Raw genomic sequence first — 53,418 nt, forward strand, 5'->3', positions numbered from 1 at the left:
CTGCGCTCCTCGGCGCAGCCAGAGGGGGGTGGAGACGCACGGGCCTTTGCTTCGCTCGGCCACCAAGGCACGGCAAGCGCTTCGCGCTTGCCGTGCTTGGAATGGAGCCTTGGTCTTGTTTGGTTCGCTGGGGTTGAATACGCGGCAGAGCGAAGCGAAGGCCAGTCCAGGCTGTTCAAAAGCCGAGCGCAGCGATGGCGCGTTTCGCTCCCTTCTGGCTGTGCCGAGGAGCGCAGGCGCAGGAGGGATCAGGGCCGCAGCTGTTTGAGCGAAGCGAGTTCTGCGGACCCCCTCCTGCGCCGAGCACCGCAGGTTGCCCGTAGCGAAGCGGAGGGACACAGACAGTAGGGTCGCCTTTTCTTTGCCTACTTTCTTTTGGCGAAGCAAAAGAAAGTAGGTCGCCCGCCGGGGCGAGACCCGGCCTCGGAACTTAAACAACCAGCAGGAGGCAAAACAACTCAAACCGCCTCCTCCTCAATCACAACCCGCCGAGCACTCCCCCCACCCAGCCGATCAAACGCCAGATAAATAACAGGCGTAGTGAACAGAGTAAGCAGCTGACTGACGATCAACCCGCCGAAGATCGCAAGCCCAAGCGGACGACGCAACTCAGCCCCATCCCCAAAGCTCAACATCAGCGGCACGGCAGCAAACAAAGCCGCCAGGGTAGTCATCAAGATAGGTCGGAACCGCAGCAAGGCGGCTTGATGAATAGCCTCCCGAGGAGACTTCCCCTGAGTCCGCTCCGCATCGATCGCAAAGTCGATCATCATGATCGCGTTCTTCTTCACGATGCCGATCAGCAGGATGATCCCGATGATCCCGATCACCCCCAGGTCGTTGCCCGTGATCATCAACGCCAGCAGCGCCCCGACACCGGCCGACGGCAGCGTGGACAAGATCGTCAGCGGATGCACATAACTCTCGTACAGCACCCCCAGCACGATGTACACGCAAACCACCGCAGCAAGAATCAGCCACAACTGGTTAGACAGCGACTTCTCATAAGCACCGGAAGCCCCGAGGAAAGTCATCGTCAGGCTGCTGGGCAACCCGATTTCCTTCGCCGCGGCACGAATCGCATCGACCGAAGCCCCGAGAGAAACCCCGGACGCGGTATCGAAGTTCAGCGTGCTCGCCGGATACTGCGCCACGTGCGTGATCTGCAGCGGCGCCTGCCGCTCCGAGATCTGTGCGATAGCCGACAGCGGCGTGGCGGTGCCCGAGCCGGCGATCAGGCTCAGCTGCCCCAGCGTCTGGGGCGTGTTCACCATGCCGGGCTGCGCCTCCAGGATCACGCGGTACTGGTTCGTCTCGGTGAAGATCGTCGACACGATCCGTTGGCCGAACGCGCTGTAGAGCGCATCGTCCACCGTGCTCGCGGTGATCGACAGCCGCGCCGCGGTGTCACGGTTCACGTTCACGAAGGCCGCGAGGCCCTGCGCACCGGCGTCGCTGCTCACGTTGCGCACCTTGTTCGACTCCTGCAGCTTCGCCACGAGCTTCTTCATCCACTCGGTGACGGCCGCGCTGTCCACGCCTTCGAGCGACATGCGGTATTCGGTGGGGCCGGTCTCGGCGTCGATGGTCAGGTCCTGCGTGGGCTGCAAATACAGAGTAACGCCCGCCACCTGCCGCACGCGTTCGCGCAGGCGGTCCATCACTTCCTGCTGGTTGTCGCGGCTCTTCGCCAGGTTGATGAGCATGCTGCCAGTGTGCAGCATGGTGTTGTTGGCCGCATCCACGCCGACGAAGGAACTGAGGTTCTCGACCGCCGGGTCTTCGAGGATGGCCTGTGCCGCCTGCAATTGCAGCTGCGACATGCGGTCGAAGGACACGTCCTGCGCGGCCTGCACGCGGGCCTGCAGCTGGCCGGTGTCCTGCGTGGGGAAGAGGCCCTTGGGAATCGAGAGGTAGAGCACCACCGTCAGCACCAGCGTCAGCAACGCGACCAGCAGCGTGAGCGCCTGGTGATCGATCACCCAGTGCAGCGAGCGGTCGTAGCGCACCATCACGCCGCTGAAGAAGCGCTGCGCGCGTGCGCCGAAGCCCTTGTCGGAAACCTGCTTCTTCGCTTCATGCTTGAGCCAGCGCGCCGACATCATCGGCACCAGCGTGAGCGACACCACCGCCGAGATCAGGATGGTGATGGCCAGCGTCACCGCGAACTCGCGGAACAGGCGGCCCACCACGTCGCCCATGAACAGCAGCGGGATCAGCACCGCGATCAGCGACACGGTCAGCGAGATGATGGTGAAGCCGATCTGCGTCGCGCCCTTGAACGCCGCCTGCAGCGGTTTCTCGCCCTCCTCGATGTAGCGCGCGATGTTCTCGATCATGACGATCGCGTCGTCCACCACGAAGCCGGTGGCGATGGTCAGCGCCATCAGGCTCAGGTTGTTGAGGCTGTAGCCCAGCAGGTACATCAGCCCGAAGGTGCCGATGAGCGAGATGGGCACCGCGATGCTGGCGATGACCGTGGCGCGCAGGCTGCCCAGGAAGGCGAAGATCACCAGCACCACGAGCACCACGGCCAGCACCAGCTCCATCTCGACGTGCTGCACCGATGCGCGGATGCCGGCGGTGCGGTCGCTGAGCACCTCGATCTTCAGCCCGGCGGGCAGGCCCGCCTGCAGCTCGGGCAGCTGCTTCTTGATGGCGTCGACGGTGGCGATCACGTTGGCGCCCGGCTGGCGCTGCACGTTCATGATGATCGCGGGCGACAGCTTGCTGGTGCCGTCGGCCTTGTTGCCGGCCCAGGCCGCGAGCTGGTTGTTCTCGGCGCTGTTGACCACCTGCGCCACATCGGCCATGCGGATCGGCGCGCCGTTCTTGTACGAGACGATCAGGTTCTTGTAGTCGTCGACCGTCATCAGCTGGTCGTTCGAATTGATCGTGTAGGCGCGCTTCGGGCCGTCGAAGCTGCCCTTGGCGCCGTTCGAGTTGGCCGCCGAGATGGCCGTGCGTAGCGAGTCGAGGCCGATGCCGTTGGCCGCCAGCGCCTGCGTGTTGGCCTGGATGCGCATGGCCGGGCGCTGCCCGCCGCTGAGCGACACCAGCCCCACGCCCGAGACCTGGCTGATCTTCTGCGCGAGCCGGGTGTTGACCAGGTTCTGCACGTCGGTGAGCGGCAGCGTGTCGGAGGTGATGGAAAGCGTGAGCACCGGCGCGTCGGCCGGATTGACCTTGGCGTACACGGGCGGCGCCGGCAGGTCGGCCGGCAGCAGCGAGCCGCCGGCGTTGATGGCGGCCTGCACTTCCTGCTCGGCCACGTCCAGCGTCTGGCCCAGCGAGAACTGCAGCGTGATGATCGACACGCCCGCTGCGCTGGTCGAACTCATGCGGTCGAGCCCGGACATCTGGCCGAACTGGCGCTCCAGCGGCGCGGTGACGGTGTTGCTCATGACCTCGGGGCTGCCCCCGGGGTAGAGCGTCTGCACCTGGATGGTCGGGTAGTCGACCTGCGGCAGCGCCGACAGCGGCAGGAAGCGGAACGCCACCAGCCCGGCCAGCACGATGGCGACCATCAGCAGCGAGGTCGCCACCGGCCGGAGGATGAACGGACGTGACGGGCTCACCGCAAAGCCTCCGCGCGATTGCGTTCAGCGCCGCGCGTCATGGGGCGCGCCTGCCCTGCGCGCCTTCACCGCCGCGGCCTTCGGACATGCGCTGCCAGCGCTCCAGCGCCGCCGGGTCGCCACGGTCGAGCGCTTCCAGGAAGCGCTTGCGGCGTGCGAGTTGCTCAGGGTCGTCCTTGGCCGAATCGAGCATGCGCTGGCGCTGCTCGGCGGTCGGAAGCTTGGCTGTGGCTGCCGGAGCCGTGGGAGTCGTTGCCGGAGCCGCCGGGGCCTGGGAGTCGGCGGCAGGCGCTGCAGGGGCCGTCGGAGCGGGATTCGGCGCCTCGCCCTTCGCCCCTGCTGCTCCGCCACCGGCACCACCCGCACCGCCGTGCCGGCGTCCGCCTCGCGCACCGCCGGCAGGTGCCGACGCCGCGCCGGCCGGCCGGTCGACCTGGGTCTGTACCCGCGCGCCGTCCTTCAGCCGGTCGCCGCCTTCGGTCACGACCTGCTCGCCGGCCTTCAGGCCCGACATGATCGCCACGTTGTCCACGCTCGATTCGCCGCGCGTCACCGGTCGCTGCGACACGGTGCTGTCGTCGTTCAGCACATAGACATAGTCGCCGTTCGGGCCGAAGCGCAGTGCGGTGACGGGTACCACCACCGCGCTGCTCACGGTACGCAGCAGCAGCCGGAGGTTGACGAACTGGTTCGGGAACAGCGCGTTGTCGGCATTGGCGAAGCGCGCCTTGGCCTTCACGGTGCCGGTGGCGGTGTCGACCAGGTTGTCGAGCGTGGAGAAGGAGCCGTTCGCCAGCCGGCGCGTGCGCGTGCGGTCGAAGGCGGTGGCGTCGAGCTTCGCGCCCTGGGCCAGGCGCTCCTGCACTTCGGGCACGCGGTCCTGCGGAATGGCGAACTGCACGTCGATCGGCGAAATCTGCGTGATGGTCGCGATGCCGTTGGTGGTGCCGGTCGAGATGTAGTTGCCCGCGTCCACCGGTCGCAGGCCGATGCGCCCGCTCGCCGGCGCGGTGATGCGGCTCCAGGTGAGGTTGAGCTTGGCGGTGTTCTCGTTGGCGCGGTCGATGGCCACGGTGCCTTCGAGCTGCTTGACCAGCGCCGCCTGCGTGTCCACCTCCTGCCGGGCGATGGAGTCCTGGCCCAGCAGGGTCTGGTAGCGCTGCAGCGTGACGCGCGCTGCAGCGAGCTGTGCCTCGTCGCGCTGCCGAGCCCCGGTGGCCTGCCCCAGCGCATTCTGGAACGGCTGCGGGTCGATGGTGGCGAGCACGTCGCCCTTCTTGACCATCTGGCCTTCCTGGAAGAGCACGGCCGTGAGCACGCCCGACACCTGCGGCTGGACGATCACGTTGGCCAGCGGAGTGACCGTGCCCAGCGCCTCGAGCTGCACCGGGATGTCGGCCTGCCTGGCGGTGGCGATGCCGACCGTGCTGGAAGCACCGCCTCCACCACCGCGCGGCCCCGGGCCGCCGGGGCCTCCCGGACCACCGGGCCCGCCCTGCCGTCCGGCTCCGGGCGCGCCGCCGGGACCGGGCGCCGGCATCTTCGACCGCTGGATCAGATACCAGGCTCCGCCGCCCAGCGCCAGCAACAACAGCAGAGTCAGCAGGCTGCCCACCCAACGGCGTCTGCGTACCGCCGGATGCGTGGACGACACGGTGGAAGGCAGAGGCTCGGTTGGTTTTTCTTGTTCCATGGACGGTGCGTGCGGAAGGTGCGGAGAAGCGGACCAGAGTAGTACATCGCGGATGGTAGTCCGGCTCTTTGCTGCGCCGTAAAGCGACGGTAAAGCTGACCGCGCGGCCGCGCAATTCACACCGCCGGGCTGCAATTCGCGCCCCGTGCATGCATTCCGTCGCACACCGGTGGCGGGTGCGGGCGGGCGCCGGCACAGTCCGCTCCATCGATTCCTTTCACCCCTCGACCTTCCAACCTTCCACGGAGTGCCGCCATGCTGATGCAAATCATCCTTCACACGCCCAAGTGGGTTTTCGCCGTGTTCTTCCTGCTGCTGTGGCTCGGTGCCCGGCAGCTGCTCACCAACGACGTGAGCCTGACCCGCGTCACGCTGATGCCCGTCGCCATGGGTGCCCTGTCGATCTACGGCGTGGTGTCGGTCTTCGGCGACTCCTTCGGGGCCCTGCTCGGCTGGGCTGCCGCCGCGGCGGTCATGGTGGCCCTGGTGCTGCAGCGCCCGCTGCCCGCCACCACCCGCTATGACGCCGCCGCGCGCCAGTTCCACGTGGCCGGCAGCCCGGTGCCGCTGATGCTCATGATGGGCATCTTCCTGACCAAGTACGTGGTGGGCGCCGCCCTGGCCATGCACCCCGAGTTGCGCCACCAGGCCACCCTGGCCATCGTGGTGCCCGTGCTGTACGGCGCCTTCAGCGGTGTCTTCGCGGCCCGCGCGGTGCGCCTGTGGAAGCTGGCCATCCGCACTGACGCTATGTCCGCCGCCGCCCGCGCCGCCTAAGATTCCAGAGCCACGACTTCCGGAACCCGCCACCATGAACGCGCTCTTGCTGATCCTCAAGATCTCCGTCACGGTGGTGCTCGTCGCATCCATTGCCGAGGCGCTGGTGCTGTCGTGGCGCAACGGCTGGCGCAGCTACGACTGGAAGGCCGCCGGCGTCTCGGTGTTCGACTTCCTGGTGCGCGAATACCCGTTGCGCTGGCTGCTGCCCCTGGCCTTCTGGACCGGCGCGATGGACTGGTTCTACGGCCACCGCCTCTTCACCCTGCCGATGGACCACTGGAGCGGCTGGGTCGCCTGCTTCATCGGCCAGGAGTTCTGCTACTACTGGTATCACCGCGCGGCGCACCGGGTGCGCTGGTTCTGGTGCACCCATTCCATCCACCATTCGCCGAACCAGCTGAACCTGTCGGCCGCCTACCGCTTCGGCTGGACCGGCCGCCTCACCGGCACGCTGGCCTTCTTCATGCTGGCACCGCTGCTGGGCATGCCGCCCCGGGTGATCCTGCTGATGCTCACGCTGAACCTGCTGTACCAGTTCTGGATCCACGCGACCTGGATTCCGCGCCTCGGCCCGCTCGAATGGGTGCTGAACACCCCCTCGGCCCACCGCGTGCACCACGCCTCCAACCTCGAATACCTGGATGGCAACTACGGCGGCGTGCTGATCGTGTTCGACCGCCTGTTCGGCACCTACATTCCCGAGCGCGCCGACCTGCCTTGCCGCTACGGGCTGGTGAACCCGGTCACCACCAACAACATCCTTGAGATCGAGTTCGGCCAGTGGCGCGCGTTGCTGCGCGACCTTGCCTCGGCCCGCTCGGTGCGCGCCTTCGTCGGCTACCTCGTGAAGCCGCCCGGCTGGAAGCCCGACGGGCCCGGCGACACCACCGAGGAGCTGCGGCAGCGCGCCGCCCTTCAGACTGCGCCGGCTGTCGCAGCCGCCACCGATTTCCTTCCTGTCCAATACAACAAGGAGCTGTCATGACTTCCTACGCATCTTCCGATTCCTCCCGCTCCGACATCGAACGCCTCGCCCGCCGCCGCGCCGGCGCGAAGATGGGCTGGTACATCCACGCCTTCGTCTACGTGCTGGTCAACGTCGGCCTCGTCACGATCTCGGCCGCCAACGGCCGCAGCTGGGCGATGTACCCGCTCATGGGCTGGGGGCTGGGGCTGCTGATCCACGGCGCCGTGGTCTGGTTCATCGCGCCCGGCGGCGGCTTCTACGACCGGCTGGTGGAGCGTGAACGCCGCGCCCTGGGCGGCGGGGACCGCCGGTGAGCGCTGAGCAGGCTGCTCCCACCGCACAACACAGGTTCAGCGCCGAGAACCTGAAGTCCATGCTGCGGCATGGACTGATCACCGCCGTCTTCAACTGCCTCATCGCCACCTTGCTGACCATCACCGGTGGGGACAACTGGGTCGCCCACATGGTGTATTCGATGTCGATCGGCATCGTGGCCTGGCTGTTCATCGACGGGGGCCGGCTTCTCATCAGCGGGCACCGCGAATCCCTCTGGCCCGAATGGCCGTGGGGCATGCTGCTGATCGCGGCGGGCGTGGCCGTCGGCTTCTTCGTCGGCAACCTCATCGGCGATGCCTGGGTCGGCGCGCCGACCTTCGACTTCCTCGAGCTCAAGGGCCACAAGCTGGCCACCGGCATCACGATCACCATCATCGCGGCGATCGGCATGAGCTTCTTCTTCTACAGCCTCGGCAAGAGCAAGCACTTGCAGGGCCAGATCGAACTGGCACAGCGCAACGCCACCGAGGCACGGCTGAAGCTGCTCGAAACGCAGCTGGAGCCGCACATGCTCTTCAACACGCTGGCCAACCTGCGCGTGCTGATCACCGTCGATCCGCCGCGCGCCGTGGCCATGCTCGACCGGCTCAACAGCTACCTGCGCATGACGCTGAGCGGCTCGCGTGCACTCTCGCACCCGCTGTCGGCCGAGTTCGAGCGGCTGGGCGACTACCTGGAACTGATGTCGGTGCGCATGGGCACGCGCCTTCGCTACACGCTCGACCTGCCGCAAGAGCTGCGCGATGCGCCCGTGCCGCCGCTGCTTCTGCAGCCGCTGGTGGAGAACAGCATCCGCCACGGACTGGAGCCGAAGGTCGAAGGCGGCGAGATCGTCGTGCGCGCGCGCCAGGAAGCGGGCCAGCTGGTGATCGAGGTGAACGACACGGGCGTGGGCCTCGATGCGGCGCCGCCCTCGGAGGGCAGCGGCTTCGGGCTGGAACAGGTGCGCGAGCGGCTTGCCACCGTCTACGGCGAGCGGGGCAGCATGAATATCGGACCTTCGCCCTCCGGCGGCACCAGCACCACGCTGAGCTTCCCGGCGCCCGCCTGAGTGCGAACACGCCACACAACAACGACAAGATGACAAATCCCACCGCCCTCATCGCAGAAGACGAGCCCCTGCTCGCCCAGGCCCTCAAGGCCGAACTGGCCGCCGCCTGGCCTGAGCTGCAGGTCGTCGCCATGGCCGGCGACGGCCGCAGCGCGGTGCGCGAGGCGCTGCGCCTCCTGCCGCAGGTGCTGTTCTTCGACATCCGCATGCCCGGCCTCGACGGCCTCGGCGCCGCCGCCGAACTGGCCGATTGCTGGCCCGCCGACGAAGCGCCCATGCCGCAACTGGTGTTCGTGACGGCATACGACGAATACGCCGCCCGTGCCTTCGAGGCCCAGGCCATCGACTACGTGCTCAAGCCGGTGCAGCCCGAACGCCTGCGCAAGACCGTGGCCCGGCTGCAACAGGCGCTGGCAGCCAGACAACCGGCGCCCTCCACGCCTGCCCTGGCCGACGCGGCGCTCGAGCAGACGCTCGCCCAGTGGCGCCAGGTGCTCGGCGCCGCCGGGGCCGGCGCAACCACGGCGGCACCGGCCCCGCTGCGCATGATCGCGGCCAGCGACGCCGGCGGCAGCACCGTGCGCATGGTGCCCATCGACGAAGTGCTGTACTTCGAGGCCGCCGACAAATACCTGCGAGTGCTGACCGCCACGCACGAATACCTGATCCGCACGCCGCTGAAGCAACTGCTGCCCCAGCTAGACCCCGACACCTTCTGGCAGGTGCACCGGGCGGTGGTGGTGCGCAGCTCGGCCATCGAGTCCGTGCACCGGGACGAGGCCGGCAAGCTGCATCTGATGCTGCGGGGCCGGAGCGAGAAGATCCCGGTCAGCCGCCTGTACGCCCATCTTTTTCGCGCCATGTGAAATTGGCGGGCGCGCGCCCAAAGAAAAAGCCGGCCCTTTCGGAGCCGGCTTTTTTCATTCAGTCACGAATGCCGTTGCGTTTTAGCGCCAGTGGCCATGACCGCGGTAGTAGCCACGACCGTAGTAGCGCGGGCCGTAATAGGCCGGCGGGCCGTAGTAGACCGGGGCCGGACGGTAGTAGACGGGCGGCGGCGGCGCGTAGTAGACGGGGGCCGGCGGTGCGTAATAGACAGGTGCCGGCGGCGCGTAGACCGGGGCCGGGTAGTAGGCGGGGCTGCCCACGCCCACTGCCACGCCTGGAACGCCGACGCCGATCGACCAGCTCACGTCGCTGCGGGCGCTGGCCGAAGTGGCGGCAAACAAAGCACCGGCTGCCACGACGCCCGCGGCGGCCCACTTGAAAAAGGTAGAACGTGTGAAGTTCATGATCCTGCACTCCTTGTTGGGTCGGGCTGCGTTCGGGTCCGAACCGCCCATGTGATGTATTGAACGCGGCAAATGCAAAGCGGGTGCACTCGGCATTGTGAAGAAAGTTGCCAAAGGTAACCCATAGGGGGCGCCCTCTAAAATGCCGCGATGACCTCCCCGACCGACAAAAGCGGCGCCAAGACGGCCGCCGCTCCGAGCAATTTCCTGCGCCACGTGATCGAGAACGACCTCGCACAGGGTGCCTATTCTGGCCGCAAGTGGGGCGGTTCGCCCGGCAACGCCGCTCATCATGCACAGGGCATGGTCGATCCGGCCAAGGTGCGCATGCGCTTTCCGCCCGAGCCCAACGGCTACCTGCACATCGGCCACGCCAAGAGCATCTGGCTCAACTTCGAGCTGGCCAAGGAATACGGCGGTGTGAGCCACCTGCGCTTCGACGACACCAACCCCGAGAAGGAAGACCAGGAATACGTCGACTCCATCCGCGACGCGGTGAAGTGGCTCGGCTACGAAACCTACCTGGCCGACCGCCCCAGCGCCCCCGGCACGCTGCAGCCGCATGAGTACTTTGCGAGCGACTACTTCGACTTCATGTACGAAGCCGCCGAATACCTCATCGGCGCCGGCCTGGCCTACGTCGACGAGCAGACCGCCGAGGAAGTGCGCGCGAACCGCGGCGACTTCAACACGCCCGGCACCGACAGCCCCTTCCGCACCCGCACGCCCGAGGAAAACCTCGCGCGCTTCCGTGCCATGCGCGACGGCCAGGTCGCCGACGGCGCCGCCATCCTGCGCGCCAAGATCGACATGGCCAGCACCAACATCAACATGCGCGACCCCGCGCTGTACCGCGTGCGCCGGGCCCACCACCACAACACGGGCGACAAGTGGTGCATCTACCCGATGTACACCTACGCGCACCCCATCGAAGACGCGCTGGAGCAGATCACCCACTCCATCTGCACGCTGGAGTTCGAAGACCAGCGCCCCTTCTACGACTGGCTGCTCGACCGCCTCGCCGAAGGCGGCCTCATCGCCAGCCCGCATCCGCGCCAGTACGAATTCGCGCGCCTCAACGTCACCCACGTGATGACCAGCAAGCGCAAGCTGCGCCAGCTGGTGGAAGAGAAGTACGTCGACGGCTGGGACGATCCCCGCATGCCCACCATCGCCGGCCTGCGCCGCCGCGGCTACACGCCCGAGGCGCTGCGCCTGTTCTGCGAGCGCAGCGGCACCACCAAGTCGGGCGGCTGGATCGACTACGCCAGCCTCGAGGCCGCGCTGCGCGACACGCTCGACCCGGTGGCGCCTCGCGCCATGGCCGTGCTCGACCCGGTCAAGCTCGTCATCACCAACTGGGGCGAGCTGATGGGTGGCGACGACGTGCTCGACGACTGCTCCGCGCCCGTGCACCCGCACCACCCCGAGATGGGCCAGCGCCACTTCAAGCTGGGCCGCGAGGTCTGGATCGAACGCACCGACTATGAGGAAGTGCAGCCCAAGGGCTTCTTCCGACTGTTCCCGGGCAACAAGGTACGGCTGAAGTACGGCCACGTCATCGAATGCATCGGCGGTACGAAGGACGCCGACGGCAAGCTGGTCGAAGTGCAGGCGAAGCTGGTGCCCGACACCAAGAGCGGTACGCCCGGTGCCGATGCGATCAAGGTGAAAGGCAACATCACCTGGGTGGCGGCAGCCGACGCGGTGCAGGCCGAAGTGCGGCTCTACGAGCGCCTTTTCGCCGAAGCCCATCCGGGCAGCGGCGAGCTGCTGGAGGAGCTGAACAAGCAGAGCCTGGAAGTTTGCGCGGCCTTCGTCGAGCCGTCGCTGGCCAAGGCTGAGCCCGGCGTGGGCATCCAGTTCGAACGGCACGGGTATTTCGTGCTCGACGCGAAGGCCAGCGGCATCGTCGGCAAGCCGGTGTTCAACCGGGCGGCTGGCATGCGCGACAGCTGGGGCAAGTAAGCCCCCTCTCTGTCTTTATTCGGGCCGCTTGTAGACCACGCCGATCACCGCGCTGTTTTCGTCGGTGGTGCACACGGCGGATCGCGCCTGCGGCCCGACTTTCAGGTTGACCGTATAGACGCCGTCGCGCGGCGTCGTGCCTTTGTCTGCCACGATGCTGCCCGGCGGTACGCGGAGTTCGCGCGCGGCCGCGGCCACGCAGTTCCTGACGCTGGCCTCGGGCGCACCGCCAACGCGGATGCCCGGGCTGTTGCATGCGGCCAGCAAAAGGCTTGCTGCCGCCATGCTCACGAAAAGGATGGAGCGTCGCATCGTCGTCATCGGGTTCTCCTGGGTGATGACCCGATTGGAGCCGCCAACTCCATCGAATGTTGCAGGACAGACCCGGGCTATCCTGTCGGCTCATGAATCGTCCGAGCCCTTCTCGTTCTTCTTCGCGCCTGATCCGCTTCAACAAGCCCTATGGCGTCCTCAGCCAGTTCACACCGGAGGGCCGCTGGCGCGGCCTGAAGGATTTCATCGACATTCCCGGCGTCTATGTCGCCGGCCGGCTCGATGCCGACAGCGAGGGCCTGCTGCTGCTCACCGACGACGGCAAGCTCCAGGCGCACATCGCCGATCCGCGCTTCAAGATGGAGAAGATCTACTGGGTGCAAGTCGAAGGCGTGCCCACCGAAGAGGCACTTGCCGCCCTGCGCGCGGGCGTGCAGCTCAACGACGGCCCCACGCGCCCCGCACGCGCGCGGCTTCTCGATCCGCCACCCGAAGTGTGGGAGCGCCAGCCGCCCATCCGTGAACGCAAGAGCATTCCCACCGCCTGGATCGAACTGGCGATCCGCGAGGGGCGCAACCGTCAGGTGCGGCGCATGACGGCGGCCGTGGGGCTGCCGACCCTGCGGCTGATCCGCGCGGCCATCGGCCCTCACACGCTCGACGGATTGGCACCCGGAACCTGGTGCGAATAGCGCGCGACACCCGAACTTCATCCGAACGAACCATCTCCCTGTCTTCATGAAGCACACGCAACCTCCTCTCCCCGATCTCGCCCCTGTCGTCCTGAGCCGCCGCAGCGCTGTGCTCGGCACCGTCGGCCTTCTTGCTGCGATGCACGCCGGCGCCGCAACCCAGACCAAGGCGAAGAAACAACCGGCGACGACACCCGACGTGTGGCCCCACGCATCGCAGGTGCCGGGCGGCGTGGCCCGCCTGTCGCTGGGCCCGTCGGCCAAGCGACCCCAGGCCTTCGCGGGCGACATCCCTGTGCTGGTGCTCGGCGACACCATCGAATGGACCGCCATCGTCGGCATCCCGCTGGTGACCGAGCCCGGCCAAGCGTCCATCACGGTGCGCGCCGAAGGCAAGCCCGAACGCCAGATCGCCTACACGGTCGCCCCGAAGCAATACCGCGAACAGCGCCTCACGGTGGCCCCGCGCACCGTCGACCTGTCGCCAGAGGACGAGGCGCGCTACGTCAAGGAGCGCGACCATCTCACCGGCGTGATGGCCACCCTCACCGACATGCGCCCCGACACCGTGCTGAAGATGCGCGTGCCAGTGCCCGGTCGCCGCTCCAGCTCGTTCGGCCTGCGCCGTGTATTCAATGGCCAGTCGCGCAATCCGCACAGCGGAATGGACATCGCCGCCGGCACCGGCACGCCGGTGCTTGCGCCGCTGCCCGGCAAGGTGATCGACACGGGAGACTATTTCTTCAACGGCGGCACCGTGTGGCTCGACCACGGCGGCGGACTGCTGACCATGTATTGCCACCTGAGCCGGGTGGATGTGAAGGTCGGCGATGCACTGAAGACTGGCGAGCCGCTGGCCGCCGTGGGCGCAACCGGGCGGGTGACGGGGCCGCACCTGCATTGGTCGGTGATGCTGAACCGGGCGATGGTGGATCCGGCGTTGTTCATTCCGGCCTGAGATCCAACGAGGAGCCACATTACACTCGGCCTCATGCGCCCCTCTGAAGCTCTGCTCCAGCATCGCGATCGCATCCGCGAGATCGCACTGAGTCACCACGTCAGCAGTGTGCGAGTGTTCGGTTCTGCTTTGCGCGGCGAAGACGGGCCCGACAGCGATCTCGATCTGCTGGTGGAGCCCACGGCGCAAACCACCCTGATGGACATCGGAGCCATCAGGTACGAACTGAAGAGCCTTCTGGGCATGGAAGTAGACGTGCTCACGCCCAACGGCCTGCCTCTCAAGTTTCGCGATCAGGTGCTGCGCGAGGCTGTACTGGTATGAGTCGACGAGATCCGCAACGTGTGGCGGATTACTTGAGCCATATCCTGCAAGCGATCGACAGTATTCACGACTACACGAACGGCGCTACCGCCGACAGTTATCTCGTCGACCGGAAAACACAGGATGCAGTGGTACGCAACTTGGAAGTGATCGGGGAAGCCAGCAACAACATCGTGAAGCACCATGCGGAATTCGCCAGTGCCCACACCGCCGTTCCCTGGCGTTTTGCCTACGAGATGCGCAACGCGCTTTCCCATGGCTACTTCACCATCGACCACACCATCGTCTGGCAAACCATCCAGCGCGATTTACCATCGCTTCGCGAGCAGATTGCGAAGCTTTTGGAATCCTGAGCCTTACCGCTCCATGAGCCGAGACGTCTGAAGACGTCGCTGCGCCACGCAATCAACGCCCGCACTAGCGGTGCATTGCGGGCGCGGCGGTCGTTTCTGCCGACCAGCCTCAGATCGGCTTGGTCAGATACACCGCCTCGCGCCCCACGATCGCGCGCTGGGCCGGCATGAAGATCGTGCAGTCGTCGCACAGCGCGCGAATCTCTTCGTCGCCATTGGTCGCGATCAGTTCGCCCTTGGCGAAGGTCTCGAAGCCGATCAGCGGGCGCACGAACGCGAAGTCCGGCGACTTGATGACGTGCGTCTGCAGCAGCTGGAAGCGCCGTTGCGGTTCGGGCGCCGGCGTGGCCGGATCCTTCTCGACGAGGCCGAAGTAGGCGAGGAAGTCGTAGGTCACGGCGGTGGCCATGTCCGACGCCGAACGCAGGAAGTGTTGGCCGCACTCGACCACCATCGCCACGCCCTTGCCCTCCGGGCCGCCGTGGCTGCCGTACTGGATGAGCGGCGTGCCCGAACCGAGTCCGTCGGGCATCACGAGGTGCACCGAGGGGCGGCCGATGGCCAGCGCGACCTTGGCGTTGCGCTCGAACGCTGGATACACCCAGAACGGCACGACGGGCTGGCTGGTCGAGTGGATGTCGAGGATGTGGTCGGCCGCCTCGACCACCGGGCGCAGGATGCGCGCGCGGCTCAGTTCGGGGCTGTCTTCGCTGCCGTCGAGCCATTCGGGCGACCAGATGCGGTTGAGGTTGTGCACGAGCTGCCGGCTGTCGAAGGGCAGCGCCTCGTTGAAGGACTCGTACGCCGCCACGTTGGCGAAGCTCACGGTGAGCGTGCCGATCTTCGGGCGCACGTCGTTGTCGAGCAGGTGCGTGGCCGCCGTCATGCCGCAGATCTCGTTTCCGTGCGTGAGCGCATTGATCAGCACGTGCGGGCCGGGCTTGCCGGACTCGAAGCGGTGCACGTAGTCGACGCCGACGTTGCCCTTGCGGTAGGCGGAAAGATCGCGCGGGAGGACTTCGAGGGCGGGGGGAGATTGGGTCATGTCGGCGTGGGAATTGAAGCGAAGCGGTCGGGCGAGTGTGCTACAGGGCGCGCATCCGCGCCGCCGTGCGCGGCAACACCAGCCCGCGCCGCTCAAGCTTCGGCCAACCGCTTACCGCACCTGCTGGTAGTCCACCGGCACCCAGACGTAGCCCTTGCCCTCGGCCCGCACGTGGCCCAGGCCCGGGAACGGCAGGTGCGCGCTGCCGACCAGGTAGCGCCCCTTGGCCGCATCGGCGTACGCCTTCTTGCGCTCCACGGCGGCGGGCTTCGAGTCGACGTCGAAGGAGATGGTGATCTGCGGCTGCGGGAACTGCACGGCGGCCACGTGCATCAGGTCGCCCCACAGCACCAGCTTCTGGCCCTTGGACTCGATCACGTAGATGTTGTGGCCGGGCGTGTGGCCATGGGCGGGCACGGCCTTGATGCCGGGCGCCAGCTCGGTGCCGCCCTTCATGCCCTTGAACTTGCCGGCTTCCACATACGGGTTCAGCGAGGCCATCGCGCCCTGGAAGAAGCCCTTCATCTCGGCGGAGGCCTTCTCGAGGTTGGCCTTGTTCAGCCAGAAGTCGGCGTCTTCCTGCCCGGCGTGGATGGTGGCGTTGGGGAACACCAGCTTGCCGTCCTGCACAAGGCCGCCGACGTGGTCGCCGTGCATGTGGGTGATGAGCACGTCGTCGACCTGATCGGGCTGGTAGCCGGCTGCCTTGAGGTTGGCCTGCAGGTTGCCGAGCGTGGGCCCGAAGAGGCCACCGGCACCGGTGTCGACCAGCACCAGCTTGCTGCCGGTGTTGATGAGGTAGCCGTTCACCGAGGTGGGCACGGCGTCCTTCTCGAAGCTGCGGTCGAGCAGCTTGCCGACCTGCGCCTGGGTGGTGTTGGTGAGCAGCTTCTTGGGCTCGAGGTCGAGGGTGCCGTCGAACAGCGCCGTTACTTCGAAGTCGCCGAGCATCGTGCGGTAGAAGCCCGGCGCCTGGGTCTTGACCTGCGGCGCGCCGGCCAGCGCCGCGGAAGAAAACGAAAGCATCAGCAGGCTGCCGGCCAGCGCGGCGATGCCCTGGCGCAGCCAGCGAGCGGGTGTTGTTGTCATGGTTCGGCTCCTCGGTGGTTTGAAGGGGCGCCGAGGATAGCCGAGGCTGGCCGGCCCTGCAGAACGCCTGCCTACCAGTTGACCTCGCGCTCCGGCGTAGCCGAGATGTGGTGGATCGACAGGTCCGCGCCGTCGTACTCCTCTTCCTGCGACAGCCGCAGCCCCACCGCCGCCTTCAGTGCGCCGTACACCGCCAGTCCCGCGAGAGCGGCCCAGGCCACACCCATGACGGTGCCGATGAGCTGCGCCCACACGTTCACGCCGCCAATGCCGCCCAGCGCCTGCGTGCCGAAGATGCCAGCCGCGATGCCGCCCCAGGTGCCGCACAGGCCGTGCAGCGGCCATACGCCGAGCACGTCGTCGATCTTCCATTTGTTCTGCGTGAGCGTGAACAGCTTGACGAAGATGCCCCCCGCCACGCCGCCCACCACCAGCGCGCCCAGCGGGTGCATCAGGTCGGAGCCGGCGCACACCGCCACGAGGCCGGCGAGCGGGCCGTTGTAGACGAAGCCCGGATCGTTCTTGCCCATGGCCAGCGCCACCAGCGTGCCCCCCACCATCGCCATCAGCGAGTTGACGGCCACAAGGCCCGAGATCTTGTCGATGCTCTGCGCGCTCATCACGTTGAAGCCGAACCAGCCCACGCACAGCACCCACGCGCCGAGGGCCAGGAACGGGATGTTCGACGGCGGATGCGCGCTCAGCGAGCCGTCGCCCCGGTAGCGGTTGCGCCGCGCGCCCAGCAGCAGCACGGCCGGCAGCGCCAGCCAGCCGCCCACGGCGTGCACCACCACCGAGCCGGCGAAGTCATGGAACTCGTGGCCGGTGAGCGAGGCGATCCAGCCCTGGATGCCGAAGTGCTTGTTCCAGGCGATGCCTTCGAACAGCGGGTAGACGAAGCCCACGATCACCGCCGTGGCGATCAGCTGCGGCCAGAACTTGGCGCGCTCGGCGATGCCGCCCGAAATGATGGCCGGGATGGCTGCGGCGAACGTCAGCAGGAAGAAGAACTTCACCAGCTCGTAGCCGCTCTTTGCCGACAGTTCGGTGGCGCTCACGAAGAAATGCGTGCCGTAGGCCACGCCGTAGCCCACCAGGAAGTACACGATGGTCGAGACCGAGAAGTCGACCAGGATCTTCACCAGCGCATTGACCTGGTTCTTCTTGCGCACGGTGCCGAGTTCGAGAAAGGCAAAGCCGGCGTGCATGGCCAGGACCATGATCGCGCCGAGAAGGATGAACAGCGCGTCTGCGCCCTGTTTGAGTGCGTCCATTGGAGCTTCTTGCTGATTTTGGTTTGAATTGGTGCGTCGCACCCGGATTGCCCGAGGCGGCCGGCCAATAAAGCAAAAATGGTGCCTGAAAGCTCTTTGATGGTGCGGAATGAACCAATAGCGGGCCATCCACGGCCCGCCACGCACCGGATCAGGCCACGCCGATGCCCGTTCGCAGCGCGTCGCGGTAGCGGCGGCTGCAGGGCACGGTGCTGCCGTCGTGCATGTGCAGCCGGGCGTCGCCGCCGTCCAGCGGCTCGATTTCCCTGATGCGCCCCAGGTTCACCGCATGGCTGCGGTGCACGCGCACGAAGAGCGCGGGGTCGAGCTGGGTCAGGAAGTCGGTCAGCGTGGCGCGCAGCAGGTAGTCATGGCCGTTGACGTGCAGGCCGACGTAGTTGCCCTCGGCCTGGAGCCAGTCGATGTCGGTAGCTGCAATGAGGAATTCGCGGCGCAGCTTGCGCACGAGGAAGCGTTCGGGGCGCACGGGCTGTGGTGGGGGCGTTTCCTGCATCGAGGGTTCGAATCCCTCCGCTTCCGCCAAAACCGGAGCCGGCGCGGCCCCGCTCTCCTCCGGCGCATCCAGCACCCGCGCCTCGCCCTGCAGGCGCAGCACGAACAGCCGGTAGGCCCAGATACCGAAGACGATGCTCGCGTACACCCGCACGTCCTTCAGGTACTCGTAGGTCCACTGGCCGGCCCAGCCCCAGAAGTCATAGCGCTCGCCGGCCACGGCGTAGACCAGCGCCCGCACCCCGAACATGCCCACCACGTGGACCACGCTGAACACCACGCTCGCCACCGCATGCCAGGCCAGGAAGCGCAGCAGATGGGTGCGCGCCAGCGGCGACAGCCGGCGCTCGACCAAGGCCAGCGCCGGAACCAGCAGCAGCAACACCAGGTGGCTCGAACCCTCCCAGGTCGCGACCTCCCAGTTGGGCCGGGGCACGGCCCGGGTGCGCATGTCGACGATCGCCACCATCGTGCTGAACGCGGCCTGCAGCGTCATCAGCACGATCCAGAAAGCCACCTCCACGGGGCGGCGGATCGGCTCGTAGCGTTCGTACAGGTTCTTGCGGGCGTCTCCCATGGCCGGGATTCTCCTGAAAACAGGCTTCGGGACGGCGAATTTCGTCCCTTTTCGTCCCTCATGGCCACCGCTCGTCACAAAGCGGGGGGCGATCCGTCCCCTGGCCGCGCCAATGAGAGTGGCCGGGCCGAGCATGGCGGCCTTTCCGATTCGAGGAACCGCTCATGACCGCTCATCCCATCCCGCCCGGCCACCGCCGCCACGACATCGACGCCCTGCGCGCGCTGGCCTTCCTGTTCGTCATCCTTTATCACGTCGGCATGTACTACGTGGCCGACTGGCCCTGGCACCTCAAGAGTCCGCACGCGGCCGAGTGGCTGCAATGGCCGATGCGCATATTGAATCTCTGGCGCATGGATCTGGTCTTTCTGATCTCGGGCGTGTCGCTGGGCTTCCTGAGCCGGGGCCAGGGCACCTGGGGCCTGCTGCGCAGCCGGGGGCTTCGGCTGATGCTGCCGCTGGCCTTCGGCATGGCGGTGATCGTGCCCTACCAGGCCTACGCGCAGGGCGTAGCCAACGGGCTGATCGCGCCGGGCTTCGGCGCCTTCCTGCTGCGCTACCTGTCGATGGCCGAGCCGTGGCCGAAGAAGGCCTTCGACGGCGCGGAATTCGGCATCACCTGGAACCACCTCTGGTACCTGCCCTACCTCTTCACCTACACGGCACTGGTCGCGCTGACGCTGCCGCTGTGGAATTCGGCCGCCGGCCAATGGGTGCGCCGCGCCTTCAACGGCCTGCGCGGCTGGAAGCTGCTGTTGCTTCCTGTTGTGCCGCTACTCGTCTTCACGATGCTGCTGGCCTCGCGCTTTCCGGCCACGCACAACCTGGTGCGCGACTTCCACCTGCACAGCCTCTACTTCACGATGTTCCTCTACGGCTACTGGATGGGCGTGGACACCGGCGTGTGGAAGGAACTGGAGCGGCTGCGCCGCGTGTCGCTCGCGCTGGCGGTCGCCGTCATCGCCACCTTCATCGCGCTGCGCGCCGGCGTGAAGGCTCCGCCCTCGGGCTTGCTGATGGACGTCCTGCGAATGCTCTACCTGTGGCTGGCCGTCGCGACCATCCTCGGCCACGGCCACCGATACCTGAACCGCCCGTGGCCTTGGCTGCGCTGGGCCAACGAGTCGGTCTACCCGTGGTACGTGCTGCACCAGACGCTGATCATCGTCGGCGTAAGCCTGCTGGCGCCGCTCGCGCTCGGCCCGGTAATCGAGCCCGCGCTGCTGGTGGCGCTGACGCTGCTCGGCTGCTGGCTGCTGACGGACGGGCTGATCCGCCGCACCAACCTGCTGCGGCCGCTCTTCGGGCTGAAGCTCAGGCGGCGGGCTCCGACTTCTTCTGTGGCGCGGAAGCAGGCTCTTCCACCGGAACCAGGATTGCGTTCCCCGTCGCCACGAGCTTGAGCGCATCGGCGCCTTCGCCCTGCGCATAGAGCTCCGCCACCGCGAACACCTGCTTGCGCCCGGCCTTCACCACCCGCCCGCGCGCCACGAAGGCGCGGCCGATGGCAGGCGAGATGCAGTTCACCGAGAAGTGCGACGCGAGCACGCGGCCCGCCACGGTGGCGGCCGCGTAGCCGCTCACGGTGTCGAGCATCGCGCCGATCATTCCGGCGTGCAGGAAGCCGGCGTACTGGCCCATGTCTTCCTCGCGCCAGTTCATGCGCAGTTCCGCTTCGCCGTTGGCGGCGCTCGTGACTTCGAAGCCGGCCCAGCGGTTGAAGGCGGCGGTCTTGTTGATGGCCTGGATGGTGTCGAGCATGAGTGTGTGTCCTTGTCCGGGGTTGGGTGGAAAGACGATGTGCCCACTCTATGAAGCACGCCCGGCATCCGCCGTCGCGCGCGCGACCGGAATCGCCGCGGCGGTTGCATTGGCGACAGCAATGCCGGACTCGGGAATTTTTTGACGATGCCTTAACCCCGTTCGCCGGGGTCGTCCGTATGAGCAGGGGTCATTCATCACTTCCGCTCCAAAGGCACTTCATGAAAGCATCGACTTCCGCCCTCCTCCGCGCCACCGCCGGTGCCGCCGTCCTGCTGGTACTGAGCCTCAGCGCCCAGGGGCAGGCAGCAACGCCGCAGGCCGTGGCGGCCGACTCGCGCATCACGCAGGTCAAGGTCTATCCCGGCAGCGCCACCGTGGAGCGCGTGGCGCGCGTCGCGGCCGGCGCCCGATCGGTCACTTTCGCCTGCCTGCCGGCGGGCCTGGACGTGCAGAGCCTGCAGGTGTCGGCCGATGCCTCGGTACGCATCGGCGAAACCTCGGTGCTCACCGAACAGCGCGAACTGTCGGCGCGCTGCTCGACCAGCCCGCTCGACGGCCGCATCCGCGAGCTCGAAGACCAGAAGGCCGCGTTGCAGGCCGAGAACGACGCGCTCGGCATGGTCACCGGCTACCTCAAGGGCCTGGCCGGCGGCAGCGGAAACGACGCCCCGGGCGCCCGCGCACCGATGGACGCGCGCAACCTCGCCGCGATGACCGATGCCATGCGTCGCACCGGGCAGGACTCGCTGCTCAAGCAGCACCAGATCCAGCGCAGGCAGACCGAGATCGACCGCCAGCTCAACCCGCTGCTGGCCGAACGCACTCGCACCCAGGGCAACGGAGGCCAGGTGACGGCCGTGACGGTGACGCTGGCCGCCGGCGCCGATGCCGACGTGAAGCTCAGCTACCAGGTCAACGGCCCGGGCTGGACGCCGACCTATCGCGCGCTGCTCGACACCACCACGCGCAAGGTGCGCATCGAGCGCCAGGCCCTGGTGGCGCAAGCCACGGGCGAGGACTGGCGCGGCGTGAAGCTGGTGCTTTCCACCGGCCAGCCGCGCCGCGAGACCACCGGCCGCCTGCCGGGCGCGTGGCGCATCGGCATCGAGCCGCCGCCGCGCCCGGCGGCCGAGATGGCCTACCCCGCCGCGCCGGCAGCGGCCATGGCGCCATCGCCCATCATGGCCAGCAAGTCCATGGACAGCCGCGAGCGCCGGGCGGAACCGCTGTTCGACGTGAGCGTGTTCGACAACAGCTTCGCCACCGAGTTTTCGGTGCCGCAGGCCATCGACGTGCCCTCCAACGGCCAGCGCGTGACGATGGCGCTGGGCCAGCACGAGGACACGGCCAAGCTCGCCGCACGCACCAGCCCGCGCGTGGACGCCAGCGCCTTCCTCGTCGCCGAACTCGACCAGCCCGCCGGCGTGTGGCCGGCCGGCCCCATGCAGCTGTACCGCGACGGCGCCTTCGTGGGCAGCGGCCGGTGGAATGCGCCGAGCGACACGCGCCTGACGCTATCCTTCGGCCGCGACGAACTGGTTCGCGTGCAGGCCGAGCCCGAGCGCGACAACCAGGGCACCGGCGGCTTCGCTGGTTCACGCGCCGAGCGCAAGGTGCAGCGCGCCTACGTGGTCGAGAACCGCCACCGCACGTCGATCGCCGTGCAGGTGCTAGAAGCCGCCCCGGTGTCGGTCGACGAGAAGGTGCGCGTGGCTTCGGAGTTCTCGCCGCAGCCCGCCGAGCTGGCATGGAACAAGCAGCCCGGCCTGGCCATGTGGCAACTCGACCTGGCGGCCGGCCAGACCGCGCGCGTGACGGCCGACTACACCATCGGCTATCCGAAGGACGCACGCCTGCAGATGCGCTGAGCAGGCACCTTCAGAAGTCGAACTTGGCCGACAGTTCGAAGGTACGCCGCGGCGCCAGCAGCACCTGCGAGGTCGCACGCCCCACCCAGGTGGCGTAGAGCTTGTCGGTCAGGTTGCGAACGCGGAAGCTCAGCAGCACGTTCTGCAGCCGGTAGCTCACCGCAGCGTCGAGCGTGGTGAAGCCGTTGATGCGGATCTGGTTGGCGTTGTCGGTGTACATGTGGCCGGCGTGGTTGAGCGAGGCGAAGTATTCGAACTTCGACCCGTCGGGCCGGTAGGTGGCGAACAGGTTGGCGACGCGCTCGGGCACGTTCGGCGGCGTCTTGCCCACGCGCGAGACGCCGCCGGCCTCGATCAGCGTGTCGTAGCGTGCGTCGAGCGCGGCGAGGTTGCCGGCCAATGTCCATTCGCGCGTCGGCCGCCACACGGTCGAGAGCTCGATGCCGCGCGACGACTGGCGCCCGTTGTTCACGGTGTTGCGGGCGTCGTTGGGGTCTCGCGAGAGCACGTTGTCGAGCGCGATCCTGTAGGCCGCCGCCGTCCACTCGAGGTTCGCCTCGGGAATGCTCTGCTTGAAGCCCACCTCGGCCTGCTTGCCGCGCGACATCGGGAACGCCGCGTTCGATGCCGACAGCAGGAACAGCGAGTTCACCGGCAGCGTGGCATTGGTGTACTGCGCGTACACGCTCGACTGCGGCGTGATGTCGTACACCGCGCCGATGCGGCCCGAGGTCGAGCTGTAGTTGGTGCCGAAGCGCGTGTAGCTGCCCATGTTCAGGTCGGCGATGCCGCGCTCGACTTCGGTGCGGTCGTAGCGCAGGCCGCCCACCAGCGTGAGGTTGCGCATCGGCTTCAGGGCGTCTTCCACGAAGACCGAACTCACCTTCACCTTCGCGCTGGTGTTGGTGCGGTTGCCGGCGCCCGTGCTGAGCGCAGGGTTCTCGTTGAACGGCGCCAGGTAGGGGTCGAACACCGGCACGCGCAGCAGGCCGGCCGTGGCGGCGCTGCTGTCGGAGAAGCGGCGCTGGCTGCCGAAGCGCGTCTCGCTGTATTCGCCGCCGACGACGAAGCGGTTGTCCATGCCGCCCAACGTGCCCTTGTGCGTGGCGTCGAAGCGGTTCAGCCAGAAGTCCTGGTCGTGCGTGATCAGCGTCTGGTCGCGCGCGATGTTGGTCGGCGCCACGAACACCGCGCTCTCGGAGTTGCGGAAGACGCGGTTCGCCTTGTTGGCCGAGAACTCGTTGCGCCACGACCAGCCGCCGTCGAGCTGGCCCGTTAGGCGCGCGCGCAGCCAGTAGGTTTCCGACGAATTCCTGTCGTCGGGCACGTTGTAGTTGTTGCGGATCAGGCGCCGGTCGATCACGCGGCCGTCGGGCGCACTGACCACGTTCGTCGGCTGCGTGGCGAAGCTGGCCGGCACCAGCGGCGTGCCCCAGTAGGCCTGGTTGTCGTCGCGCAGGTAGTCGAACGAAAGATCGAGCTTCACCGAGCCGCCGAAGTCGACCATCAGGCCGCTGGTGAAATGGTCGATGCGCTCGCCGTTGCGGTCGATGGTGCCGACCTTCGTGTCGTTGCGGCTGTAATCCAGCCGGTAGGCGCTGGCGTCGCCCAGCGCACCGCCGAAGCCGAAGGCGGCGCGGGTGGAGCCGTAGCTGCCGTACGAAAGCAGCGCCTCCTTGTTCGGGTTGTTGCGGTCGGGCCGCTTAGTCACGAAGTTGACGACACCGCCAATGGCGCCTTCGCCGTCGATCACCGAGGCCGGGCCCTTCAGCACTTCGATGCGCTCGTAGTTCCAGGTGTCCTGCACGCGGTTGGTCACGCCCGCACCGGAGCTGCGCACGCCGTCGTACAGGTACTGCAGGCTGGTGAAGCCACGCGTGGACAGCGTGGTCGGCGACGACGGCGGACCGCCGCCGGTGAGACCCGTCATGCCGCGCAGGGCCTCGCTGAAGGTGCGCGCGCCGCGCTGCTGGATGGCGTCCTGCGTGAGGATCTCGACGGAGGCCGGCGTCTCGCGCACCGAAAGCCCGAGGCGCGAGGCGGTACCGCTCGACTCCCCGAGATGAAGGCTGTTGGTCTCGCGGCTGCCCTCGACGGTGACGGTGCCGAGCTCCTTTCCCTCCTGCGCGTAGGAAACCTGGAATGCGGTGACTGCGGCCGCCGCCACGGCCGTGCGAATGAACATGGTCATTGGATTGCTTGCTTGAGATTGCAGTGAAAAAACGGGAGCGGCGGCTAGGCGACCGAGAAGCGGCGCAGGCGCCATGCGGCCAGGCCGAACAGCAGCAGGCTCGGCACCAGCAGCTGCAGCACGGCGAGCGCGGCCTGTCCGCGCACGAGGCTGGCGGGCTCTTCCTGCCAGGCGAATACGGGAATACGGTCGAAGTCGGCCGGTGCGAGCGCATCGCGCGCGTCGATGCGCGGGAAGAAGAAGCGCTTCCATGCCTCGTGATAGGCGACGGTCTGAGCCTCGAAGCGCGCCTGCCGACGCGTGCCGGTGCCGGCCAGCGCCGTCATGCCCTCGTAGGCCACTGCCGCAGGCGACACCGCGCTGAAGCGGGCCAGCAGCGCCTGCTGCCCGGCCTGCTGCGCATCGAAGCGATCGAGCTCGGGCTTGATCGCCTCGTCGACTTCCTTCTCGATCAGGTAGTTGCCCAGCAGCCGGCCGGCGATCTCGATCTTGCCGTCGCGCGGCACGAGGATCGCACCGCGGCCGACGTGCTGGTAGTCGGTGCTCATCAGGTCGGCGTGGCGCTTCATCGCCTCGGCCGTCACGATGCGCTGGCGCGTGGCCAGCTCGGTGCGCGACGGCGCGGGGCTGGCCTGCGTCACGGCCAGGTTCAGCAGCACCGGCGCCACCAGCACCAGCAGCACCCAGGCGATGACCAGCACCATCGCATTCGTCGCCGACGAGGCGCCGAACGCGTTGACCGCCACCACCAGCGCGAACCAGAAGAGCGCGTACGCACCCACCAGCAGCGCCCACCACCACAGCGCGGCGCCCGGCGAGCCGGCCAGGCCCGCCTGTCGTGCCACCAGCAGCACGGCCACCGGCAGCAGCACGGCGGGAGCCAGCAGCACCGCCGCGCGCACCGTGAGCTTGCCCGCGAGCAGCGTGCGCAGTCGCAGCGGTTGCGACAGCAGCAAGCGCAGCGTGCCGTTCTCGCGCTCGGCCGACAGCAGGTTGTAGCCCAGCGCGAAGATCAAGAGCGGCAGCAGGTAGACGATGACGAAGGCCAGGTCGAAATGCCCGCTCAGCAGATGCCACGGGCTCTCGATGTCGCTCGGGTTCATGAACACCACGCGGCTCTGGCCCGTGACCTTGAACTGGCTCGGGAACAGATCGCTCTGCCCCAGCGCGACCGGGCCCAGCGGCGCGGTCGGCAGGATCGCGTGGTGGCCGCCGTAGCCGCTGGCCATGCGCGAAGGATCGGCCGGGTTCTCGAAGGGCGTGGGCTGCGCGGTGCCGGCGAGGATGTTGTCGAGCAGCACACGCTGCGCTGCGCGGGCGTCACGGTCGGCCTGCGCCACTGCCGCCTGTGCGCGGTCGCGGCTCGCGGTCTGCAGCAGCCCGTTGCCGAGGGCATAGGCCACGAGCAGCAGGAAGAGCGCGCCAACAGCCCACAGCGTGCGTTCGGCGAGCATCAGGCGCCATTCCTGGCGCATCACGGACAGAAGGCGGCGGCCCTGTGGTGGATCGATGGAAATGGTCATGGTCATGCCTTGCCTGCTTCAGAGCGCGCGCTGGCGCGAGGCGGCGAAGGCGGCAAAGGCCGCCGCCAGCAGCAGGCCGGCACACAGCACGGCGAAGCTGCGCAGCTGGTGCCGCAGCGCCCAGCCCGAGTGCGGCAGGTGGTAGTCGAATGGCGGCACGGTCGCCCACAGGTCGGGTGCAGCCTGGTAGGCGAAATGGCGGTCGCCGAGCGGATCGGCATGCGCCACGAGGTCTTCGCTCATCAGGTCCTGGATATGGCGGCGGTGCAACTCGGCGGCGGTGGTGAAGCTGCGGTGGTGCGCGAAGTCGGTGCCGGCCATGCCCATCGAGAAACTGCGGACAGCGAGAATGGGCAGCAGCAGGCCGCTCCATTCCTGCACCGCCTGCTGCCGCTCCCAGGTGTCCCACAGGCGGCCGTAATGGCGGTCGTACACGGGGTAGGAGGCCTGGTCGTCCAGTCGCAGCGCGATGCCCCACTTGCTAAGCGGCACGTCGCGGCCCCAGCGCTCGGTGGAGCCGAAGTTCTTCTGCCACACCTCGTTGGACACGGTCTTGAGCTCTGCCCCCAGCGCCTGGTTGAACTCCAGCCTCGTCGGGCTGGGAAACCACGCGCGCGACAGCTCCGACAGCACGCGCGGCGCCATCACCGCCTGCGCGATCCACAGCGCCAGCAGCAGCGTGATCGCCATGCGCGAGGTCGACGAGAGCGCCGACACGCCGAGCACCACGAACACGAAGATGCCCAGGTACACGGCGTAGCCGAGCGACCAGGCGCCCAGCCTGAGCAGCGCGTCAAGCCGTTCGACCTCTCCCGCGCCGACGGCCACCGCCACGGCGGCGATGAGCGCGGCCGGCACCAGCAGCGCGGCCAGCGAGCCGGCCAGCGCGAACGCCTTGCCGCCCAGCAGCCGCAGCGGTGGTACGCCCAGGCTCAGCGTCTGCCGCAGGATGCCCTGCTCGCGCTCGCCGGCGAAGGCGTTGAAGCCCAGCACGATCACCAGCAGCGGCCCGAGCACCTGCAGGATCCAGCCGACCGAGAGATTGCCGAAGCGCTGCAGGCCGGTCGCGTCCTGCGCGGCATTGAACTTCACCTCGCTCTGGCGGTGCGCCTGCAGCCACACGGTGCTGCCGATGAAGGGGTTGATGCCCGCGTCGAGCATCGACAGAGCGGCCTCGGGCTTGAAGGCATGCATGCCCTGGTGCGCGGCGTCGTGCGGATGGCGGCGGTCCTGCCGCAGCCAGTCGCGGTAGTCCATGGCCTGCGCGGTGCGCTGCTCGGCCTGCGCGGCGCGTTGGTGTGCCCAGCCCACGGCCAGCGCGGTGAGCAGCAGCACGGCGACCAGTCCGCCGGCCCAGTAGAGGCGCCCGTCGCGCAGGCGTTCGAGGAATTCGCGGCGTGCGATCCAGCTCGTCAGCATGTCATGCCCTCATGTGCTGCAGGTAGAGGGACTGCAGGTCGGTGCGCGCGATCTGCGCTTCGCCGTCCAGGCTCTCGACGAGCCGGCCTCGCTTCATGATCCCGACGCGCGTGGCGGTCTGCTGCGCATGGAACAGGTCGTGCGTGGTGGTGAGCACGGCCACGCCGCTGTCGGCGGCGCGGCGCAGCAGGCCCGAGAACTCGCTGGCGGCCTGGGGATCGAGCCCCGAGGTGGGCTCGTCGAGCAGCAGCGCCTTGGCCTGCTTGGCCAGCGCCACCGCGATCCACACCTTCTGGCGCATGCCCTTCGAATACGCGGACACGCGCTTGTCGGCCGCGGCATGGTCGAGCCCCACCTGCGTCATCAACTCCAGCAGCCGCTCGCGCGGCAGCTCGCGGCCCAGCGCCAGGCCGGCGAAGAAGCGCAGGTTCTCCAGCCCCGAAAGCGGTCCGTACAGCGTGACCTGCTCGGGGATGTACGCCACGTGCTGCTTGGTGGCCACCGGGTGGCGCACCACGTCGATGCCGTTGATCTCGACCGTGCCGGCGCTCGGCTCGACGAAGTTCAGGAACAGGTTGATGGTCGTGGTCTTGCCCGCGCCGTTCGCGCCCAGCAGGCAGTAGATGTCGCCGGCGCGGATGTCGAGGTCGAGGCGGTCGAGCGCGGTGTGCGCGCCGTACTGCTTGGTGAGGCCATTGGCTCGGAGCATGGAAGGAACCCGGTATGAGAAGAAAGAAGACGAGCGCAGCCACGCGCCGGCGCATGCGCGCCGAAGCGATCGTTCGATGAGGGAGAAATCAGCGGTGCAGGCGCTTCAGCCGGGGCACCGCCCGGTGCGCGCGCTCAGCGCTTGTGCTTGTTCTTCGCGCCGCCCTGCCTTGCCTTGAAGCGCGGGTTCGACTTGCAGATGACGTAGGTGCGGCCGCGCCGCGTCACCACCTGGCAGTCGCGGTGGCGCTTCTTTGCTTCTTTGAGGGAGGACAGGACTTGCATGGTCGGGATGGGAACCAAAGGATTCGGACCCGCGACTATACTTTATTGAGAATTCATTCTCAATAAATCGAAAGCCGGATGAAAGACGGCCGGTCAGTGCGCCTTGCCTGCGCGCCCCTTGTCGGCCGTTTCCGCGCAGGAGGCGCACACCCCGTGCAGAGTCACCTCGTGACTCTGCACCTGGAAGCCCTTCGGCACCAGGTCGTCCATCGGCCCGGGGCACGAGTGCAGCAGGTACACCTGTCCGCAGCTCGAGCAATGAAAGTAGTGATGGTGGTGATCGGCGTGACTGTCGCCGTGACCGGCCTTGCCATGCGCCTCGGGCTTGCACGCCACCTCGTAGCGGGCGGGCTCGCCGGGCAGCTCGACCTTGGCGATCTCGCCGTCCGCCAGCAGCAGCGAAACCTGGCGGTAGACGGTCGAAAGGCTGATCTCGGGAACGATCTCGCGCGCGTGCGCCAGGATCTGCGGGGCGGTGAGGACGCGGCCTGCGTCGCTGAAGGCGGAGAAGACGGCGTTGCGTTGACGCGTGAGACGTTGCATCTGGATTCGGGGTGCTGGCTAGCTGGCGGTTTAGGCTGGCGTCGGGGCTGTCGGTCAGCCTACGGTGCGGACCACGTTCCCCTGCGGATCCCTGATTGTCGTCTTCTGCACCTTCCAGCGCACGGCACCGAAACCAGGCAGCTCGTACGTGCCCTCCAACGGCTTCAGCGTTCGGGCCAGCTCGCGCACGGTGGCATCGCTCAGCCGCATCACGAGCCTGTCGTCTTCCTCGGAAACGCTGTTGCTCTCGCCATGCTCGAAGACCAGCGCCCGCTCGCGGCTCGCGAAGTGGAAGTCGCGCCCGAAGGGCAATCGCAGAGGCAGCAGCGCGACCAGTTCGTCGACCTGCCGCGCGCCGAGGGTGATCTCGGTGACCGGCGCACGCAGCAGCCGCTTGATCGTCTCCCAGCCGAGCACCTCGGTGAACAGAAAGCCGCTGGAAGAGCCGTCGCGCGCCGCCCCCTCCTCCACGCGCTTGCGGACTTCGGCATCGTTGAGCAGCGAAGGCCGCGCAAGGTCGGTCACCCACAGCGGCATCGCGGGCAGCAGCGCGTCGAGCAGCCGGCGCGTGTCCCACTGCTTGCCCGCGCGTTCCTCGTCTTCCGTCAGTCCGACGACCTGGATGAAGCTCACGCGCCCGTTCGGCGTGTCGATGGCCGGCAGCTCGGGGTCGAACACGAAGCCCATCGAGCGGATCAGCGTCTCGCGCTCCAGCGCGATGGGGCCGTTGGCGGTCATCCAGTGGCCGTCATCGAACACGTTGCCGCTCTTGAACACGTAGCGCGCGAGGTTCTGCAGGAAGTTGATGGCCCACGCGGGCGGTTCTTCCTCGTCCGGTTCGCAGGCAAGCCGGAAGGTCAGCTCGAAGCCGTAGCCGCTGGTGTCGGCATCGCTCGATTCCTTGGCGTACAGCTCGCTGAGCCCGTAGCTCAGGTAGTGCCAGTGCGGCACCGGCTCCATGCGCTTCCACACGCTCACCCCGTCGAGCGGGTCGGGCCCGCCCAGCATCCACTTGATGACCGTGGCGTAGTGCTTCGGCTCCTGGTCGGGGTACAGGCGCTCCAGTGCGGCGGTGATGGCGTCCCAGCCCGGAGAGAGGTCGTCGGTATCGTCGGCGTCGCCTTCCCGGTCCTGCGCTGCTTCGGTCATGTCGCTCCTTGCGATTTCGATGGCGCCGAGCCTACACCGGCCCCCGGGAGCCTTCAGGCAGATGTCAGGCCCGCATGGCATCCTCGCGCGCTGAATCGCCTTTTTCCCTGGAGAGAACAACGTGAGATGGTTCCATCGGCGGGATGCGCTGGTACTTTCTGCCGCGTGCGCCGCAACCACCCTGCTGGCCGCGTCGGGTTGCGGGCAGTCGCAGGACACGCCCGCGGCCGCCGCCGTCGTTCCGCCCCAGCCGGGCAGCATCGAGATCGCGCAGGCCGACATCGACTGGTTCCGCCGCGGCCGGGCCGAATGGATCGACTGCGAATCCGGCGCCCCCGCCATCGTGCCGCCCGACATGACGCTCGAGCAGTTCGGCGACCTGCTCGACGGGGGCAGCTCGCCGGTCTTCGAACGCTTCGTGAACGTGACGGCCGCCTTCTTCCTGCATGCGAGCTTCGTGGCCGGGCACTACGCCTTCCAGCCGCCCTTCGGGCAGCGGGCTGCCTTCGACGTGACGGCCGAGCACATCCGGCTGCTGCAGCACGCCAACTGGCGCAGCTTCGTGATCGACTGCAAGCGCCCGTACGGCGACTTCACGCACTTCGAGATCGACATGGCCGACATCCTGGGCCTGCCCATCACGAAGGACGCGAAGGGCCACGCGCAGATCGGCAAGGACGCGGAAAAGCGCATGAACGCGCTGCACGCGGACATGCTGCCCACGCTGCAGGCGTACATCCGCTTCGCGAGGCTCAACCCGGGGCGCTACGTGGTGCCCGGGCGCGGCATCGCGCAGACGGCCGGGCGGCCGCTGTGCAGGCCGGTGTCGGCCACGCGGCTTGCGATGTATCAGCGTGCGCTGAAGGCGGCCGGCCCGCGCACCGATTCGCGCCGCGTCGCCGCGCTCGACGAGGCTGCGGCGGCATTGTTCGCGCTGGACTGAACCGCCCTCGCGCACAGGGCCGCAAGTGCCAGCCCGAAGGCCAATGCGCTGGCCACGGCACGCCAGAGGTTCGCGGCGTTCCAGCGTTCGCGTGTTTGCGCCCAGTCAGGCGGCAGCGCCAGCGGATTCCACGATTCGGTGTACGCATTGAGCGGCAGGTTGACCTGCGCGGTGAACACTACGATGCCCAGGCCGTAGAGCACGCCGGCCAGCAGCAGGCACCGCCACCAGCCCGCGCGGCGCGAGGCCCAGGCCGTGGCCAATGCCAGCGCGCACAGCAGGGGCGGGCCGAAGAAGAAGCCGAAGAACATCGCGTGCCGCACGTTGCGGTTCAGGCCCGACTGCACGCGCGCGTAGGTGGCGCCGTCCATCTCCAGGGTCGCGAAATTGACGTTGGCGCTGTAGGTCCAGAAGAAGCCGGCCATCACGCCCAGCCAGAAGATGGCGAGCGCATGACAGGCAAGCGACGGCAGCACGGCCGGCCGACGAAGGAACATGGCGGGAACTCCTCCTGCATGGAAAGGAAAGCCGCCACTGTCGGGCCGCTCGCCCGCCAGCGCCTTAACCTTCGATAAGCCCCATCTCCGCACGCAGCCGCGAGAGCGACACGTCCGTCATGCCCAGGTACGAGGCCAGGTGGCGCAGCGGAATGCGACCGCTCCATTCGGGGCGCTCGCGCAGCAGGGCCTCGTAGCGCTGGCGCGCCGTGCACTGCAGGAAGACCCGCTCGCGCCGCATCTTGTCGTCGAGCAGCCCGGCCAGCGCGTGCAACTGCAGCGCGGTCCACGAAGGCAATGCGTCCACCACGGCCTGCAGGGCGGCATGCGGAAGGCGCCACACCGTGGCCGGCGTCAGCGCCGCGATGAAGAAGGCGGCAGGCTCTCGCCGCATCGTCTCCGTCACGGGCCAGATGAACGCGTCCTCGGCATGAAAGTTCTTGTTCGACTCGCGCCCTTCGCTGTCGATGTAGAAGAGCCGCAGCATGCCGCGCTCGACCCAGAACGCGTGCTGCCAGACATCGCCCGCCGCCAGCAGCGGCGCATGCGCGTCCAGCGGCTCGCGGCGCGCCTGCACGGCGAGCGCTGCCAGGGTTGCCGGCGCCAGTTCGGGAAAGCGCCGCGAAAGCGCCCGGCGCCAGGCCGCGGCGGCGTCGGGCGCGGCGGGCATCGGGGCGGCCTCAGGCGTCCTGGCCGGACGCGGCCTCGGGCTTCGGCTTGCCCTTCTGCTTGCGCGCGGCCTTCTTCGCGGCGCGTTCGGCGTCCGCGCGCTGGCCCTCGGCCAGCCACAGCGCGAACTCTTCGGGCGTCTCCAGCGTGATGCGACCGAGGTTGCCGGCGCGGAACTCGTGCATCACGATCTCCGCCGCCTTCTGCATGTTGACGCGTCCCTTGCCCAGCAGGGCGCCGCGCTTGCGGCCGATGGTGTCGAGCAGCGCTTCGTCCTTCATCTCGGCCATGGTCTCGGCGTCGAGTTCCACGAGCTTGAAGCGCGCGGCCACGCCGGCGGCGTAGTTCGACTTGAGGTAGCCGAGCAGTTCCAGCGCCACTTCTTCCTCGTCGAAGGCATTGCGCCCCACCGCGCCGCTGGCCGCGAGGTTGTAGCCGCTCTTTGGCACGATGATGCGCGGCCACAGCATGCCGGGCGTGTCCCACAGGTAGAAGTCGTCGGCCAGCGTGATGCGCTGCTCCAGCTTGGTGATGCCGGCCTCGTCGCCGGTCTTGGCCTTGCGGCTTCCGGTGAGCGTGTTGATGAGGGTGGACTTGCCCACGTTGGGAATGCCGCAGATCAGCACCCGCATCGGCTTGGCCAGGCCGCCCCGGTTGGGCGAGAGTTCGTGGCAGGCCTTCACGAGCTGCTGCGCCGGCGTCGTCAGGCTCGCGTCGAGGGGAATGGCGCGCGTGGCGGGCAGCGCGTTGTAGTGCGCCAGCCAGAGCGCGGTGCGATCGGGGTCGGCCAGGTCCTGCTTGTTGAGCACCTTGAGCGAGGGCCGGCCGGCCGTGAGCCCGGCCAGCATCGGGTTGGCGCTGGAGCCGGGCAGCCGCGCGTCGAGCAGCTCGATGACCACGTCGATGTCCTTCACCCGTTCGGTGATGGCCTTCTGGGTCGAATACATGTGACCGGGGAACCACTGGATCGCCATCGGTGGGCTCTTTCTTTCGCGCTGTCTCTGTCTGGAAATGGGGCAGCCCGCCAGGGGCCGGTGCGCATTGTGAACCGGGAACCTGAACGGGAGCTTGTTGCTACGCTTTCGATAGCTGCAGGCGCGCATTCTGCCTTCGCCTTCGGGTTGTTCGCTCCTAGAATCCCTTCGCTGCCAACTGACAGTGATCGGGCAGCGACTCCAACAACTCCGAGGGAAATCCATGTTCAAGCGCCTTGCCGCTGCCGCCCTGCTGGCAGCCACCGTCATGCCCGTGTCCGTCGTCCATGCCCAGCGCCCCACGCCGCAACCCGGCCCGCTGGTCAGCGGTTTCCTGTGCTGCAACATGCGCACCTACGGCGACTCGATCAGCGACATCAACTACGACGAGCAGGGCACGAGCATCGTGGCGGTGGGCACGCCGGCACGCGTCACGACCTACGACTTCCGCTGGTTCGGCGTGGAGCTCGGCGGCAAGCAGCAGCGCATCAAGAACGACTACAGCCGCAACATCCCGTTGCCCACCTTCGCGCAGCGCTACGTCGTGACCCAGGACCCCAAGCAGAAGATGGCAACCTTCCCCGCACCGGTGCGCGACGCCATCCTCGCCGGCAAGGTGATGCCCGGCATGACGCGCGAGCAGGTGCTGATGGCCATCGCCTACCCGGTGGCCAGCGAGAACCCCAGCCTCGACGCGCCTGTGTGGCGCTACTGGCGCGACAGCTGGTCGGAGTTCCAGGTGCAGTTCGACGAGAAGGGCCTCGTGAAGGCTGTGGTGGGCGATGCCGTGGCGCTGAGCCGCGTGTTCGTCGCAACGCCGGCTGCGCAGCCTTAAGTTCTCGCGCATTGCGCGTGTCTTGCACACACGCGCAATCCCTTAGAGTTTTTTGCGTCGCGCGGTCATCCATCGCCCCTATCATTTGACCGAGTGCGGCGCCCGAGCGTCGGTCGAATCGAAACCCTTTGATGGAGTTGCCAACGATGAAACCCGTCTCCGAACTGCTCAAGCGCCATGATTCCGCGGCATGGCGAACCTCTCCCGACACCAGCGTGTTCGATGCGCTTTCGATCCTGGCGCGTTTCGAGGTGGGCGCGCTGATGGTGATGGACGGCGAAAAGCTGGTGGGCTTCCTCTCCGAGCGCGACTACACCCGCAAGGTCGCGCTGCAGGGCAAGAACTCGAAGGAAGTGAAGGTGCGCGAGATCATGACGCCCGACGTGATGACCGTCACCCCGCAAACCCGCACGCGCGCCTGCATGGCGCTCATGAGCCAGCGCAAGTTCCGCCACCTGCCGGTGGTCGACGGCGACAAGGTGGTCGGCATGATCTCCATCCAGGACCTGATGGACGACATCATCACGGACCAGGAAGCCACCATCGAGCAGTTGACCACCTACATCCAGAGTTGAACGCAGCGGACCCGCGACATCGCAGACCCTGCCCGGCGCGCGGGTAGGGAATCGACCTACGCACCATCCGGCGCCCAAGGGCGCACAGTGGGCTTTCGTTCATCCATCCAGCGGGGACTCTGAATGCAGATACAGGTCAACACGAGCAACGGCATCACCAACAAGGACGCGCTGGAGCGTTGGGCCGATGCGGAGATCAAGCAGAACCTGGGCCGTTTCGTCGACGACGTGACGCGCGTCGAGGTGCACCTGAGCGACGAGAACCACGACAAGGCCGGCGGCGGCGACAAGTGCTGCGTGATGGAGGCGCGCCTGGCGCACCATCAGCCGCTGGCGGTGACGCAGCATGCGGCCAGCCTCGACGAGGCTTTCCGGGGTGCGTCGGACAAGCTGAAGCGCCTGATCGAGAACACGCTGGGGCGGCTTCACAACCACCGGGACCGCGGCTCGATCCGCACCGATCCGAACTTCATCGCGGAGTAGCGCCGCGCCTGCGCTTCCCGGGCGCGGCTGAGGGTTCCGCGGCAATGAGCGGCGGACGATGGCCGCTGGCCATCCACTCGTCGTAGAAGTCGATCTTGCGATCGACCAGCGAGAGCGCCCTCTTCCACCCGGCGATGGTCTCGTTCACGCGTTCGCGGTGCGCTGCGAGCATGTCGCGCCGTTCGCGAAGCGTGACCTTGCCCTGAAGCGCGAGCGCGGTGTATTCGCGCATCTCGGCGATCGACATGCCGGTGCGACGCAGCCGCTCCATCAGGTCGAGCCAGCCGACGTGCAGCTCGACATAGAGGCGCCGGCCGCCCTCGTCGCGCGCCACGCCGGGTACGAGCCCCTGCGTCTCGTACCAGCGGATGGCGTGCACCGTGCGGCCGGTGCGCGCGGCCAGCTCGCCGATGTGGAAGGGAATTCCTCTTTCAGCCGGCATGGACGACGGCCGGAGGCAGCAGCGCCTCCTGCACCAGCGCGGTGTCGAAGTACTCGGTCAGCTCTTTCACCTTGCCTCCTTCAAGTCGGTAGACGTAGCAATAGCGGTTGTTGTAGCGCTTGCCGGCCTTGGTGGGCACGTCGCCGCTGAACAGCACCACCACCCGGTCGCCCTCGGCGATGACGCGCTCGGTCCTGCTCGCGTAGGGGCCCGCGAACTGCGCGAAGAGCGGGTCCAGCAGCTCCTCGCGGATCGCCTTCTTGCCCCGGTAGGTGCGCGACCACGCGGTGCTGCCCTCGATCTTCCAGCTGGCGTCGTCGGCCAGGCTGTCGACGAAAGCCTTGCCGTTGCCCTTGTCCAGCTCGTCGTGGATGTGCTGGACCAGGGCCTTGTTCTCGATCGTGTTCATGGCTTGATTTCCTCTTGTTGAATGAACCGGATGCCCGGTGGATTCATTGGAAATGCTCGAGTGCGCTCTAGGTCAAGCGCGCCATGAACACGATGCCGGTGATCAGCCCCGCTTCGCGTTCGCCATGCCCTTGGCGACCTCGTTCGCGCCCTGCGCCGCGCCGCTTTGCGGCACGGCCTCGCCTTCGCGGTCGGTCACCTCCGACAGGCGCGCCGCCAACTGTTCGGGCGTGTCGGCCTCGATGCCCAGCCAGGCGCCCTGCGTCAGCGTGATGTGCGCGGCCTCGAAGGTGCCGGCACCCGCGCAGAGGATGGTGCGGTTGGGCGCGTCCTGCGCGGCCAGCACCAGCATCGCCGGCACCACGGCCTCGGGACGGAAGGCCTCGAGCATTTCCTTGGGGAACAGATCCTCGGTCATGCGGGTGGCCGCGGTGGGTGCGAGGCAGTTCACGCGGATGTCGTTCTTCGCGCCCTCGATGCTCAGCGTCTGCATCAGGCCCACCAGCGCCAGCTTGGCCGCGCCGTAGTTGCTCTGGCCGAAGTTGCCGTACAGGCCGGTGGACGAGGTGGTCATCACGATGCGGCCGTACTTCTGCTCGTTCATGAGCGCCCAGACGGCCTTGGTGCAATTCACGGCGCCCATCAGGTGCACGTCGACCACCAGCTTGAAGTCGGCCAGGTCCATCTTGGCGAAGCTCTTGTCGCGCAGGATGCCGGCGTTGTTCACGAGGATGTCGACGCGGCCCCAGGCGTCGACCGCCTGCTTGACCATGGCCTGCACCGCCTCGAAATCGGTGACGGAAGCGCCGTTGGCAATGGCTTCACCGCCGGCCGCCTTGATCTCGTCGACCACCGCCTGCGCGGCGCTCACCGAGCCGCCGGAGCCGTCGCGCGCGCCGCCCAGGTCGTTGACCACCACCTTGGCGCCGCGCGCCGCCAGTGCCAGCGCATGCTGGCGGCCCAGGCCGCCGCCCGCGCCGGTCACGATGGCCACGCGGCCCTTGAAATCGAGGTTGCTGTTGCTGCCGTTGCTCATGTCTCTGTGTCGCCTTCCATGGGAGTTGCCGTTGTTCGTTGCCGCGCCGGGGGGCCTTCCCCGGGCGGCAGCGTGGCGTTTTACCCCAGAAAGCGGCTGCGGGGCAGCATCGGCGCGGCTGCGCCAGTCGCCAGCGCGTCAGGCAGCGACTGCGGCCCTGCTGCGCGGCATGCCCAGGCGCGCGGGCGAGACGTACTGCTCGCGGTAGATCTCGAAGGGCATGGTGTCGGCCGCCTCGATGCGCTTCTGCTCCTGGATGGACTCGGCCGTCATCTGCTCGAACTCCGCCTGCTGCGCGGTGGAGAACGGCAGGCCCAGCAGCGTGGCACGGGTCTGCTCGGAGCGGGCACGCACGAAGCCGACGAAGGAATTGCCGTGTTCCTTCTCGATGGCAGCGAGCACGCGCGCCGAAGGCAGGCTGTCGGGGTTCCGAAGCGCGGCCCCGGCGGAGCGTACCGCGTCGGCATGTGCCGTGCCGCCATGCGCAGCATCGAGCGCGGCGGCGATGGGCAGGCACTGCTCGACCAGCTCGAGGCCCCAGTCGGTCAGTGCCACTTCGGCGCCGTTGCGGCGCAGCTTCAGGCCCGGCTCGCGGCCGCGCGCGGCGGTCAGGTGCTGGTTCTGCGCGAGGTCGGCGATTTCCTGCGGCGTGTCGTCGGGGCTGTCGCCCAGCAGGCAGTGCAGCAGGAACACGTCGATGAAGCGCATGGTCTGCGCGTTGATGCCGACGGTCTCGAAGGGGTCGAGGTCCATCAGGCGCACTTCGACGTACTCCACGCCGCGCTCGCGCAGCGCATGCAGCGGGCGCTCGCCGGGGTTGATCACGCGCTTGGGGCGGATGGTGCCGTAGAACTCGTTCTCGATCTGCAGCAGGCTGGTGCCGAGCTGGTTGTAGTCTCCGCCCAGGTTGCGGATGCCGATGGCCTCGTAGGCCGGCCACGGGCGCGTGAGCGCGTCCTGCAGCGAGGCGCCGTAGCCGTCGAGGCTGTTGTAGCTCACGGCCAGCGAGGCCTGCGCGTCGCTCTGGTAGCCCAGGCGGCCCATGCGCAGCGAGGTGCCGTGCGGCATGAACATGCTGCCGTCGCCCAGCGGCTGCAGCTCGTGCGGGCGGCCCGCCACGAAGCTCGAACACAGCGCCGGCGAGGCACCGAACAGGTACAGCAGCAGGAAGGCCTGGCGGCGGAAGTTGCGGATGAGCGCGAAATACTGTTCGCTCGACACATCGGGCAACGACCAGTTGTAGTGGATGCCCGAGATGGTCTGCATGCGGCGGCCGTAGCGGTGGCTCAGGCCCATGCGGTAGACGCTCTTGGCGCGGCCCACGTTCGAGGAGCCGTAGCGGCCGATCGGAATGGTCTCGTCGGTCGGCAGGCCGCAGGGCATGCTCGACACCCAGAGGCGCTCGTCGCCCAGTCCGTCGAGCACGCGGTAGGTGAACTGGTGCACCCGCGTGAGCTCTTCGACGGCCGAGTCGACGTCCGCGTGCACGCCCGTGATGAGTTCGAGCTGCGATTCGCTGAAGTCGGTGGTGATGTGCGGATGCGTGAGCGCGGAGCCCAGCGCGAGCGGATGCGGCGTCAGCGCGAGCTTGCCGTCCGGCAGCGCGCGCAGGCTTTCCTTCTCGATACCGCGTCGCATGCCCTTCAGTCGTGCGGCTGAAAGTGCACCCAACCTCTCCTGCAATCTGTTGCTCATATTGTTATGACCCATCAATCTTCTGAGGGGCTGGAAGGTAGCACGGGCAAGCGGGCACTGCTTGTGCAGGGAATCCCGGGGCTGGCTACCCTGTTGCGCGCTATGTTTTTGATAGCTGCCGGCATTCCAGGCCCCGTTCAGGCCTTGGCGCGGCCCGCCGACAGGTCGATCTCGTCCGACCGGTAGACGTGAATCTCCGGCGTGCCCTCGGCCATGGCCGAGAGCGCCTTGGCGAAGGCACGCGAGGCGTCCACGCGAAAGTGCGCCTGCAGCGCATCCATGTCGCTCCAGCGCTCCACGAAGGTCAGGCGCAGCGGCTCCTGCACGTCGGTCGTCACTTCATGAGAGATGCAGCCGGGCTCGGCGCGCGAACGCAGCACATGCTCGGTGCTGATCGCGAGCATGGCCTGCAGGGTGTCGGGCTTGGCCAATGCGTGTCCGATGACAAGGATCATTCCTGGCTCCTTCGATCCGGTTCAGGTTCAGCCGAACACCCGCAGCAGGAAGCGGTTGAGGTCGGCGATTTCTTCCATGCACACCGAGTGCGCCATGGCGTATTCGTGCCACTCGACGGTGTAGCCCAGGGCCACCAGCGCCTCGCGCGAACGCACGGCGCTGGCGTAGGGCACCACCGGGTCCTGCCGGCCGTGGGCGAGGAACACGGGCGTCTCGTGGTTGGCCGCATGGCGCTCGGCCGCCGTGGTGGCCGCGATCGGCAGGTAGCCCGAGAGGCCGACGATGCCGGCCAGCCGCTCGGTGTGGCGCAGGCCCGTCATCAGCGCCATCGCGCAGCCTTGGGAGAAGCCGGCCACCACGATGCGGCTGGCGGCGATGCCGCGCGCCTTCTCGCGGGCGATGAGCGCCTCGATGGCCGCCTGCGAGCTACGCAGGCCGGCCTCGTCCTCGCCCGTCGTCAGGTCGGGCGCGGAGATGTCGTACCAGGCCGGCATCTGGTAGCCGCCGTTGATGGTCACGGGCATGACCGGCGCGTTGGGAAACACGAAGCGCACCGGCCCCACGGCCGAGAGGTCGAGTTCGCCGGCGATGGGCACGAAGTCGTTGCCGTCGGCGCCGAGGCCGTGCATCAGGATCACCGTGGCGGTGGGGTTGGGGGCGGTTTCGATCTCGATGGGGGGACGGGACATGGTCGGGCGAAGGTATTCAGGAACGCGGATGTCCGGACCTTAGCGCATCCCGGCCCCGCCCGAGCCGCCGAAACGGCCGGTAGGCTGACTTGCACAACGTTTCGACGTGCGGCCTGCCGTTACTTCCGCGGCCGGGAACTTCGCTATTCGGCCTTGATGCCGACGGCTTTCACGATCTGCGCATAGCGCTCGTACTCGGCCGACACCTGCGTCTGGAACTGTCGCTGCGGATGGCCCGTGGCCTCGATGCCCTGCGCCGCGAGTTCGGCGCGGGCGGCCGGAGCCTGCACGATGCGCCCCGCCTCCGCCGAGATGGCGTCGAGCACCGGCTGCGGCGTGCGCGCCGGCGCGAACAGCCCGAACCAGGTGCCCGACCGGTAGCCCGCGTAGCTCTCGCCCACGGTCGGCACCTCGGGCAGCAGCGCGTGGCGCTTCTCGCCGCTGGTGCCCAGCGCCACCAGCCGGCCGCTGCGGATGTGCGGCAACGCGGGGCCGACCGCGATGAACATCACGTCGACCTGCCCTGCGATCACGTCCTGCATGCCCAGCGGCCCGCCGCGGTACGGGATGTGGGTGACATAGACGCCTGCCTTCTGCTTGAGCAGCTCCATGCTGAGCTGCTGCGGGCTGCCGTTGCCGGCCGAGGCGTAGTTGATTCGCCCCGGATGGGCCTTGGCCGCGCGCACGAAGTCGGCGACCGTGCGGAAGCCGGTCTTCGGGTTGGCGACCAGCACGAAGTCGATCTGCCCGAGCGACACCACGGGCACCAGGTCGCGCCGCGCGTCGTAGGGCAGGCCGGCCTGGATGTTGGGGAGGATGGTGATGGGGCCGTCCGCCCCCACCAGCAGCGAATAGCCGTCGGGCTGCGCCTTGGCCAGGCCGTCTGCGGCCAGGATGCCCGCCGCGCCGGCGCGGTTGTCGACCACCACCGGCTGCTTCCACTGTTCCGACAGGCGCTGCGCCAGATAGCGCGCCAGCACGTCGGGCGAGCTGCCGGGCGTGTTCGCGACCGTGATGTGCACCGGCTTCGACGGATAGGCCGCAGCCGCCGGTTGCGCCTGCGCGGCCACGGTCAGCGAAGCGCAGGCTCCCAGCACGAGGACCGGCCTGAGCAGCTTCGACAGGAGGGAATGGGCACGCATGGCGAACTTTCGATTGCAGGAGACAAAGCGCGCGATTCTGTCGCGCCCTCGCCCGCAAGCGAACGACCCATTTGTCAGATGCTTAGGCAGGTTCCGGCATATGCGGCTCGCCGAGCGCTCTCAGCTGCCCGTAGAAGGCATCGACCTGCTGCTGCGCGCCCTCGCGCATCGCTGCGTTGCGCCGGGCGCAGCTCTCGGCATCTTCCATCGCGCCCGCCTCGCCCACTTTGCGCGAAGCCTCCTGCACGAAGCGGCACATCGGGTAGCGGCGCTCGCCGAATGCCTGGAGCGTTGCTTCGGCGGTTCCGTGGCGCGCCAGCATGCCGGCCAGCACCACCGCGTCTTCCACCGCCATCGCCCCACCCTGCCCCATGAAGGGCGTGGAGGCATGCGCCGCGTCGCCGATCAGCAGCACGCGGCCCGCATGCCAGGGCAGCGGAGCCTGCACCTCCTCGACGGCCGTGTAGAGCACTTCGGAATCCGCACCGAGCTGGTCGAGGAACTGCCGCGCGGGCCCGCCGAACTCGGCGAAGCGCTCGCGCATCAACGAAGGCCAGTCCTCCTTCGGATACCAGCGCCCGGTCGGCTCGCTCACCGTGCCGAAGATGTAGAGCCTGTCGTCGCTGATCGGCATGATGCCCAGCCGCTTGCCGATGCCCATCATCATGATCTTGGCGTCCAGATCGCGCGGCCGCTCGTGCACGCTGCGCCAGACGCCGAAGCCGGTGTAGCGCGGCGCGATGGGGCCGGCGACGGCCTCGCGCAGCTGCGAGCGGATGCCGTCGGCGCCGACGACGAGGTCGAAGCACTCTTCGGTTTCGTCCGAGAACACGACCACCGCGCGATCGCTGCCTTCCGGTGAATCGATCTTCGCCACGGTCGTCGCCAGCCGGATCTCCACGCCCAGCGCATCGAGCCGCGCGGCCAGCACACGGTGCATCTCGGCTCGCTTGATGCCCACGATGGGCGCCGCGCCGCCGCTGGAGCGCGGATAGAACACGTCGACGATGGGCTCGCCCCGGTGGTCGAGGTAGACGTTGCGGCCATCCTCGATGGCGAAGCCCGCTTCGAGAATCCCCGGCAGCACGCCCACCTTGCGCAGCGCCTCCAGCCCGTTGCCGTAGATGAAGATGCCCGAGCTCTGAAAGCGCCATTCGGCCTGCTTCTCGACCAACGTGACGCGAAAACCCTTGTTGGCCAGCGCGATGGCGGCCGAGCAGCCCGCGATGCCCGCGCCGACGATCAATACCCTCGCCGCCTGCGTCATCGCACCACCTCGACCAGCGCCTCGCACACACGCCCGATGTTCGACGCATTGAGCCCGGCGACGCAGATGCGCCCCGACCCCACCACGTACACCCCGTGGCGCGACTGCAGCGCCGCGATCTGCGCCACCGACAGCCCCGAGTAGCTGAACATGCCGTTCTGCTCGACGAGAAACTCGAAATCTCGCCCCGGCAAGGCTTCGCCGAGCATTCGGTGCAGGCCCGTGCGCATCTCGCGCATGCGGTAGCGCATGGCATTCAGCTCGGTGCGCCATTGCGCGTTCCACGCCGGGTTGGAAAGCACCGCCTCCACCAGTGCAGCACCCTGCGCCGGCGGGCACGAATAGCTGCGGCGGATCGCCAGCTTGAGCTGCCCCAGCAGCCGCCCCTTGTCGGCCGAAGGGGCGTGCACCGCCAACGCGCCCACGCGCTCGCCGTACAGCGAGAAGATCTTCGAGAACGAACTCGCCACCAGGCAGGCGATGCCGCGCCGCACGCATTCACGCACCGCCCATGCGTCCTCGTCCACGCCGTGCGCGAAGCCCTGGTAGGCCATGTCGAAGAATGGCAGCAGGCCGCGCTGGCCGATCACGTCGAACAATGCTCGCCACTCGGCTTGCGATGGATCGACGCCAGTCGGGTTGTGGCAGCACGGGTGCAGCAGCACGACGCCGCCGGCGGGCAGCTTCTGCAATGTGGAGACGGCGCCGTCGAGGTCGAAGCGCCCCGTCGCCTTCGCGTAGTACGGATAGCTTTCGACGCGGAAGCCCGCGCCGGCGAAGATGGCCGCGTGGTTGGCCCAGGTCGGGTCGGGCATCCAGATCGCGGCGTCGGGCAGCACGCCCTTCAGGAAATCGGCGCCGACCTTCAGCGCGCCTGTGCCGGCGACGGTCTGCACCACCACGACGTCGGTAACGCTTTCGCCGAACACCAGACCGCGCACTGCGTGGCGGTAGGCCTCCCCGCCCTCGGTCGGCAGGTAGACGCTGGGCCCGCGCGCCCCTGCGCCCGCTTCACGCGCGGCCCGCACCGATTCGAGCACCGGCACCTGCCCCGCCTCGTCGCAGTAGATGCCGATGCCGAGGTTGACCTTGTGGGGTCGCGGATCGGCCTTGTAGGTCTCGAACAGGCCGAGGATGGGGTCATCGGCATAGGCCGGCAGTCGATCGAACACAAGAGCTCCAGGGAGAGAAAAAAACAGGCTCACAGCTGCGTCCGCACGGACCACAGCTCGGGAAAGAAACGGTGGTCGACGACGCTGCGCAGCCACCCCACGCCGGCCGAGCCGCCCGTGCCGGGCTTGAAGCCCAGGATGCGCTCCACCGAAACGAAGTGCCGCCAGCGGTACTGCGAGAACACGTCGGCGATGTCCATCAGCGCCTCGCCGAGGCGGTAGAGCTCGTTCTCGGGCGTCGGGTCGCCGTACACCCACAGCCAGGCCGCCTCCACGCCAGGGTTCGGCACGTAGGGCGCCGACCAATCGCGCGACAACGCCTCGGGCGGCACGGCGATGTCGCGGCGGTGCAGCAGCGCGAGCACGTCGTCATAGAGGCTCGGCGAGTTCAGCGCCCGCTCCATCCAGGGCCACACGTCGGGGTTGTTGGCATGCGCGCGCGCCAGCGGCACCGACTTGTTGCCGAGGATGAACTCCACATGCCGGTACATGTACGACTGCTGCCCCGAGGCAATGCCCAGCGTGTTGCGGAACTGGTTGAACTCGTGCGGCGTGATGGTCGAGAGCACGTCCCAGGTCTTGCCGAGGAATTCGAGCAGCGCCCGCACGCGCGGTGCCAGCTGCAGCGCACCGGCCACGTCGTCGGCCCGGATGCGCGCCTGCATGTTGGCCAGCTCGTAGTGGATGGCCTTGAAGGTCAGCTCCTTGCAATGCGTGATGCACATGAAGACCATCTCGTCGTGGCCTTCGCTGCGCATGTGCTGCAGGCTCAGCAGCAGGTCGTTGCGCTGGTGCTCCAGATAGGGGTTGCTGGTGCCCTCGAAGGCGGTCAACGGTTCGCCGTCGGTGTCGCGCACGGTCGTGGCGCGCTGCGTGTTGTCGCCGGTTGCGATGGGTTTCACCAGCGACAGTTCTAGCGCGGGGTTGCGAACTTCGGGAATGACTCTTTTGCGTGAGGTGGCCATGCGCCGATTGTTCGGCGCGCAAGTGGTGGCCTCAACCTCCGGCAGGCCGGATTTGGGCACCGGGCGTCCGGCGCAGCTGACTCAGCCCGCTTCGGGTTGCTCGTGCCGGCGCGCGTACGCGCTCGGCGTCATGCCCGTCCAGCGCTGGAAGGCACGCGAGAACGCTTTCTCCGACGCGTAGCCGACCGATTCGGCTACCTGATGCAGGCTCAGCTGCCGGTTCTTGAGCTTCTCGGCCGCCAGCGTCATGCGGTACGAGCCCAGGTAGTGCATGGGCGTCACGCCCACCAGCGCACGGAAGCGTTCGCTGAAGACGGTGCGCGACAGGTAGCTGGCCTGTGCCAGCGTGGCGACCGACCATGGGTGCCCGGGCCGCTCGTGCATCAGCGACATCGCGCGGGCGATGCTCTCGTCGTCCAGCCCGCGCAGGCTGCCGAGCTGCCCGCCCTGGCTCTGGGCCTGCGGCTGGGCGTAGAGGTGTTCGCAGAGGATGTGCACCAGCAGCAGGTCGGCCATGCGCGCCGCCGACAGCTGCCAGCCCGGGCGCTGGGCGATGGTCTCGTTCACCAGCGACTCCATGGCCTGCGCGAGCGAGGCGGTGGTCGGGATCTGCGCCTGTCGCAGCACGATCAGCGGCGGCAGGCTGCCGATGATCGAGCCCAGCCCCTGCGCGGGCATCCACAGGTGCAGCGAGAAGAGCTCGGTGGCCGGGCCGCCTCCTCCATGGGCGAAAACGATAGGGTGGTCGCCATGCCGGCCGACCGAGTGCGCTTCGATAAGCGTGCGAAACGGCACCGGCGCCAGCCCCGGCGCGGACGACACGGTGTGCGCCCCGCCCTGCGGCAGCATCGCGATGTCATGCGGCGCCACCTGCACCGGCTCTGCGCCGTCCACCGCGATCCAGTAGGGCGCGCCGGTGCACATGCGGATCAGCGGGCCGGCCACGCCGGTCGAATGCAGCGCCCAGGGCGCCGAAAGCGAGAACCGCGCGGTCACGGCCCTTTCTGACTTGTAGGTCGCAAGCACGTGGCTGAGTACGTCGCCGCCCCGCTCTGTGTCCATGCTCTTCGTGCCGCCCGGTGATGTGTCTGTCTGGATGGCGGCGATTATCTGGCACGCCAGCCGGGCGATTCGGCCGCTGGCTACCCATGGCGCCCCAGGATGCAACACAATGGCGTTTCGCAAGAAGACCGCATGAAGACAACGCCCTCGCACCCGAAGCCCCCTCGCGCCGCCCCGTTCGACAGCGAAACGCTGCTGCGCGAAAGCGGCCTGCGCGTCACGCGCGCCGCCCAGACCGTGCTCGAGCTCATCGAGCACAGCTCGCAGCCCCTGACGCACGAGGAAGTGGCCGCGGCCTACACCACCGCCACCGGCGAGGCGCCCGACCGGGTGACGGTCTACCGCGTACTCGACCGGCTGGTCGAGGCCGGCCTGTGCGACCGCCGCGTGGGCGCCGACCGCGTCAACCGCTTCTCGCGCCACGTCGAGGCGGAGTCGGGCAACACCTTCGAATGCGACCAGTGCCACAAGGTGCTGGCGCTGCCTTCCGATCCCGAGCTGCCGAAGGTGATGGGTCGCCTGGGCCGCGCACTGCGCAAGCAGGGCATCGACACCCGCCACACGGCCCTCACCCTTCACGGGACCTGCGGCGACTGCGCAAGGTAGTCAGGCAAACCCCCAGGCTGCGCGCACTTCGTGTCGCTTCGTCACCCCCTTGCAGGGGGCAACGCCTGCGGCCCGGCAAAGCCGGTTCCGCGGCATTTCCCGCACAGATATCAGTTCACTGGTTCCAGGACGGGAACGGATCCGGAAAGTTCTGCCACCACGAGGCGCCGAAGCGCATCTCGTTTTCCGTGAGCAGGCAGGCGTCGAGTTGGGCGCGCAGGGCGTCCTCGTCCATGCCGATGCCGATCAGCACAAGCTCCTGGCGAGCGTCGCCCGTGGCCGGGTCCCAGTTCTTGTGGATCAGCTCCAGCGCATCCGGATCGGTCGGCCAGTGCTCGCGCGGTACCGCCGCCCACCAGAAGCCCGCTGCCCCGTAGCGGCAGGCGCCGCCGGCCTGCGACCACGAGCCCGCGCGCGTGGCCCGGCTCGCGAGCCAGAAGAAGCCCTTGGAACGCACCACCCCCTCCCATTCGCTCTGCACCAGCTTCCAGAAGCGCATGGGGTGGAACGGCAGCCGCGAGCGGTAGACGAAGCTGCGGATGCCGTATTCCTCGCTCTCCGGCACATGTTCGCCGCGCAGCTCGGCCAGCCAGCCCGGGGCCTGCTCTGCCTGCTCGAAGTCGAAGAGGCCGGTGTCGAGCACGCGGTCGAGCGCCACGCGGCCGAACTCCGAGATCTCGATGCGCGCGCGCGGATTCAGGCTGCGCAATATCGCCATCAGCCGCTCGCGCTCCTCGGCCGTGACGAGGTCGGTCTTGTTGACCACCAGCACGTCGCAGAACTCGATCTGCTCGATCAGCAGGTCGACCACGGTGCGCGTGTCCTCGTCGCCCAGCGACTGGCCGCGCTGGCCGAGGCTGTCGGCGGAGCCGTAGTCGCGCAGGAAGTTGAAGGCGTCGACCACCGTCACCATGGTGTCGAGCCGCGCCACGTCGGACAGGCTCTTGCCGTCCTCGCCGGCGAAGGTGAAGGTCTCGGCCACGGGCAGCGGCTCGGAGATGCCGGTGGACTCGATCACGAGCTGGTCGAAGCGCTTTTCCTTCGCCAGGCGCCTGACCTCGAGCAGCAGGTCTTCGCGCAGGGTGCAGCAGATGCAGCCGTTGCTCATTTCCACCAGCTTCTCGTCGGTGCGCGAGAGCTCCGCGCCGCCGTCGCGCACGAGGGCGGCGTCGATGTTGACCTCGCTCATGTCGTTGACGATGACGGCGACGCGCCGGCCTTCGCGGTTGTGGAGGATGTGGTTCAACAGCGTGGTCTTGCCGGCACCGAGGAAGCCGGAGAGCACTGTGACGGGAAGGCGGTCGGCCATGGGGACGGGCTCCATATATGCAACAGAATTGCATTATATGGATCACATGCAACCTTGTTGCGTTTGAATGATATGCCGCCCTTCGCCTACCATCCGGGCATGACAGCCTCCCCGGACTTCTCCGCCTTCGTCGCCCCGCCGCCTTCCGGCGAGCCCCATGCAGCCGCGATCGAAGCCGCCTCGGCCTGCCTCGACCGCTTCACGGCCGCTTTCAATGCAGCGGACACGCACGGCATGGACGCCGAGCTGCACTTTCCGCATGTGATGCTTTCGGGCGCGCAACGGCTCGACTGGGTCGGCCCGGGCCAGCATCCGCCCGGCTTCTTCGATGCGCTGAAGGCCACCGGCTGGGCGCGCACGCAGTATGAGAAGAAGGAGCCGGTGCTGGTGGGCAACGACAAGGTCCACTTCGTCGTGACCTACACGCGGCGCGATGCTGCTGGCGCAGTGCTCAGCACGCATGTCAACCTGTGGATCGTCGTGCGAACCGGCGAGCGCTGGGGCATATCTCTGCGCTCCTACTGAAGGAAGAGACCCTCCATGCAACTCGTCTGGCCCTCGCAGGAACATCTTTCCAGCTACATCGCCGCGCTCGAACGCGGCTGGTCGCCCAACAACCTGCGGCCCGAGGCCGGCCGTGAGGAACTGGTGCTGATCCAGGCCGACCCCGAGCGCTTTCTGGCCAGCCTCGTCGACCCCGAGGCCAAGGGCCCGCCTGTCGCGCTGCCGGACGGCGGCACCGTGCCCCGCCTGCCGGGCTACCGGCGCTGGATGTGGGACGGCGAGTTCTGCGGCAGCATCCAGCTGCGCTGGCAGCCGGGCACCAACGCCCTGCCCGAGTACTGCCTAGGCCACATCGGCTACGCCGTGGTGCCGTGGAAGAGCGGCCGGGGCTACGCCAGGACAGCGCTGCGCGCCCTGCTGCCCGAGGCGCGTGCCAGGGGCCTCGATCACGTCGAGATCACGACCGATCCCGGCAACCTCGCCTCGCAGAAGGTGATCCGCGCCAACGGCGGCTTGCTCGTCGAGGAATTCGTCAAGCTGCCCGGACTCGGCGGCACGCCGGAGCTGCGCTTTCGCATCGACGTGCGGGAACTCGGGTAGCGCTACATCTCGAAGGCTGCGACCTGCCGGCCGTCGATGTCGGTAAAGCCGTATTCGCGCGCCAGGTCGGCCACGCGCAGCACCTCGCCGCTCCTGCCCATCACCTTCGGATCGCCGGCCAGCGCCGCGACGGCCCGTCCCAGGTAGCGCGGCGACTCGGTGCGCGCCAGCTCGGGCCGCTCCTGCCAGTGCGCCTCGTCGGTCTTGTGGCCGGCCAGCACGAACTCGGTGCGCATCCAGCCGGGTGACACGGCGATGGAGGCCACGCCGTGCGGCTTCAGGTCCTGCGCCATGCCGAAGGCCAGCCGGGTCATCGACGCCTTGGCGAGGTCGTAGAACAGGCTGCCGCGCAGGTAGTTGCCCCGGTCCCAGAAGGTGGTGGTGACGATCAGGCCCTTCTTCCGCTGCACCATCAGCGGCGCGGCGCAGCGGCTGGCCACGAGGTGGTTGCGCACGCCGCGGTCGAACATCGAGTCCCAGTTGGCGAGCGGGTGTTCCCAGAACGGCGCCTCGAACACGCCGTTGAATGTCTCGTGGCCGCCCCAGGCGTTGTTCACGAGCAGGTCGACGCGGCCGGCCTCGCGCTCCACGCGGGCGAAAAGCGCGGCCACATCCTCTTCGTTCGTGTGGTCGCAGCGCACCGCGATGCCGCGCCCGCCCATGCGCGTGACCTCGTCCGCCGTTTCGTCGATGCTGCCGGGCACTGTCACCATGTCGGAAAGGGCCAGCAACTGGCCGTAGGTGCCTGCAGGCTGTTCGCGCGTGCTGCGCCCGGTGACGTACACGGTGGCGCCGGCCGCGCCCAGCTCGACGGCAATGCCGCGCCCCGCGCCGCGGCTCGCGCCTGTCACTACCGCCACACAGTCCTTGAGCGGGCGGCTTGCTGCGTCTTCGTTCTTCATCCGATGGGCTCCTTCGATCCGTGTTTGCCTGAAAGCGGACGAAGATAGTCCGCCCTCAGGGCACCGTCTTGGAAGAACCCGAAGCCGCCTGCCCGAGAAACTCGGTGGGCGTGATGCCGCACAGCGCACGGAACTCGTTGACCAGGTGCGACTGGTCGTAGAAGCCGCTTTCCAGTGCCACTTCGGCCCAGGCAGGCGAAGGCTGCCGGCGCAGCGCCCGCAGGCAGCCGTGCATGCGCGCGAGCCGGCTCCAGGCGCGCGGCGAGAGTCCTACATGGGCATGAAAGAGCTGCTGCAGACGCCGCTCGCCAATACCGACGGCAGCCGCCACGTCACGCAACGGGCGGCGCCCGTCCGATTCGGCGATGAGCTGCGCGGCATGCATTGCGGTGGCGTTGCCTGCGGTGTCGGCGTCGCGAAGCCTGCGTTGCAGCACGGTCCGCAGCAGCGCCACCCGCGCCGCATCGTCCGGCACCTCGGCCATGCGCTCGAGCAGCTCCGAGCCTTCGCCGTGCCACAGCGCATCGAGGTGCACCGCGCTGCCGCCGATCTCGCCGGCCGGCAGACCCAGCAGCACGGCGGCGGCGCCGGGGCGCAGGCTGACGGACAGCCCCTCCACCTTGCGCCGCATGCACACCACGACAGGCGCGGTCGATGCACCGATGGCCTCCGCCGCCTCCCCCTTGGCGTCGCCGACGGAGGGCGCATCGCCGAAGTTGAAGACCAGCCGCACGGCACCGTCGGGCAGCACCCGTTCACGCATCTCCTGGCCGTCGGCGAAGCTCTCGCGGTAAAGCATGACGTGCGAGACATGCCCGCGCAGCGCGGCGCCGACCGGGAACGCGCGCAGCGTTCCGGCAGGCACGCCCGATTCCGGCCCGTGCAGGGGGTCGTCGTCGAGCCGGAGGAAGAGGCGTTCGCCCATGGGTACCGATTGTGTTGAAAAAACCCGCCCGGGCATGTCCGAAAATGGGCCGCTTCGCCTGTCCGAATCGAATGCCTTCCGCCCTGCCCGTCCTCTACTCGTTCCGCCGCTGCCCGTACGCGATGCGCGCCCGCCTCGCGTTGGTCGCCAGCGGCCAGCAATGCGAACTGCGCGAGGTGGTGCTGAGGAACAAACCCGCCGAGATGCTCGCGGCCTCGCCCAAGGGCACCGTGCCCGTGCTGCTCGCCGAAGACGGCACGGTGCTGGAGCAAAGCCTCGACGTGATGCTGTGGGCCCTGCGCCGCAGCGATCCGGCCGGCTGGCTCCAGCCCGCGATCGGCACGCTGCAGGACATGCTCGCGCTGGTCGCCAGATGCGACGACGAATTCAAGCCGCAGCTCGACCGCTACAAGTACCCCGAGCGCCACCCGGACGGCGGCGAGACCGCACGCGAACACGGATCCGGCTTCCTGCGTGACCTGGAGGCGCGGTTGTCCGCCTCGCCGCAGCTGGCCGCCTCGCACGCAACACTGGCCGACGCCGCCGTCATGCCCTTCGTCCGCCAGTTCACGATGGTCGATCAGGCGTGGTTCGATGCCCAGCCCTGGCCGCGCCTGCGGGCATGGTTGTCCGGCTGGACCGCCTCGGACCTCTTCGAGCGCGCCATGCACAAGTACGCGCCATGGAAGTCGGGCGAAACCGGCGCCGACTTTCCTCCTTCCAGCTAAGCCCCCATCGCCGCCGCTGAGGCCCGCTGGATGCATTCGACGAAATGCTGCGCGGCCGGCGTCAGCAGCTGCCCGCGGCGCTTGATGACGCTGACGCTGAGCATCGGCAGCTCTTCCTCGATCTCCACGCGGCGGATGCCGTGGCGCTTGAAGGTCAACGTGGCCAGCGGCTCGACGAACAGGCCGACCAGGTCCATCTGCCCCACCAGCGCCAGCGCCACCGTGACCGACTGCCCCTGTATCACCCGCGCCGGCGGCGGCAGGCCCAGCGGCAGCAGCGGCGACACGGCTTCTCGTCCGCTGAAGTGGTCGTCGCCCGGAAGAATCCACTCGGCCTTGTAGAGCTCGCGGATCGAGCGGCTCGCGCGCAGCGGATGGCGCTCGCGCAGGCCCACCACCAGCTTCACCGGAAAGAGCTCCATCGCCTCGAACTGCGGATCGAGCCGGCCCGGCACCACGTGCGCCACCGCGAAGTCGAGCGAACCCTCGCGCAGGCGCGCCAGCATCCAGGGCAGCACCGTTTCACTGAACTGCACGTCCACCGCCGGCAGTCGCGCGTGGAAGTCCTTGAACGCGGCCGGCAGCACCGTGAGCGCGAAGGAGGTGCTGACGGCCAGCGAGACCTTGCCGGTGAGGCCGTCGCGGATCTGCGCGATCTCGTCGCGGGCACGCTGCATGTCGGCCAGCAGCAGCCGCGCGCGCGGCGCGAAGGCCTTGCCGAACTCGGTGAGCCGCACGCCCTTGACGCTGCGCTCCACCAGCGGCGCGCCGACCTCGCGCTCGAGCTCGCGCACGATCTTGGTCACGGCCGGCTGGGAAATGCCCAGCACGCGCGCCGCGGCGCGGATGCTCATCTGCTCGACCACCGCCACGAAGGCGTGCAACTGATTGGGTTTCATGACAACCAAAAGTTATCTTTGACGCCCAATTATTGTCTTTTCATGACAGCGGCGAATCTCTAGCATCCGGCGCGGCCAAGGTGTAGATACCTTCGACCGACATCCTCGAAAAGCAAAGCCAACACTGGAGAGACATGAGCAGCAGCACCCCAAGCACCCGGCCCGCGCCGTCCTCGTCGCCCGCGCGCCGCCGCCAGACCATCGTGGCCACCACCATCGGCAACGGGCTGGAGTTCTTCGACTTCACCGTCTATGGCTTCCTGGCGCTGGTGATCGGCAAGCTGTTCTTCCCCACCTTCAGTTCCTACGGCCAGCTGCTGCTGACGGTGGCCAGCTTCGGCGTGGGCTTCATCATGCGGCCGCTGGGCGGCATCGTGATCGGCGCGTATGCCGACCGCGCGGGCCGCAAGAAGGCCATGACGCTCACCATCTTCCTGATGGCGCTGGGCTGCGCGCTGATCGCCTTCACGCCCACCTATGCGGCCATCGGCGTCGCGGCGCCCATCGTCATCGTGCTGGCGCGGCTCATCCAGGGCTTCTCGGCCGGTGGCGAGGTCGGCGCGTCGACCACGCTGCTGGTGGAACACGCCACGCCGGCCAACCGCGGCTACATGGCGAGCTGGCAGTTCGCGAGCCAGGGCCTGGGCGTGATGCTCGGCGCGGTCGTGGTGGGCCTGCTGACCTTCACGCTGTCGGCGGAATCGATGCAGAGCTGGGGCTGGCGCGTGCCCTTCGTCATCGGCATGCTGATCGCGCCGGTGGGCATGTACATCCGCCGCCACCTCGAAGAGTCGCTGCACATCTCGCCGCAGGAGGCCGCCGCGCCGCGCGAGAGCAGCCTGAAGATCGTCTGCACGCAGCACGGCAGGACGGTGCTGGCGGCCATTCTTTCGCTGGTCGGCGGCACCACGGCCGCCTACGTCGTCACCTTCTACATGCCGACCTACGCCGTGCGCGAGCTCGGCTTCACGCCTTCGGTGGCGCTCTTCGGCGCCGCGCTCACTGGCCTGATCTCGTTCGCCTTCGCGCCCTTCGTCGGCAAGCTGTCGGACGTGGTGGGCCGCAAGACGCTGATCGTTTGGAGCCGCGTCGCGCTGGCGGTGCTGATCTACCCGGGCTTCCTGTGGCTCAACGCCTCGCCCACGCCCACGGTGCTGTTCGTCGTGCTCGGCGTGTTCAGCTTCGGCCTGGTGGTGCAGACGGTGCCCGGCATCACGATGCTGCCGGAGATGTTCCCGAAGGCGGTGCGCGCCAGCGGCATGTCGCTGGTGTACAGCGTGGGCGTGGCGCTGTTCGGCGGCTTCGCGCCCTTCATCAGCACCTGGCTGCTCAACGCCACCGGCAGCAAGCTCGCGCCGGCCTGGTACCTCGTGGCGATGACGCTGGTTTCGCTGCTGGGCCTGCTCTGGCTGCGCGACCATA

At 68.1% G+C, this 53,418-nt stretch carries 56 protein-coding genes and 1 tRNA gene (1 of these 57 running past the window's edge); 23 read left to right on the forward strand and 34 right to left on the reverse strand.

Annotation, left to right across the window (positions count from 1 at the left end; all coding sequences use genetic code 11):
- Positions 1-458 precede the first annotated feature (458 nt).
- Together EJO71_RS23255 and EJO71_RS23260 are read right to left on the reverse strand one after the other, a co-directional pair.
- Positions 459-3,578, reverse strand: a complete 3,120-nt coding sequence (locus tag EJO71_RS23255; protein WP_125951210.1) for an efflux RND transporter permease subunit — start codon at positions 3,576-3,578, stop codon at positions 459-461.
- Positions 3,579-3,615: 37 nt separating this feature from the next.
- A complete protein-coding gene (locus tag EJO71_RS23260) occupies positions 3,616-5,271 on the reverse strand; it encodes an efflux RND transporter periplasmic adaptor subunit (protein ID WP_125951209.1) in 1,656 nt (551 codons plus the stop codon).
- A 255-nt stretch (positions 5,272-5,526) separates the two neighbouring features.
- On the opposite strand from EJO71_RS23260, the gene EJO71_RS23265 reads away from it, so the two are divergent.
- From EJO71_RS23265 to EJO71_RS23285, 5 genes are read left to right on the forward strand one after another with little or no spacing between them, the layout of a single operon-like run.
- Positions 5,527-6,048 carry a DUF6622 family protein gene (locus tag EJO71_RS23265; protein WP_125951208.1) on the forward strand — a complete coding sequence of 174 codons (522 nt, stop codon included), beginning with the start codon at positions 5,527-5,529 and terminating at the stop codon, positions 6,046-6,048.
- A 34-nt stretch (positions 6,049-6,082) separates the two neighbouring features.
- Positions 6,083-7,036 carry a sterol desaturase family protein gene (locus EJO71_RS23270; RefSeq protein ID WP_125951207.1) on the forward strand — a complete coding sequence of 318 codons (954 nt, stop codon included), beginning with the start codon at positions 6,083-6,085 and terminating at the stop codon, positions 7,034-7,036.
- The gene (locus tag EJO71_RS23275; RefSeq protein ID WP_125951206.1) at positions 7,033-7,332 is read left to right on the forward strand and encodes a 2TM domain-containing protein; all 300 of its coding nucleotides are present in this window, start codon (positions 7,033-7,035) and stop codon (positions 7,330-7,332) included. Before EJO71_RS23270 ends, EJO71_RS23275 begins: the two co-directional genes overlap by 4 nt.
- Positions 7,333-7,391: 59 nt before the next feature.
- Positions 7,392-8,405: a histidine kinase gene (locus EJO71_RS23280; protein ID WP_125951269.1), complete on the forward strand. Its 1,014-nt coding sequence runs from the start codon at positions 7,392-7,394 to the stop codon at positions 8,403-8,405.
- Between the two features lie 29 nt (positions 8,406-8,434).
- Complete coding sequence (locus tag EJO71_RS23285) at positions 8,435-9,271, forward strand: LytTR family DNA-binding domain-containing protein (protein ID WP_125951205.1); 837 nt, start codon at positions 8,435-8,437, stop codon at positions 9,269-9,271.
- An 81-nt stretch (positions 9,272-9,352) separates the two neighbouring features.
- Here the strand turns inward: EJO71_RS23285 and EJO71_RS23290 are convergent, their stop codons facing one another.
- Entirely contained in the window at positions 9,353-9,697 is a 345-nt protein-coding gene (locus tag EJO71_RS23290; RefSeq protein WP_125951204.1) for a hypothetical protein, read from the reverse strand.
- 150 nt (positions 9,698-9,847) lie between these two features.
- Here EJO71_RS23290 and EJO71_RS23295 point away from each other — a divergent pair, with 150 nt between their 5' ends.
- Positions 9,848-11,665 carry a glutamine--tRNA ligase/YqeY domain fusion protein gene (locus EJO71_RS23295; RefSeq protein ID WP_125951203.1) on the forward strand — a complete coding sequence of 606 codons (1,818 nt, stop codon included), beginning with the start codon at positions 9,848-9,850 and terminating at the stop codon, positions 11,663-11,665.
- 15 nt (positions 11,666-11,680) lie between these two features.
- On the opposite strand, the gene EJO71_RS23300 is transcribed toward EJO71_RS23295, so the two are convergent.
- On the reverse strand, positions 11,681-11,986 hold the full coding sequence (locus EJO71_RS23300) for a hypothetical protein (protein WP_240651498.1): 306 nt from the start codon (positions 11,984-11,986) through the stop codon (positions 11,681-11,683).
- Positions 11,987-12,069: 83 nt separating this feature from the next.
- On the opposite strand from EJO71_RS23300, the gene EJO71_RS23305 reads away from it, so the two are divergent.
- Genes EJO71_RS23305 through EJO71_RS23320 form a run of 4 tightly spaced genes read left to right on the forward strand, consistent with a single transcriptional unit; the run spans position 12,070 to position 14,265 of the window.
- Complete coding sequence (locus EJO71_RS23305) at positions 12,070-12,630, forward strand: rRNA large subunit pseudouridine synthase E (RefSeq protein WP_125951202.1); 561 nt, start codon at positions 12,070-12,072, stop codon at positions 12,628-12,630.
- Between the two features lie 46 nt (positions 12,631-12,676).
- Positions 12,677-13,588: a M23 family metallopeptidase gene (locus EJO71_RS23310; protein ID WP_171022417.1), complete on the forward strand. Its 912-nt coding sequence runs from the start codon at positions 12,677-12,679 to the stop codon at positions 13,586-13,588.
- Between the two features lie 33 nt (positions 13,589-13,621).
- Positions 13,622-13,912, forward strand: a complete 291-nt coding sequence (locus tag EJO71_RS23315) for a nucleotidyltransferase family protein (protein WP_125951201.1) — start codon at positions 13,622-13,624, stop codon at positions 13,910-13,912.
- Positions 13,909-14,265, forward strand: coding sequence for a DUF86 domain-containing protein (locus tag EJO71_RS23320; protein WP_125951200.1), 357 nt, complete (start codon positions 13,909-13,911; stop codon positions 14,263-14,265). Before EJO71_RS23315 ends, EJO71_RS23320 begins: the two co-directional genes overlap by 4 nt.
- Before the next feature lie 109 nt (positions 14,266-14,374).
- Here the strand turns inward: EJO71_RS23320 and EJO71_RS23325 are convergent, their stop codons facing one another.
- From EJO71_RS23325 to EJO71_RS34410, 4 genes are all read right to left on the reverse strand, one after another.
- Complete coding sequence (locus EJO71_RS23325) at positions 14,375-15,310, reverse strand: succinylglutamate desuccinylase/aspartoacylase family protein (protein ID WP_125951199.1); 936 nt, start codon at positions 15,308-15,310, stop codon at positions 14,375-14,377.
- Between the two features lie 111 nt (positions 15,311-15,421).
- Complete coding sequence (locus EJO71_RS23330) at positions 15,422-16,399, reverse strand: MBL fold metallo-hydrolase (RefSeq protein WP_125951198.1); 978 nt, start codon at positions 16,397-16,399, stop codon at positions 15,422-15,424.
- Positions 16,400-16,470: 71 nt separating this feature from the next.
- Complete coding sequence (locus EJO71_RS23335; protein ID WP_125951197.1) at positions 16,471-17,673, reverse strand: ammonium transporter; 1,203 nt, start codon at positions 17,671-17,673, stop codon at positions 16,471-16,473.
- A 151-nt stretch (positions 17,674-17,824) separates the two neighbouring features.
- A complete protein-coding gene (locus tag EJO71_RS34410; RefSeq protein ID WP_164546889.1) occupies positions 17,825-18,160 on the reverse strand; it encodes a LytTR family DNA-binding domain-containing protein in 336 nt (111 codons plus the stop codon).
- On the opposite strand from EJO71_RS34410, the gene EJO71_RS34415 reads away from it, so the two are divergent.
- The 3 genes from EJO71_RS34415 (at position 18,142) to EJO71_RS23345 (ending at position 20,166) form a co-directional block, all read left to right on the forward strand.
- Positions 18,142-18,216, forward strand: a tRNA-OTHER gene (locus EJO71_RS34415). The genes EJO71_RS34410 and EJO71_RS34415 overlap by 19 nt on opposite strands.
- Positions 18,217-18,434: 218 nt before the next feature.
- Complete coding sequence (locus EJO71_RS34420; RefSeq protein ID WP_164546888.1) at positions 18,435-18,731, forward strand: hypothetical protein; 297 nt, start codon at positions 18,435-18,437, stop codon at positions 18,729-18,731.
- A 196-nt stretch (positions 18,732-18,927) separates the two neighbouring features.
- On the forward strand, positions 18,928-20,166 hold the full coding sequence (locus EJO71_RS23345) for an acyltransferase family protein (protein WP_125951195.1): 1,239 nt from the start codon (positions 18,928-18,930) through the stop codon (positions 20,164-20,166).
- Here EJO71_RS23345 and EJO71_RS23350 read toward each other — a convergent pair.
- Positions 20,078-20,524 (reverse strand): PaaI family thioesterase, encoded by a 447-nt coding sequence (locus tag EJO71_RS23350; protein ID WP_125951194.1) that lies wholly within the window; start codon positions 20,522-20,524, stop codon positions 20,078-20,080. The genes EJO71_RS23345 and EJO71_RS23350 overlap by 89 nt on opposite strands.
- 221 nt (positions 20,525-20,745) lie before the next feature.
- Between EJO71_RS23350 and EJO71_RS23355 the strand changes: the two genes are divergently transcribed.
- Positions 20,746-22,395 (forward strand): DUF4139 domain-containing protein, encoded by a 1,650-nt coding sequence (locus tag EJO71_RS23355; RefSeq protein ID WP_125951193.1) that lies wholly within the window; start codon positions 20,746-20,748, stop codon positions 22,393-22,395.
- Between the two features lie 10 nt (positions 22,396-22,405).
- On the opposite strand, the gene EJO71_RS23360 is transcribed toward EJO71_RS23355, so the two are convergent.
- The 7 genes from EJO71_RS23360 to EJO71_RS23390 all read right to left on the reverse strand — a co-directional run bounded on the left by EJO71_RS23360 (position 22,406) and on the right by EJO71_RS23390 (position 30,213).
- Positions 22,406-24,586, reverse strand: coding sequence for a TonB-dependent receptor (locus EJO71_RS23360; protein ID WP_125951192.1), 2,181 nt, complete (start codon positions 24,584-24,586; stop codon positions 22,406-22,408).
- A gap of 44 nt (positions 24,587-24,630) precedes the next feature.
- Positions 24,631-26,109, reverse strand: coding sequence for an ABC transporter permease subunit (locus tag EJO71_RS23365; protein ID WP_125951266.1), 1,479 nt, complete (start codon positions 26,107-26,109; stop codon positions 24,631-24,633).
- An 18-nt stretch (positions 26,110-26,127) separates the two neighbouring features.
- Positions 26,128-27,528 (reverse strand): DUF3526 domain-containing protein, encoded by a 1,401-nt coding sequence (locus EJO71_RS23370; protein ID WP_171022418.1) that lies wholly within the window; start codon positions 27,526-27,528, stop codon positions 26,128-26,130.
- Position 27,529: 1 nt separating this feature from the next.
- Complete coding sequence (locus EJO71_RS23375; protein ID WP_125951191.1) at positions 27,530-28,237, reverse strand: ABC transporter ATP-binding protein; 708 nt, start codon at positions 28,235-28,237, stop codon at positions 27,530-27,532.
- Positions 28,238-28,371: 134 nt separating this feature from the next.
- Positions 28,372-28,521 (reverse strand): type B 50S ribosomal protein L36, encoded by a 150-nt coding sequence (gene ykgO, locus EJO71_RS23380; protein ID WP_125951190.1) that lies wholly within the window; start codon positions 28,519-28,521, stop codon positions 28,372-28,374.
- 93 nt (positions 28,522-28,614) lie between these two features.
- The gene (locus tag EJO71_RS23385; protein WP_125951189.1) at positions 28,615-29,064 is read right to left on the reverse strand and encodes a transcriptional repressor; all 450 of its coding nucleotides are present in this window, start codon (positions 29,062-29,064) and stop codon (positions 28,615-28,617) included.
- Between the two features lie 54 nt (positions 29,065-29,118).
- Complete coding sequence (locus EJO71_RS23390; RefSeq protein WP_125951188.1) at positions 29,119-30,213, reverse strand: suppressor of fused domain protein; 1,095 nt, start codon at positions 30,211-30,213, stop codon at positions 29,119-29,121.
- A gap of 121 nt (positions 30,214-30,334) precedes the next feature.
- Here EJO71_RS23390 and EJO71_RS23395 point away from each other — a divergent pair, with 121 nt between their 5' ends.
- Complete coding sequence (locus EJO71_RS23395; RefSeq protein ID WP_125951187.1) at positions 30,335-31,156, forward strand: hypothetical protein; 822 nt, start codon at positions 30,335-30,337, stop codon at positions 31,154-31,156.
- On the opposite strand, the gene EJO71_RS23400 is transcribed toward EJO71_RS23395, so the two are convergent.
- From EJO71_RS23400 to ylqF, 3 genes are all read right to left on the reverse strand, one after another.
- The gene (locus EJO71_RS23400) at positions 31,063-31,653 is read right to left on the reverse strand and encodes a DUF1772 domain-containing protein (protein WP_164546887.1); all 591 of its coding nucleotides are present in this window, start codon (positions 31,651-31,653) and stop codon (positions 31,063-31,065) included. The two genes, EJO71_RS23395 and EJO71_RS23400, sit on opposite strands and share 94 nt — an antisense overlap.
- A 64-nt stretch (positions 31,654-31,717) precedes the next feature.
- Positions 31,718-32,323, reverse strand: coding sequence for a Crp/Fnr family transcriptional regulator (locus tag EJO71_RS23405; RefSeq protein ID WP_125951186.1), 606 nt, complete (start codon positions 32,321-32,323; stop codon positions 31,718-31,720).
- A 10-nt stretch (positions 32,324-32,333) separates the two neighbouring features.
- Positions 32,334-33,296, reverse strand: coding sequence for a ribosome biogenesis GTPase YlqF (ylqF, locus tag EJO71_RS23410; protein ID WP_125951185.1), 963 nt, complete (start codon positions 33,294-33,296; stop codon positions 32,334-32,336).
- Between the two features lie 223 nt (positions 33,297-33,519).
- On the opposite strand from ylqF, the gene EJO71_RS23415 reads away from it, so the two are divergent.
- From EJO71_RS23415 to EJO71_RS23425, 3 genes are all read left to right on the forward strand, one after another.
- Positions 33,520-34,131 carry a cell envelope protein SmpA gene (locus EJO71_RS23415; protein ID WP_125951184.1) on the forward strand — a complete coding sequence of 204 codons (612 nt, stop codon included), beginning with the start codon at positions 33,520-33,522 and terminating at the stop codon, positions 34,129-34,131.
- A 146-nt stretch (positions 34,132-34,277) separates the two neighbouring features.
- On the forward strand, positions 34,278-34,706 hold the full coding sequence (locus EJO71_RS23420; protein ID WP_125951183.1) for a CBS domain-containing protein: 429 nt from the start codon (positions 34,278-34,280) through the stop codon (positions 34,704-34,706).
- 123 nt (positions 34,707-34,829) lie between these two features.
- Positions 34,830-35,189, forward strand: coding sequence for an HPF/RaiA family ribosome-associated protein (locus EJO71_RS23425; RefSeq protein WP_125951182.1), 360 nt, complete (start codon positions 34,830-34,832; stop codon positions 35,187-35,189).
- On the opposite strand, the gene EJO71_RS23430 is transcribed toward EJO71_RS23425, so the two are convergent.
- The 11 genes from EJO71_RS23430 to EJO71_RS23480 all read right to left on the reverse strand — a co-directional run bounded on the left by EJO71_RS23430 (position 35,176) and on the right by EJO71_RS23480 (position 45,523).
- Entirely contained in the window at positions 35,176-35,631 is a 456-nt protein-coding gene (locus EJO71_RS23430; RefSeq protein ID WP_125951181.1) for a MerR family transcriptional regulator, read from the reverse strand. The genes EJO71_RS23425 and EJO71_RS23430 overlap by 14 nt on opposite strands.
- Entirely contained in the window at positions 35,621-36,040 is a 420-nt protein-coding gene (locus tag EJO71_RS23435) for a nuclear transport factor 2 family protein (RefSeq protein WP_125951180.1), read from the reverse strand. Before EJO71_RS23435 ends, EJO71_RS23430 begins: the two co-directional genes overlap by 11 nt.
- Before the next feature lie 102 nt (positions 36,041-36,142).
- Complete coding sequence (locus tag EJO71_RS23440; RefSeq protein ID WP_125951179.1) at positions 36,143-37,075, reverse strand: SDR family NAD(P)-dependent oxidoreductase; 933 nt, start codon at positions 37,073-37,075, stop codon at positions 36,143-36,145.
- Between the two features lie 138 nt (positions 37,076-37,213).
- On the reverse strand, positions 37,214-38,770 hold the full coding sequence (gshA, locus tag EJO71_RS23445) for a glutamate--cysteine ligase (protein ID WP_125951178.1): 1,557 nt from the start codon (positions 38,768-38,770) through the stop codon (positions 37,214-37,216).
- Between the two features lie 137 nt (positions 38,771-38,907).
- Complete coding sequence (locus tag EJO71_RS23450; RefSeq protein ID WP_125951177.1) at positions 38,908-39,225, reverse strand: putative quinol monooxygenase; 318 nt, start codon at positions 39,223-39,225, stop codon at positions 38,908-38,910.
- Positions 39,226-39,252: 27 nt separating this feature from the next.
- Positions 39,253-39,915 carry an alpha/beta hydrolase gene (locus EJO71_RS23455; RefSeq protein WP_125951176.1) on the reverse strand — a complete coding sequence of 221 codons (663 nt, stop codon included), beginning with the start codon at positions 39,913-39,915 and terminating at the stop codon, positions 39,253-39,255.
- Positions 39,916-40,058: 143 nt separating this feature from the next.
- Positions 40,059-41,057, reverse strand: coding sequence for a tripartite tricarboxylate transporter substrate binding protein (locus tag EJO71_RS23460; protein ID WP_125951175.1), 999 nt, complete (start codon positions 41,055-41,057; stop codon positions 40,059-40,061).
- 82 nt (positions 41,058-41,139) lie between these two features.
- The gene (locus EJO71_RS23465) at positions 41,140-42,324 is read right to left on the reverse strand and encodes an FAD-dependent oxidoreductase (RefSeq protein WP_125951174.1); all 1,185 of its coding nucleotides are present in this window, start codon (positions 42,322-42,324) and stop codon (positions 41,140-41,142) included.
- A complete protein-coding gene (locus tag EJO71_RS23470; protein WP_125951173.1) occupies positions 42,321-43,496 on the reverse strand; it encodes an amino acid aminotransferase in 1,176 nt (391 codons plus the stop codon). Before EJO71_RS23470 ends, EJO71_RS23465 begins: the two co-directional genes overlap by 4 nt.
- A 29-nt stretch (positions 43,497-43,525) precedes the next feature.
- Positions 43,526-44,461 (reverse strand): tryptophan 2,3-dioxygenase family protein, encoded by a 936-nt coding sequence (locus tag EJO71_RS23475; protein WP_125951172.1) that lies wholly within the window; start codon positions 44,459-44,461, stop codon positions 43,526-43,528.
- 81 nt (positions 44,462-44,542) lie between these two features.
- Positions 44,543-45,523 (reverse strand): AraC family transcriptional regulator, encoded by a 981-nt coding sequence (locus EJO71_RS23480; protein ID WP_125951171.1) that lies wholly within the window; start codon positions 45,521-45,523, stop codon positions 44,543-44,545.
- Between the two features lie 132 nt (positions 45,524-45,655).
- Here EJO71_RS23480 and EJO71_RS23485 point away from each other — a divergent pair, with 132 nt between their 5' ends.
- Positions 45,656-46,129 (forward strand): transcriptional repressor, encoded by a 474-nt coding sequence (locus tag EJO71_RS23485; protein ID WP_125951170.1) that lies wholly within the window; start codon positions 45,656-45,658, stop codon positions 46,127-46,129.
- A gap of 115 nt (positions 46,130-46,244) precedes the next feature.
- On the opposite strand, the gene zigA is transcribed toward EJO71_RS23485, so the two are convergent.
- Complete coding sequence (zigA, locus tag EJO71_RS23490) at positions 46,245-47,438, reverse strand: zinc metallochaperone GTPase ZigA (protein ID WP_125951169.1); 1,194 nt, start codon at positions 47,436-47,438, stop codon at positions 46,245-46,247.
- Between the two features lie 99 nt (positions 47,439-47,537).
- Here zigA and EJO71_RS23495 point away from each other — a divergent pair, with 99 nt between their 5' ends.
- Together EJO71_RS23495 and EJO71_RS23500 are read left to right on the forward strand one after the other, a co-directional pair.
- Entirely contained in the window at positions 47,538-47,963 is a 426-nt protein-coding gene (locus EJO71_RS23495) for a hypothetical protein (protein ID WP_125951168.1), read from the forward strand.
- Between the two features lie 15 nt (positions 47,964-47,978).
- Positions 47,979-48,542 carry a GNAT family N-acetyltransferase gene (locus EJO71_RS23500; RefSeq protein WP_125951167.1) on the forward strand — a complete coding sequence of 188 codons (564 nt, stop codon included), beginning with the start codon at positions 47,979-47,981 and terminating at the stop codon, positions 48,540-48,542.
- 2 nt (positions 48,543-48,544) lie between these two features.
- On the opposite strand, the gene EJO71_RS23505 is transcribed toward EJO71_RS23500, so the two are convergent.
- Together EJO71_RS23505 and EJO71_RS23510 are read right to left on the reverse strand one after the other, a co-directional pair.
- On the reverse strand, positions 48,545-49,444 hold the full coding sequence (locus EJO71_RS23505; protein ID WP_125951166.1) for an SDR family NAD(P)-dependent oxidoreductase: 900 nt from the start codon (positions 49,442-49,444) through the stop codon (positions 48,545-48,547).
- A 55-nt stretch (positions 49,445-49,499) separates the two neighbouring features.
- The gene (locus tag EJO71_RS23510) at positions 49,500-50,369 is read right to left on the reverse strand and encodes a helix-turn-helix transcriptional regulator (RefSeq protein WP_125951165.1); all 870 of its coding nucleotides are present in this window, start codon (positions 50,367-50,369) and stop codon (positions 49,500-49,502) included.
- A gap of 71 nt (positions 50,370-50,440) precedes the next feature.
- Here EJO71_RS23510 and EJO71_RS23515 point away from each other — a divergent pair, with 71 nt between their 5' ends.
- On the forward strand, positions 50,441-51,097 hold the full coding sequence (locus EJO71_RS23515) for a glutathione S-transferase (RefSeq protein WP_125951164.1): 657 nt from the start codon (positions 50,441-50,443) through the stop codon (positions 51,095-51,097).
- Here the strand turns inward: EJO71_RS23515 and EJO71_RS23520 are convergent.
- Positions 51,094-51,996: a LysR substrate-binding domain-containing protein gene (locus EJO71_RS23520; protein ID WP_125951163.1), complete on the reverse strand. Its 903-nt coding sequence runs from the start codon at positions 51,994-51,996 to the stop codon at positions 51,094-51,096. The two genes, EJO71_RS23515 and EJO71_RS23520, sit on opposite strands and share 4 nt — an antisense overlap.
- 134 nt (positions 51,997-52,130) lie before the next feature.
- On the opposite strand from EJO71_RS23520, the gene EJO71_RS23525 reads away from it, so the two are divergent.
- Positions 52,131-53,418, forward strand: the 5' portion of a protein-coding gene (locus EJO71_RS23525) for an MFS transporter (RefSeq protein WP_125951162.1). Its footprint extends 44 nt past the window's final position; 1,288 of the gene's 1,332 nt are visible here — the first part of the coding sequence; it begins with the start codon at positions 52,131-52,133; its stop codon lies beyond the right edge, outside the window.

Origin of the sequence: Variovorax sp. 679, from assembly GCF_003952185.1 — a bacterium.
Classification (GTDB): Bacteria; Pseudomonadota; Gammaproteobacteria; order Burkholderiales; family Burkholderiaceae_C; genus Variovorax.

Coding starts and splice junctions, on each gene's coding strand:
- EJO71_RS23260 (WP_125951209.1), bottom strand. CDS start 5,271: ATGGAACAAGAAAAACCAACCGAGCCTCTGCCTTCCACCGTGTCGTCC.
- EJO71_RS23265 (WP_125951208.1), top strand. CDS start 5,527: ATGCTGATGCAAATCATCCTTCACACGCCCAAGTGGGTTTTCGCCGTG.
- EJO71_RS23270 (WP_125951207.1), top strand. CDS start 6,083: ATGAACGCGCTCTTGCTGATCCTCAAGATCTCCGTCACGGTGGTGCTC.
- EJO71_RS23275 (WP_125951206.1), top strand. CDS start 7,033: ATGACTTCCTACGCATCTTCCGATTCCTCCCGCTCCGACATCGAACGC.
- EJO71_RS23280 (WP_125951269.1), top strand. CDS start 7,392: ATGCTGCGGCATGGACTGATCACCGCCGTCTTCAACTGCCTCATCGCC.
- EJO71_RS23285 (WP_125951205.1), top strand. CDS start 8,435: ATGACAAATCCCACCGCCCTCATCGCAGAAGACGAGCCCCTGCTCGCC.
- EJO71_RS23290 (WP_125951204.1), bottom strand. CDS start 9,697: ATGAACTTCACACGTTCTACCTTTTTCAAGTGGGCCGCCGCGGGCGTC.
- EJO71_RS23295 (WP_125951203.1), top strand. CDS start 9,848: ATGACCTCCCCGACCGACAAAAGCGGCGCCAAGACGGCCGCCGCTCCG.
- EJO71_RS23300 (WP_240651498.1), bottom strand. CDS start 11,986: ATGACGACGATGCGACGCTCCATCCTTTTCGTGAGCATGGCGGCAGCA.
- EJO71_RS23305 (WP_125951202.1), top strand. CDS start 12,070: ATGAATCGTCCGAGCCCTTCTCGTTCTTCTTCGCGCCTGATCCGCTTC.
- EJO71_RS23310 (WP_171022417.1), top strand. CDS start 12,677: ATGAAGCACACGCAACCTCCTCTCCCCGATCTCGCCCCTGTCGTCCTG.
- EJO71_RS23315 (WP_125951201.1), top strand. CDS start 13,622: ATGCGCCCCTCTGAAGCTCTGCTCCAGCATCGCGATCGCATCCGCGAG.
- EJO71_RS23320 (WP_125951200.1), top strand. CDS start 13,909: ATGAGTCGACGAGATCCGCAACGTGTGGCGGATTACTTGAGCCATATC.
- EJO71_RS23325 (WP_125951199.1), bottom strand. CDS start 15,310: ATGACCCAATCTCCCCCCGCCCTCGAAGTCCTCCCGCGCGATCTTTCC.
- EJO71_RS23330 (WP_125951198.1), bottom strand. CDS start 16,399: ATGACAACAACACCCGCTCGCTGGCTGCGCCAGGGCATCGCCGCGCTG.
- EJO71_RS23335 (WP_125951197.1), bottom strand. CDS start 17,673: ATGGACGCACTCAAACAGGGCGCAGACGCGCTGTTCATCCTTCTCGGC.
- EJO71_RS34420 (WP_164546888.1), top strand. CDS start 18,435: ATGCCCACCACGTGGACCACGCTGAACACCACGCTCGCCACCGCATGC.
- EJO71_RS23345 (WP_125951195.1), top strand. CDS start 18,928: ATGACCGCTCATCCCATCCCGCCCGGCCACCGCCGCCACGACATCGAC.
- EJO71_RS23350 (WP_125951194.1), bottom strand. CDS start 20,524: ATGCTCGACACCATCCAGGCCATCAACAAGACCGCCGCCTTCAACCGC.
- EJO71_RS23355 (WP_125951193.1), top strand. CDS start 20,746: ATGAAAGCATCGACTTCCGCCCTCCTCCGCGCCACCGCCGGTGCCGCC.
- EJO71_RS23360 (WP_125951192.1), bottom strand. CDS start 24,586: ATGACCATGTTCATTCGCACGGCCGTGGCGGCGGCCGCAGTCACCGCA.
- EJO71_RS23365 (WP_125951266.1), bottom strand. CDS start 26,109: ATGACCATTTCCATCGATCCACCACAGGGCCGCCGCCTTCTGTCCGTG.
- EJO71_RS23370 (WP_171022418.1), bottom strand. CDS start 27,528: ATGCTGACGAGCTGGATCGCACGCCGCGAATTCCTCGAACGCCTGCGC.
- EJO71_RS23375 (WP_125951191.1), bottom strand. CDS start 28,237: ATGCTCCGAGCCAATGGCCTCACCAAGCAGTACGGCGCGCACACCGCG.
- ykgO (WP_125951190.1), bottom strand. CDS start 28,521: ATGCAAGTCCTGTCCTCCCTCAAAGAAGCAAAGAAGCGCCACCGCGAC.
- EJO71_RS23385 (WP_125951189.1), bottom strand. CDS start 29,064: ATGCAACGTCTCACGCGTCAACGCAACGCCGTCTTCTCCGCCTTCAGC.
- EJO71_RS23390 (WP_125951188.1), bottom strand. CDS start 30,213: ATGACCGAAGCAGCGCAGGACCGGGAAGGCGACGCCGACGATACCGAC.
- EJO71_RS23400 (WP_164546887.1), bottom strand. CDS start 31,653: ATGTTCCTTCGTCGGCCGGCCGTGCTGCCGTCGCTTGCCTGTCATGCG.
- EJO71_RS23405 (WP_125951186.1), bottom strand. CDS start 32,323: ATGCCCGCCGCGCCCGACGCCGCCGCGGCCTGGCGCCGGGCGCTTTCG.
- ylqF (WP_125951185.1), bottom strand. CDS start 33,296: ATGGCGATCCAGTGGTTCCCCGGTCACATGTATTCGACCCAGAAGGCC.
- EJO71_RS23415 (WP_125951184.1), top strand. CDS start 33,520: ATGTTCAAGCGCCTTGCCGCTGCCGCCCTGCTGGCAGCCACCGTCATG.
- EJO71_RS23420 (WP_125951183.1), top strand. CDS start 34,278: ATGAAACCCGTCTCCGAACTGCTCAAGCGCCATGATTCCGCGGCATGG.
- EJO71_RS23425 (WP_125951182.1), top strand. CDS start 34,830: ATGCAGATACAGGTCAACACGAGCAACGGCATCACCAACAAGGACGCG.
- EJO71_RS23430 (WP_125951181.1), bottom strand. CDS start 35,631: ATGCCGGCTGAAAGAGGAATTCCCTTCCACATCGGCGAGCTGGCCGCG.
- EJO71_RS23435 (WP_125951180.1), bottom strand. CDS start 36,040: ATGAACACGATCGAGAACAAGGCCCTGGTCCAGCACATCCACGACGAG.
- EJO71_RS23440 (WP_125951179.1), bottom strand. CDS start 37,075: ATGAGCAACGGCAGCAACAGCAACCTCGATTTCAAGGGCCGCGTGGCC.
- gshA (WP_125951178.1), bottom strand. CDS start 38,770: ATGAGCAACAGATTGCAGGAGAGGTTGGGTGCACTTTCAGCCGCACGA.
- EJO71_RS23450 (WP_125951177.1), bottom strand. CDS start 39,225: ATGATCCTTGTCATCGGACACGCATTGGCCAAGCCCGACACCCTGCAG.
- EJO71_RS23455 (WP_125951176.1), bottom strand. CDS start 39,915: ATGTCCCGTCCCCCCATCGAGATCGAAACCGCCCCCAACCCCACCGCC.
- EJO71_RS23460 (WP_125951175.1), bottom strand. CDS start 41,057: ATGCGTGCCCATTCCCTCCTGTCGAAGCTGCTCAGGCCGGTCCTCGTG.
- EJO71_RS23465 (WP_125951174.1), bottom strand. CDS start 42,324: ATGACGCAGGCGGCGAGGGTATTGATCGTCGGCGCGGGCATCGCGGGC.
- EJO71_RS23475 (WP_125951172.1), bottom strand. CDS start 44,461: ATGGCCACCTCACGCAAAAGAGTCATTCCCGAAGTTCGCAACCCCGCG.
- EJO71_RS23480 (WP_125951171.1), bottom strand. CDS start 45,523: ATGGACACAGAGCGGGGCGGCGACGTACTCAGCCACGTGCTTGCGACC.
- EJO71_RS23485 (WP_125951170.1), top strand. CDS start 45,656: ATGAAGACAACGCCCTCGCACCCGAAGCCCCCTCGCGCCGCCCCGTTC.
- zigA (WP_125951169.1), bottom strand. CDS start 47,438: ATGGCCGACCGCCTTCCCGTCACAGTGCTCTCCGGCTTCCTCGGTGCC.
- EJO71_RS23495 (WP_125951168.1), top strand. CDS start 47,538: ATGACAGCCTCCCCGGACTTCTCCGCCTTCGTCGCCCCGCCGCCTTCC.
- EJO71_RS23500 (WP_125951167.1), top strand. CDS start 47,979: ATGCAACTCGTCTGGCCCTCGCAGGAACATCTTTCCAGCTACATCGCC.
- EJO71_RS23505 (WP_125951166.1), bottom strand. CDS start 49,444: ATGAAGAACGAAGACGCAGCAAGCCGCCCGCTCAAGGACTGTGTGGCG.
- EJO71_RS23510 (WP_125951165.1), bottom strand. CDS start 50,369: ATGGGCGAACGCCTCTTCCTCCGGCTCGACGACGACCCCCTGCACGGG.
- EJO71_RS23515 (WP_125951164.1), top strand. CDS start 50,441: ATGCCTTCCGCCCTGCCCGTCCTCTACTCGTTCCGCCGCTGCCCGTAC.
- EJO71_RS23520 (WP_125951163.1), bottom strand. CDS start 51,996: ATGAAACCCAATCAGTTGCACGCCTTCGTGGCGGTGGTCGAGCAGATG.